The organism is Loktanella sp. Alg231-35, assembly GCF_900143545.1.
GTDB lineage: Bacteria > Pseudomonadota > Alphaproteobacteria > Rhodobacterales > Rhodobacteraceae > Yoonia.
In genome coordinates, this window is sequence record NZ_FREV01000006.1 from 167486 (window position 1) to 222871 (window position 55386).

Here is a 55386-nt window from a genome sequence, read left to right on the forward strand (position 1 = left end):
AGACCACCGGCGGCGTGCTGGCCTTCCTTCCCGGCGAAGGTGAAATCCGCCGCGTGGCCGCTCAACTGGACGGGCGCCTGTCTGCGGACTGCCACATCCGCCCGCTTTATGGTGCCCTGCCCTTTGCCGAGCAGCGCAAGGCCATCACCCCCGCCACATCAGGACGCAAGATCGTGCTGTCGACCTCTATCGCCGAGACCTCGCTGACCATCGAAGACGTCCGAGTTGTCGTTGACGCAGGCCGCGCGCGCCGCGCACGGTTTGATCCCTCTTCTGGCATGTCCAGACTGGTCACCGAAAAGGTCAGCAAGGCCGAAGCCACACAACGCGCCGGACGCGCGGGTCGGGTGGCGGCGGGCGATGCATATTGCTTGTGGACCAAAGGCGAACACGGCGCATTGCCCGCCTTTGCCCCTGCCGAAATTGAGGCCGCAGATCTGGCCAGTCTTGCGCTTGAAATGGCCGCTTGGGGCAGCGATGATCTGGGCTTTCTGACACCACCGCCCGAAGGGGCCATGGCCGAGGCGCGCGCATTACTGCGCAGCCTGAATGCGTTGGAAGCGACCGGCCGGATTACCGGGCACGGGCGGGCCTTGGCCAAGTTGCCGTTGCACCCGCGTCTGGCACATATGCTGCAAAAGGCAGGCAAACAGGCCGCTCCATTGGCCGCCTTGCTTGCCGCGCGCGATCCTTTGCGCGGCGCCCCGGTTGATCTGTCGTTGCGGATGGGGGCACTTCAGAAACGCTACGACGGGCCCGGACAGCTGCACCCCGGTGCGATGTCCCAGATCAAGGCCGAAGTACCACGCCTTGCCCGCGGTCTGACGGATCAGCCTCGGCTAAGCCTTGGGCAACAGGCGGCACTCGCCTACCCTGACCGCATTGGCCTGCGTCGCAAGGGCGATGACCCGCGATATGTGCTTTCTGGTGGCAAGGGCGCCTATCTGGATGCTGCCGACCCCCTCGCCGGTGCGCGTCTATTGGTGGCAACTGATCTGGATGGCGACACGCGCGAAGCGCGTGTCAGGCAGGCCGCGTCCATCACCGAGGCTGAAGTGCGTGAGATTTTTCATGATGACATCGTTTGGAACGATCTGTGTTCATGGTCCAAGCGCGATCGCCGTGTGCTGACCCGACAACAGGAAACTTTGGGCGCTTTGGTGCTTGATGACAGGGTCTGGTCGGATGCATCGCCCGATGCCGTTGCCCAAGCCATGCTGGAAGGTGTGCGCCAGTTGGGCCTGCGTCCCTCGGATGCGGCTGCGCGGTTCCGGGCGCGGGTGGCCTTGGTTGATAACCTGCCGGCCATGGATGATGCGGCCTTGTTAGCAAATCTCGAAGACTGGCTTTTGCCGCATCTGTCCGGCGTGCGTTCTGCGGAGGACTGGAAGCGCTTTGATCTACTGCCCGCCTTGCGGGCTATGCTGGATTGGGACCAGATGCAGCGGTTAGACCGCGCCGCACCTGCACATTTCGAAACGCCACTGGGCCGCAAAACCCCCATCGACTACGCTGGCGAAGTACCGAGCATCACCCTGCGCCTGCAAGAAATGTTCGGCGTCACCACCCACCCGCAAATTGGTAAGACACCGCTACGGGTGACATTGCTTTCACCGGGCCAGAAACCGGTGCAGGTCACACAGGATATCGTTGGGTTCTGGGCGACCTCCTATGCGGATGTGCGCCGCGACATGCGCGGCAGGTATCCGCGCCATCCCTGGCCCGAAGACCCGACCCAGGCGGACCCCACATTGCGCGCCAAACCACGCGGCACCTGACCGCCAACTGTTGCTATTGCCGCAAAGATGAGCACGTAGTTTGGCGCGAGGGTCGTGACGCGGTGGTAAGCTAGATCCGCGCTGTTCCTACTGATCCATGTTCCAACCATGCGCGATCGTCCCCGGTAAGATGCGCATCCATCATCGCATCATAGGCTGCCAACTCTTCGTCCGACAGCTTCCCATGCCATTTACCGCTGGTCCCGCTGTGAAAAAACGCAGCGTCTGACTTCATAAAACCCTTACCCCCCGATGGAGCAAAGCGCACGGCATTGGCCTTCATGTTGTCAAAGGTTGCAGCCTGCACCAATTGCTTCATCAACGCCTCGCCATGGGATATGTCCAACAATCCGGCCAGTTTGGCAAATGTACCCGGCAAATCACGGGTCATGTCAGCATAGTGAAAGAGCGACACGTTCGGACGGTCTGCCACAGCCCTTGCAGCTTTGTAATGCTGAAGGATATGCGCCAGCGGCATGGCATCAGTATCGAAACCTTCCGCGCCGCCATCCAGAAAGCGACGGAAGGTAAGGCCATCGGGGTCGTCCTCTGGATACCACGGATCAAACCATGGCATTGGGATGTTTCGCACGTGTTTGCGATACGAAAAATGCGCATCAAGCGGATGCCGGAACACACAGATGTACTGCGCCTGATCATCCAGCGGTAAGCCGTCCATGGGTGTATGGCTTTTCATGCTGCGCCGGTGCGGCATAGCTTCCAGCCGTGCGGCGACTTCGGACATCTCGCGAATACGAATGTCGACCCACGGCATTTTGACCGACAGCTCTGTTTCGACCTCTGGGTCGCCGGAAAACAGCAGTGCCACTATGGTTTGGATCCACGTCGTGCCGCATTTCGGGGGCGTGACAACGAACACATCATCGGGGCGGATGGCCACCATATCCCACCGTCGGTTGTCGGTCAGCGGGCCGAGGTAGAGCTTGCGGTGCATCATGTCGAAAGCCTCTTGCAAATCACCCCCTTGATGAAAGGTGGTGTGAAGGAAGAACGCAACAGAGAAGGCACAGCGTAACACATTTCGCAGCCGCTTCAGTCAATGCCGACAACACTTCTGCAAAAGGCTCGTTTTGGCCTCACACTCCTAAACAGTACCGCATGATCGCCTTTTGGGCGTGCAGCCGGTTTTCCGCCTCGTCGAAGATCACCGAACTGGGGCCATCCATGACACTGCTGGTCGCTTCATCATCGCGGTGCGCGGGCAGGCAATGCATGAACAGCGCGTCATCCTTGGCCTTGGCCATAAGCGCATCGTTCACCTGATAGCCGCGTAGCTGATTGTGCCGCCGCTCACGCGCCGATTGCGGATCATGCATGCTGACCCATGTATCTGTCACCACCAGATCAGCCCCCTGCACGGCCTCATTGGGATCACGTACCTTGGTATAAAGCCCATTCAATGCAGGCTCTGGGTCCAAGGGGGGTGGCCCAGTAAAGACCAGATCGAACTCAAACTGTTTGGCGGCATGGGCGAAACTAGCAAAGACGTTGTTGCCATCCCCCGACCAGACTACCTTTTTGCCTTTGATCGGGCCGTTGTGTTCTTCAAACGTCATGACATCCGCCATGATCTGACAGGGGTGCGTGCGGTTGGTCAGCCCGTTGATCACGGGGACCGTGGCGTATTCGGCCATATCCAGCAGGGTCTGTTCCTCAAACGTGCGGATCATGATCAGATCGACATAGCGCGACAGCACACGGGCGGTATCCGCAATCGTCTCACCATGACCTAGCTGCATATCGGCCCCTGACAGCACCATCGTCTGACCACCCATCTGACGCACACCCACATCGAAAGACACGCGCGTCCGGGTGGATGGTTTTTCAAAGATCAGGGCCACCATATGGCCCGCCAAAGGCTGATCGGCGTCAGGTGTTCCCTTGGGCTTGCCTGCGCGGGCCGTTTTCATTGCCCGCGCATTGTTAATGATCCCCCGCAGGGCATCAGAGGACGTGGCATCAATATCAAGAAAGTGGTTCATCAGTTTCGCTTTTTGTTGGGTCCGGACATCCCGGCCAGTTGTTAGTTATGGGTCATCACCTGCACAAGGCGCCCATCACGGGTCGCGGCAAGGCGTCGGTTCATGAAACCTGCTTGTCGGAAAATGCTGATCCCGCGGGTGTCCGTGGAATTGGGCCCAACGGCGACCTGCGGAAACTTCACCCGCAAGTCGCGGACCCGCGCCTCAATGTAGCCTACCGAATGCCCCTGCCCCAGAAAATCCGCGTCGCCCACAAAGGTGGACATCACCCGCACGCCGCGCGGCAAGTCGGCATATTGGGGCATGCCAAAGGTCTGCACATCATGGTCGTGCAGGTAGGCGAAGGGGTGGTCGATCAAAGAGACGACCTGCATATCAATATCAGAATTTTCCATATCTTGCTGCATCAGTGCCAGTTGCGTTTCCGCGTTTTCCCACCAGGTTTTGACATGCGCAGTGGCCAGCCAGCGGCGCATCAAAGGCAAATCAGCCTCGGTCAAACGGCGGAAAGTGTAGTTACGCATCGGCCCCCTTCACTTGGGACGCGGCAGCATCCAGCAAATCGACAGCTGTCGCAATCTCCTCATCTGTGATCGTCAAGGCAGGCAGCAAGCGCACGACATTGTCGGCGGCAGGCACGGTCAGAACCCCCTGCCCATAGCCTGCGGCAACGACATCCGTGTTGGTGGCCTTGCACTTCAGACCCAGCATCAGGCCCGCGCCACGCACTGCATCAAAGACATCGGGATGTGCGGCCACCAGTCCTTCCAGCTTTTGACGCATCAGTGCGGCCTTACGGTTCACCTCTGCCAGAAAGGCCTCATCGCCCACGATCTCTATCACCTTGGCACCAACCGCGCAGGCCAGCGGATTGCCACCATAGGTCGACCCATGCGTGCCTGCGGTCATGCCAGTGGCCGCGTTTTCCGTGGCCAGCACAGCACCCAAAGGGAAGCCCCCGCCGATGCCCTTGGCGACCATCATGATATCGGGCGCTACACCAGCCCATTCATGGGCAAAGAGCTTGCCTGTCCGGCCCATTCCGCATTGCACCTCATCTAGGATCATCAAAATACCATGCTGATGGCACAGATCACGCAAACCTTTCAGGCAAGCGTCAGGCAGCGGACGAATGCCGCCCTCGCCCTGAATGGGTTCGACCAGAATGGCGGCTGTCTTATCTGTTGCGGCAGCGTTCAGCGCATCATGATCACCGAACTCCAGATGCGTAAATCCGGGCAGAAGTGGGCCAAAGCCCTTGGTCATTTTCTCGGATCCGGCAGCGGCAATCCCCGCGCTCGACCGGCCATGGAAAGAGCCTGAGAACGTGATGATCTCGACCCGTTCCGGCTGACCTTTTTCATGCCAGTATTTGCGCGCCATCTTGACCGCCAATTCACAGGCTTCGGTGCCGGAATTGGTAAAGAACGCAGTGTCCGCAAAGGTTTGTTCCACCAGTGCATCCGCCAGCTTTTGCTGGGCGGGAATATTGTAAAGGTTTGAGACATGCCACAGTGCGTTCGCCTGTTCGCCAAGCGCTTTGACCAAAGCCGGATGCGCGTGGCCCAGCGCATTCACCGCGATCCCGGCCCCAAGGTCCAAAAAGCGTCGCCCGTCTTCTTCCACTAACCAAGAGCCTTGCCCAGACACGAATGTCAGCAGCGCGCGTGAATAGGTCGGCAAAATAGACGTGATCATGGTGATCATCCTTAAAACTTAGCCCGATTGGTTCAGAACCATGCGGGGGTGTCAACAATGTTTGGGGTTTATGACGGACGTGACAAAAGGCGGCGCAAAATCAGCGTCGGCGTCGGCTTTGATATGTCAATGCAGTGGTCATGGGGCATCGGTAGCGCAAAGACATGCGCGATGGAAGCCCCGAAATGACACATCGCCCCGGACAAAGCCGAGGCGAAGCTTGCGCTGGTTGGGCCCGCGCCCCTCCGGTTAGGCGCGCTGCCCGGCTTGTGATATGATCGCAGGCCAAGGGGGCATGGGATGACCGAAAAAACACTCAAGATCCTTGTTGGCACCACCAAGGGCACCTTTGTGATCCAAGGTACGGCGGACCGCGACGCATGGTCTGTGAACGGGCCCCTCTGCAATGGTTGGTCCATCAGCCATTTGGCGGGCGATCCTGAAACCGGGCGCATCTGGGCCGGTGGTGGCGGTGATTTTTTTGGTGCAGGCGTCTGGACCTCCGAGGACGGCGGCAACACATGGTCCGTAACCCGGTTGACCGAAGGCGAAATGGACGGCTGGGCCGCTGACGCCCCCGATTTTGCCAAGTCGATGGGCTGGACTGGCGATGCACTGCCCTTTGGACAGGATTTCAGCCAAATCTGGTCGCTGCATTATGCCCATGGCGTGCTTTACGCCGGGGCCAAGCCTGCCACCCTGCTGCGCAGTCGTGACTTTGGAAAGACATGGGAAAAACTGGATGCGCTGACCGAACACCCCTCTGCCGCCGGGTGGAACCCCGGTGCCGCCGGACTGGTGCTGCACACGATTGTTACAGACCCGGCTGATGCGCAGAAAATTTGGGTGGGCATCTCGGCAGCGGGGGTCTTTGCGTCCGAGGACGGCGGTACAAGCTGGGAGCGGCGCAACCGTCTAGCCAATGCAACAGCCTGCGAAGGACATGATCATCCGGCCGCACCCAGCGGTGGCGAAGTGGGCCATTGCGTGCACAACATGATGCGCGCGCCCGGTGACGCCGATGTGCTTTATCAACAAAATCATCATGGTGTCTGGCGCTCGGGCGATGGCGGGCGCAGTTGGGATGATATCGGTCAAGGGCTACCTTCGACCTTTGGCTTTCCGATCCGCGTGCATCCGCGCGATCCGCAAACGATCTGGACGATCCCGCTGAACGGCGACAGTCAGGGACGGTTTCCACCCGATGCCGCGGCCGCCGTCTGGCGGTCCACCGACGGCGGACAAAGCTGGCAGGATTGCAGAGAAGGCCTGCCACAAGAGAACTGCTATTTCACCGTACTGCGTCAGGCCATGGCTGGAGACGCGCTGGACCCCGCAGGGGTATATTTCGGCACCAACAGCGGGTCAATTTTTGGCAGCTTTGATGGTGGCGACACATGGGAGGAACTTGTGCAGCACTTGCCCACGATCCTCGCGGTTGAAGTGATGGCGACGACCTAAGCAATCGGCGCTTGCCAGCCCCGGCGCCGCGGTTCAGACAGTGGCCATGACCATCCGCGCCGCCAACCCACCTCTTGCCATCGCATTCATGCTGACAGCGACCGCGTTTATCGCAGGTACCATGCTGGTGGCAAAGTCGCTGGGCACTGATGCTTTGGGGCCGACTCTGCATCCGCTTCAGATCAGCCACGGGCGGTTCTTGTTCGCATTTGCGGCCATCGCAAGTGCAGCGGCCGTGCTACGCCCCAAGATCAGCCGACCGCATTTGGGACTGCACATCGGCCGCACGGTCTTTGGATGGGGAGGGGTGACGCTGATGTTCGCGGCAGTGGCCTATATCCCCCTGTCCGACGCGACAGCGATCAGCTTCCTCAACCCTGTCTTTTGCATGCTGCTGGCGATCCCACTGCTAGGCGAACGGGTGGGGCCTTGGCGGTGGTTGGCTGCTTTCATGGCCTTAGGCGGGGCCTTGATCCTGTTGCGCCCCGGCCCTGAATCATTCCAACTGGCCGGGCTTTTGGCACTGGGGGCCGCGGTCATCATGGGAATGGAACTTATCTTCATCAAGAAACTCGCCGATCGCGAACCTCCATTCCAAATCCTTCTGGTAAACAACGCGTTGGGTGTCTGCATCGCAAGCCTTGCAGTGATCCCCGTTTGGATGATGCCAACCCCAGCGCAATGGGGGGCATTGGCCACATTGGGCTGTCTGATGGCCATGGCGCAGGCCTGTTTCGTGAATGCGGTCGCGCGGGCAGATGCCAGTTTCATCACGCCGTTCAGCTATGTGACCCTGATCTTTGCGACACTCTATGACTTGCTGATCTTCGATGTCTGGCCCGATCAGATCAGCATTCTAGGTGCAGTGATCATTCTGACCGGGGCATCGCTTTTGGCTTGGCGGGAACGACGGGCTGTTGCCTGACGGAAACGCGAGGCCCTGTTCATTTTACGAACAAATTCCGGCCACGATTGTGTTTTACGCGGACTTCATGAACGACATCTACGAGTTTCGCCGCGCCGCAGGCAAAGGCGCCATCCTGCTGACCTTTATCGCCGTCTTGCTGTTGCTTATGGCCGTGGTGATCTATGCGGTGGCATCATTGATCTGGCTGGCTTGGGTCTTTGTTGGGATCACCATTGTCTGGATGTTGCTGCCCCGCCCTGCTCTGGGCATCCGCGTAGATGAGACCAACCTGACAGTCTCAGCCTGGAGCAAGCCGCGCGCTATCGCACTTGATGACATCGCGCATCTGCGCGCGTACGAGAACAAAAGCGGGACCGAGGTGACCGTCGTCTACAAAGACAAATCCGAAGAGTCGCTTTTTTCCGGTGACTTTCCCGATATCGACACGCTCATCTCCATCATGGCAGCGCGCGGGATTGCCGTCAGGGATGAGGCTCTTTAGGCCTTAAGCCGATAGCCTGTGTGCATCCAGCGCAGGCAAATGCTGACCACCACAATGCAAGCCGCACCCACGACCAACAGCCCAATCCAAGGGCTGCTGTCGCTGACCCCGATCATGCCAAAGCGCACACCATCAATGATGTAGAAGAATGGGTTCGCATGGCTCAGGGTTTGCATGAAGGGCGGCAAAGCCTCGATCGAATAGAATGTACCGGACAGAAACGCCAAAGGCGTGACCAGAAAGTTGGAAATGGCCGAAAGCTGATCGAACTTATTGGCAAAGATACCCGCAATCATGCCCAGCCCTCCCATCAGGATGGATCCCAGCAGCACGAAGATCAGAACCCAGATCGGGTTTTGCAGGCCAACCCCCAGAAACACCGCGGCCCCCACGGCAATCACCACCGCAACCAGCCCGCCACGTGCAATGGCTCCGCCCAGATAGCCAGTGACCAGCTCACCCGCTGACAGCGGCGGCATCAGCGTATCGACGATGTTGCCCTGCACCTTGGCCGAGGCCAGCGAAGAGGACGTATTGGCAAAAGCGCTCTGGATCACCGTCATCGTGAGAATACCCGGAGCAAGAAATGTCATGAAGGGAACCCCCATCACATCGCCGCGCTGCGATCCGATGGCGATGGTAAAGATCATCAGGAACAGCCCCGCATTGATTAGCGGTGCCATGACTGTTTGCGACCAGACATTCATAAAGCGCTTGATCTCGCGCCGGGTCAGTGTCCAGGTGCCCAGCCAGTTGACACGGCCAAAGCGGCGTACGCCCATTTGAATCTTTTCGCTCATCACAATCGTTCCTTGTTTGCCCTTTGCACATAGTCGATCATGGCCCGATAGCCAGCCTATGAATGGCGTGTTAAGCAATGTCCCCGTCCGACACTTCATTGCCTGAGGTCCTCATGCGTCTATTTTTTTCAATTATTCTGGCCCTTTGGGGCTTAGCTGCTCACGCCGATAACCTCGACCCATCTCTGCCCGCGCTCTATGCTGTCACCGGAGTTGCCGCAGATGACAGTTTGAATGTGCGGGCAGGTCCACGCGGCGGTGACGACATCGTCGGCACGCTGGCACCAGATAAAGACGGGCTGGAGGTCGTGGCGCTTAGCCGTGAAGGCAATTGGGCGTTGCTGAATTACGGCGAAGGTGCGGGCTGGGTCTCTATGCGGTTCCTCACACCACAACCCATGGCCACAACCGTTCTAGGGCTGCCCGTGGGCTTGCAGTGCTTCGGGACAGAGCCGTTTTGGGACATTACATTCTTTGACGAAATGAACCTGATCTTGAACACACCAGACAGCGAAACCACCCATGCGATCACGGCCAATGCACCGGCACCGGAATTCGTGAACCTGGCAGAGACCGGGTTCAGCTTTGCATGGCGCAACGATCGCAACATTGTCAGCGCGCATATCCTACCCGGCGCGTGCTCTGACGGGATGAGCGACCGGCGCTACGGGCTGCATTATGTCGATGATCAGGGCTTGCGACGCGGGTGCTGTAGCCTCAATTGATGTGAACGGGCGCGACGCATGTGGCTCCAACGCCAGAACTTGCGCAAAAGGCGCCCGCGCGCCTTCACATCAGCGGCGGCAATGATTAGTATGCTCAGATCAGATAGAACGGCCCGGCACACCCAAAGATGATGCCCGGCCACAATGACCAAAGGAATACATATGTCCTGGACAGACGAGCGCGTTGAGACGCTCAAAAAGATGTGGGGCGAAGGCCAGTCGGCCAGCCAGATCGCTAAGGAACTGGGCGGTGTCACCCGCAATGCCGTGATCGGCAAGGTACACCGTTTGGGCCTGTCCAATCGGGCGGGGTCCGGTGGCGGGTCCACTGCCAAGGCAGCGCCAAAGGAAAAACCCGCAGCAGCGGCCAAGCCTGCGGCAAAACCCGCACCCAAGCCCAAGGCCGCCCCTGCCTCAACCCCGCCAAAGGAAGAGCAGGAGCTTGATGAAAATGGGATTCCAATCTCTGCCGCACGGCGGGCGATTATCCCGGCGGGTCAACCCCTGCCACCGCAGCCATCAGCGAATGAGATTAGCCCAGAGGCATTGGCCAAAGTCAGCGAAGTTGAAAAGACCGCCAAGCGGATCACCCTGATGGAATTGACCGAAAAGACCTGCAAATGGCCAGTGGGTGATCCGGCAACGGATGATTTCTGGTTCTGCGGCCTGAGTGTTCAGCAGGGTAAGCCCTATTGCGAGGCGCATGTCGGCGTAGCATTCCAGCCGATGTCATCGCGGCGCGACCGGCGGCGGTAGCGAACGGATCAACAGGTAAGGTGGATCAAGATCCACTTTACGTCCCGGAAAAGGCCGCAAACAGTTGCGGCCTTTGTCGTTTTGGCAAGGGCAATAGCTATCGCAAGCGGAACCGTGTGCGCAGGCCAAGCCCGAGAAAGAACAGCACGATGAAGGCCATGACGGTTTGCCCACCAGCGAAAAACTCCATCGCTTGGCTAAGGTCTCCCGTTTCATCCTTCAGATAAGTCCCTTGCAAGCCAAAGAACTTGAACATCACTGCAAAGGAATAGACCAAGGCTTTCACCACCGAAAACCCAAGCTGTGTTGCATAAATCAGCGCGCCAACAACCCAAAGTGCCGCCAGCAGAAGCGTCGGGCGGCTGATCGAATGGCCGTAGTCCGAAACCGCGCCATAGAACAAGACAGGTAGACGCCGCAACCACGGGCCAGTCCGGCCCGCGGCCCACATTTCGCGCCTAAAGAAAAAATGCTCTTCTTCGGGCAGCATCTGACGCGACATGGCATGGCGAAGGGCGGCAGAAGAGGCTTTGATGATCTCAGGGTCTTGGGTAGCGGACGTATGCTCTGCTTCTCTATGGGCCAGTCCGCGCTCTCCTGTGCTCTTTGTCTTTAGCGGTGGCCAAAGATCTTTGATGGCCGTGACTTTGGTTGAAGCGGGAAGCGAAGTGTTTGTTAACACGGGCATAACATCGGGGAATGCCGCGTCCTCAAACGAGACTGGACCTTGAAAAATCGCATTGGCAAAAGTCAGGCTATTGGCTGGCGTTTCATAAGGGCCAAACCGCCGGCGAAAGAAGTCTGCACGGTCCGAAAAACGTGCCCCTGAAAAAAGCGTTGCCGTTCCAAAGTGCGCAAACTCGCCTTCGGTTTGCAAAGACGTCCAACCAGTGAACTTCGCCGCCCCTTCGAATTGAACCTCACGAAAATCCGCCAATTCGTCAAAGCTAGCACCTGTAAAGCTGGCGGTCTGATGAAATGTCGAGAACTGAAAGTCGGCAACCCCTTTGAACACTGCCTGATTGAAATGTGCGTGGCCAATTAACTGCGACGCAACGATCATTACCTTGCCGTCAAAGACAGTTTTATCAAACACCAGCACGCCCAAAGCCACGCCGCTCAGCATGAGTAGCGGCGCCTCAAAAACCGATTCACTGAAAGTCGTATGCGCCGGCAGCAACATGTTTGAAATCTCCAGCGGTTGCGAAAACAGCGTGTTCGTCAATTGCGGAGAACGACGAGCGTCGGGCATCGCCGGGGGTGGCCCTCCTTTCGGGTTGCGCAGGTTCCATTGCTCTTCGTATTTCTCCTTTAGCACTGGCAAGATGTCATCAAATGGGGTTTCCGGATAGTAAGCCTCACCAATCCGGTTCTTAGCATCTTGCTGCGCTACATCGCTTAACCCACTCAAAACAAAGACGTTCCAGGAGCGGGCGTTTTCTCTGCTCGCTTCCCAATTTGTTGTCCCGCCGACGTCGCCGTGAAGCGTCATCATCAGATACCAGGGATTTTGATTGGCAATTCGCAGTTCTGACTTATTCATCATACTCTCCTGCTTCGACGCAACGAACATGACCGAGCACCTGCATCCCATCAACCCATTCCCAACTCCCTCGCCTCGCGCTATAGGGGCGCCATGACCCAGAACCCCCCATCGCTCCGCCCTGACCTCGCGCCCTCAGCGAAAATCACTGATGCCCCGCGCGACGGCCAGCCAACCATTGGCATGGTCTCGCTTGGCTGTCCCAAAGCGCTGGTGGACAGTGAACGCATCCTCACCCGGCTCAGGGCCGAGGGCTATGCCATCTCTCCCGATTACGCAGGCGCTGAGGCGGTGATCGTGAACACTTGCGGGTTTTTGGACTCAGCCAAGGCGGAATCCCTCGATGCCATCGGTGAGGCGTTGCAGGAAAACGGCAAGGTTATCGTGACGGGCTGTCTGGGGGCTGAACCGGATTACATCCGGGAACATCACCCCCAAATCCTCGCCGTCACGGGCCCGCATCAATACGAACAGGTGCTGGACGCCGTGCACGCCAACGTGCCCCCAGCCCCCGACCCGTTCATCGACCTGCTTCCAGCGAGCGGGGTCAGCCTGACGCCGCGCCACTACAGCTATTTGAAAATCTCCGAGGGCTGTAACCACAAATGCAAGTTCTGCATCATCCCCGACATGCGCGGGCGGCTTGCTTCAAGGCCTGCCCATGCCGTGTTGCGCGAGGCGGAAAAGCTGGTGCAGGCGGGGGTCAAGGAACTGCTGGTGATATCTCAGGACACCTCTGCCTACGGTCTCGATCGGAAATACGATGTGAACCCGTGGAAAGACCGCGAGGTGCGCAGCCACATCACCGACCTGACGCGCGAGCTGGGGCAATTGGGTGCTTGGGTGCGTCTGCACTACGTCTACCCCTACCCCCACGTGCGTGACCTGATCCCTATCATGGCGGACCCGACCAACGGCGTACTGCCTTATCTGGATATCCCTTTTCAGCATTCGCATCCCGACGTGCTGCGGCGCATGGCGCGGCCTGCGGCGGGCGCAAAGACCTTGGACGAGATTGCTGCATGGCGCGCGGAATGCCCTGATGTCACCCTACGGTCGACGTTCATCGTGGGCTACCCGGGCGAGACTGAGGCCGAGTTCCAGCACCTGCTGGATTGGCTGGATGAAGCACAGTTGGACCGCGTGGGATGCTTTCAATACGAAAACGTGGCTGGGGCGCGGTCAAACGCCCTGCCCGACCATGTGGCATCCGAGGTCAAACAAGACCGTTGGGACCGGTTCATGGCCAAAGCCCAAGAGATTTCAGCGGCGAAGCTGGCGGCCAAGGTGGGGCGGACCTTGGAGGTGATCGTGGACGACATTGACGACGACGGGATCGCGACCTGCCGGACATGGGCGGATGCGCCAGAGATTGATGGGAATTTGTTTATTGATGAAGGGGTTGAGGGGTTGAGCGTTGGGGATGTTGTGACGGTCGAGGTTGAGGAAGCGGGGGAGTATGATTTGTGGGGGTCAATCGTTACGTTTTAGCACAATTGTATCGTGATCATGCTCACCGATTTCGTCAACGTGCCTAAAGTAAATCCGACTTTTTCGTATGCCAGGATGCTCTATCGGCTTAACGGTCTTCTGATCATCGCAAATATGACCCGGAACCAGATAGAAAACCTTTGATTAACGCACGGCGGTCTTGAACCTTTCAAGATTGATGCTGGAAGCAGGCGGGGTCATCCTGTTCAATCTGGTGATACTCATCATCAAATCATTTTCGTCCATTTTACTTTTTTGAGACAACTTTTTGAAAGTCTCATCCAATTCTGTACCGATATGGACGGTATATCCTGCTTCTTGTCCTTGAATAGGACCTTCAATTATTGAAATACGGAGTTCCTCATCAGAGTTATTGTCCCCAAATCTCTCACTCCAACCTTCAAATATTTTTAGTCCGGCATCAGGATTCGAAAAGCCAATGCCCAGATACGGGATTTGGCCATTCTCTAAAAACTCACCTGTCACAAAGAAGGTCCCTCGCCATTTTGCCGAGTTCCATAGGTCTACATCTATGGCGCCACCAACATAGATTGTTCCACCAGATTTGGCGTCGGGCGTGGGCAACTTACGCCGTGTCCCTAGGCGGGGTTTCTGGGCCTTTGGTTGGTTGGTAATCCTGCGGTAGATCTTCTCATATCCCTCCTCACCATCAATCAGATATCTTGTGAACGCCCGCAACGGAGTGGGAATAAAACGAGCGTCGTCCTCAGAAAAAATGGCGGGAATGAAACCCTTCGTCTTCATATCGCTCTCATAGAGATGCTGCCTGAGAATTCCACCTTCCCATTTTGCACCCAGCCCGACACCATCAATTTCATCACCAAGAAGTCGATCATGATAGAGCTCGGATCCGATAACTACCACAAAATCCGCATCTCGAATTTGTCGCTCCATCCAAAGTGGCCAACCGTGCTCGGGTGACTCCTCGTACTGATCTATGTTCGCATCAACGCCGTCCTCACGAAGACGGTTTGCAAAATCAAGAGCCCTGCCTTTGTGAATTTCAGTGTCGTGACTATAACTGATAAAGACGCGCTCGGGAGCATTTGGCTTCGCCATTCTTGATCCTTGTAGGAAGTTTCGGACGTCTAGCCGACACTGCATACAATCGCAAGGCGAACTCCCCTTACCATTTTTGAAACAAAGCGTAGCTGTTATGGCCGAATAGCCATCGGGTTGAAACCCAAGCGCATCAACGGTGGGTTTCACCCACCCTACCGTCCACCTGCCGTAAGGTGGATCATGATCCACCCCTACCGATCATCCAAATAAACCCGCACTGCGTCCTGCACCCGCCGGAACCGGTCTCCACCTAGCTTCACACCACCAAACCAGCGGGTCACCACAACGATGTGGCCCTCTAGCCCTTCCCGCTCCAGCATCCGCAGGATCACCATGCCAGCCCCGCTTTCGCCGTCGTCGTTCTTCAACGGCCCATCCGGCAGCAGTACGGCCCATGTGTTATGCGTGGCTTTTGCGAATTTCTTACGGCGGCACAGCGTTTTCACAAACGCCTTCGCCTCCTCCGCTGACCCCACGGGGCCACCGGCCACCGCGTATTTGGAGCCGCGGTCGCTCAGCACATTTTCGATGACTTTCAGTGTCTTGAACCCTTACGACGTGACCTCGCGCGCCGCGCCATGCCCCGAACAGCCCATGCCGCCGGGCAGGCTTTGCGCTGGTGTCGCATCACCGGGGATCATGGCGCAGGCACCGGCCCCCGCGTCCCATTCCATGCCCACCGGGCAGCTTTGCGCCTGTGCAAGGGGCTCTGCGGGTGCGGGCGCTGTTGTTTCCTGCGCCTGTGCGGCGACGGGCAACAGGATCAGGGCAAGGGCTGTGAGACGCATAAGGTCCTCCTGCGATCTATGTCTGCGGGCAGGATAGCCGCAAATCCCAATATCTCAAAGCGCCGGATGCGAGGCATCTTGACCCATATCAAAGCCGTGCCGTGCGCTTTCTGTTAGCACATCACCGACAATGCACAGGAGAGCGAGATGAAAGACGCAGCCGTCGCCGAGAAACCCAAAGCCCCCCTCAGGACGCGCAGACCCGCTGCTTTGGCGAAAATGGCCCGCCGCCCGTATGAGGCCGAAAAAGCCGAATTGCAGGCAGAGCTGCTCAAGGTGCAGCTTTGGGCGCAGGAAACCGGCCAGCGCTTTGTATTGCTGTTTGAAGGGCGCGATGCGGCAGGTAAGGGCGGGACAATCAAACGGTTCACCGAACACCTAAACCCCCGGACCGCTCGGGTTGTTGCCCTGAACAAACCCACCGATGAAGAGCGCGGTCAGTGGTATTTTCAGCGTTATATCAACCATTTACCCACATCAGGCGAAATGGTGTTGTATGACCGCAGCTGGTACAACCGCGCAGGCGTGGAACGTGTGATGGGCTTTTGCAAGCCTGAGGAATACCTCGAATTCATGCGCCAAACACCTGAATTGGAACGGATGCTGACGCGCTCTGGCATTCGCCTATATAAGTATTGGTTTTCGGTCACGCAGGACGAACAAAAGCGCCGCTTTGCCAGCCGTGCCACCGATCCGCTCAAGCAATGGAAGCTGTCCCCCATCGACAAGGCGAGCCTTGATAAATGGGACGACTACACCGAAGCCAAAGAAGCGATGTTCTTTTACACCGATACGGCTGACGCGCCTTGGACAGTGGTGAAATCCAACGACAAGAAACGCGCGCGCCTCAATTGCATGCGCCATTTCCTGTCCACATTGGATTATCCAGGCAAGGATCACACGATAGCGCAGTCACCCCAGCCTCAGATCGTGGGCAGCGCCCAGAAAATCGTGCATCGGGCTGATCATATTCTAGGCACAGCGCTCCACCCCGAAACCCGCCATGTGAAGGCATAAAAAAGGGCGCTGGAGAGAAAACAGCGCCCTTTCCATGCAGAGATCGTACGCTTCTCAGGTGCTGCGCAGCTCTGCGAAAGTATCATGGTTAACGCAATAGGCCGGAGCCTGATCAAGCTGCGGTCGTTGCCCAAGCAGTTTGTCACATTCGTCCACCTGCGCGCATCCACGGCAGCCTGTGATCATATCGGCATATGTGGTGATATCGATCTTGTCTTCGTCCAACGCAGTGGACAGATCGACGTCGCAGGCCTCTGCCATTTTGATGACCCGCCAGAAATGCGCGCGAGCGTCGCCCAAGGTTTGCATGATTGATCCTCCGATTGCGGTTGATAGGAGGCTAGCACCCCGCCGCAATCGACACCTTGCGCCAGATCAAACTTGTAGGACGACCAAACCCCATAGCGATGCCCTGCATCGGCGCCGCTGGAAGTGGTTCAGGCGTGATCTACCAGATCAAACCAACAATCACACAGACCCACGCCACGCCCACGCCAATCGCCGTGACGGCGACCGCTGCTGATCCGCAGTCCTTGGCCTGCTTGGCCGCATCCCGCTGTTCGGTGCCAATATCATCGACCACCCGCTCTATCGCGGTGTTCATGCATTCCGCCGCCAACACGATGATGCCACCCATCAACACCATGCCCCGTTCGCCCGCCGATAGCGGCAACACAAAGGCGAGCACGGCAAACACGACATTGATCACGATCCATTGCATCAGCGACCCTTCGGTGCGGTAGACGTGGACGACCCCCTCCCAAGACCAGATCGCGCGCTGACGCACACGCATAATTTGCTGCCACATTTGCTTGTCCTTCACTGGGTCTGGGTTGTCCAAGCAAGATCCTGAGCGATCCGGCCAGCACTGCCAAGTCTTCGTGATGACCCGACGAAACATTTGACCGGGGTTGTGACTTGCCTACCATCTGTTCGACTAACGAGGAAAAGCCGATGTATCCGACCTATGCCCGCTCTGAACGCATTGCTGATGGCACCATGCATGCCGTGGGGGTGATCGGCGCCTTGAGCGGGGCCATCGTCTTGATCGTTTGGAGTTCGGGGAACACTTCGCCTGGCCAGATCGCCGCAATTTGCATCTATGGGGCCACTTTGATCGCCACATTCGTGGCCTCGGCCTTTTATCACATGACACCTTGGGAGCGGATCAGACCCATCCTGCGCCGCTTTGATCATGCGGCCATCTACCTCAAGATTGCGGGCACTTACACGCCGCTTGTGGTGATGATCGGCAGCGGCTTTGCCTATCTGGTGTTGGGCATCGTCTGGGCGCTCGCGGTGGTGGGCATGACCCTCAAACTGTTTTTCTGGCGCACGCCCGGCCGCTTTGGCCCGGCGCTTTATCTGATCATGGGCTGGCTCAGCCTTGCGCTGATCTGGTCGCTTTGGCCAATTGTGCCTGTGTCAGCAATGCTCCTGATAGCTGCGGGTGGCCTGCTTTATACGGCAGGTGTGCCGTTCTATGCCTCTGAGACAATGAAATACTCCATCGCGATCTGGCATGGGTTCGTCGTTGCAGCCTCGGCCTGTTTCTTTGCAGCGATTGCAATATCTTCGATGGCTTTGGCTTAATCCAGAAACGTCCACGTATCTGCCCCATCAAAGTGGCGCACCGGGATTGCCGCAACCACCTCTGGATCAGCAAGCCGCAAATTCACGGCCATGTAGGCGTCCGGCCCATCCGGTTTCAGGTTTTCCCAATGGGTCGTGCATCCACAGGTGCGGCAACGATGAAAGGCAAGTGATTTTTCGCCGTAAGCATAGCTATCTGTGGCGCCCGTGATGTCGATCTTGGAAATCTTGGCGTAAATCCAGAGCGCGCCCAAACGACGGCAGACGGAGCAGTTGCAGGACGTTGTCTTGGACGGCGTATGATCGAAGCGGTAGCGGATGGCACCGCAGTGGCAGGTCCCTGTGATCATCGCCTAAAGCCCCGCCGCCACGCGCTGCACCGTGCGCAGCCGGTCCGCGTTTGCCGGATGGGTGCCAAGAAAACGGTCACCCGGATCAGGAATGCGGAAAAAGAACTGTGCGCCGCGCAAGGGATCAAATCCAGCGGCGGCGGCAATGCGTGTACCTGTGGCATCGGCCTCCAGCTCAAAGTCCTTGGAATATCTACGTGCGCCGACGCTGGCCCCCAGCCGGGCTGCATTGTCGATAGCGGCCTGATCGGTCGCGCCCAGGGCCCCCGCCAATGTGCCCACTAAAACGGCACCTAAAGTCGCGTTCTGCCGCTGGCGACCGATGTGCCCCTCAATATGATGTGCGGCTTCATGGGCGATGACAAAGGCGATTTCGTCACGATTGCGCGCCTCGGCGATCAGCGGAATGGTAAAGGCAATGATCGGCCGCCCGTTGGGGTCAAGCGTTTGATAGGCGTTCACTGGCTGGTTGGGGCGATTGTCCACGATAATGCGAAAGTTGCAGTTCTGCTGCGGTGCGCGGCGGCGGCAGAGGCTTTCGGCAACGGGCGTGACCCGGGCAACGGCTATGGTGAAGTTGTCGAGGGCCTGACCGCGTGACAGACGCTGGGTGACAACGGCAGGCTCTAGCGGGGCGATCTGCGGGCCGGTACCCACCGGCGCTGTCGCACAGGCCGCGAGCCCCAACAACAATCCCAATACGCGTAGACGCATGACGTCACCCCCCTTACTTGTCCATGTCTTAGCAAACGTAATGCAAAGCGCAGATCACAAGTATCACAAAACGATGCATGGTCGATGGTGGGACGGCTTTTGGCGTCAACCAGCAATCTCATTGCGCACCACGCGCAACCGATCTGCCAATGCCGGATGGCTGATCGAGGCGCCCGGATTGAGATCATCCAACCTTTGTAGAATGCGCACACCGTTAAGCGGATCAAACCCCGCCACAGCGGCAATCTGAGCACCCAAGGCGTCCGCCTCCAACTCAAATCTATTCAGCTGTGCGTGGGCGCGGATAATGCCTGCTTCAGTTGGCACATTCATCACTCCAAGAGAGCCGGCAGCCGGGTCCTCACCGCTCTGTGATGCGATCTGCCGCAGCCGTGGTAGATGATCCTGAATATGGTGCGCGGCCTCATGCGCAAGTACGAAAGCCAACTCGTCTAGGTGGCGCGCCCGAGCCACCATCGCTGCCGTTACAGTTAGCACCGGGCGGCCGTCCCGACCAACCGATTGACCGGCATCAGCGGCAAGGTTGGGCTGCTCATCAAGCACAATCCGAAAGTCACAGTGCCGCGCAGGCGCACGCGCCTCGCATAAGGCCTCGGCGACAGGCTCCACCCGGCTGGCGGCTTGCCAAAAATGCAAATGCCCCAGCTGAGTGGTCTCAACAGCGGCAGGCGACGGGCCAACATGGCCACAGCCGACCAAAGCCGCCAAAATCGTTAACATCACAAAACGCATTACTCATTCCAAAAGGTTACCAACTTACTAACAGCTATCACCGCCGGTTGATTAAAATCGATCAAAAATTGCACTTAAGATTAACGCTCGCTAGGCTGCAAATATGTTTACCATCGAACACGAATATGACGCGACCGTTGTGACCTTGATTGACGAAGGCACGGCGCCGCTCAAAGAGGATGTGATCATCAATGCCTTTGATGATTGCGTTACTGTCACGCAGGTCGATCCCCGCAGCGATGAAGTGGTGCACATCACCCTTTCGCTGACGCAACTGCGCGACCTTGAAGCCGCATTGGACCTGCCCGAGGGCATCTATCAGTTGCGCAAGACCTGAGCATGGCGATCATTGTCGGAGCCTCCGGTAGAGACATTTTTGAACAAAATAAGAAAGAATCGGCATGACCACAGGGTTTTTCTGGGACGAGCGTTGTTTTTGGCACGGCGGCGGTAACTACGCAGGGATGGTGCCGGTTGGAGGATTGGTCCAACCGATGGACGGCGGCCTGCCGGAAAGCCCCGAGTCCAAGCGACGCCTGAAGAATCTCATTGAGGTCACGGGCCTGGCACGGGAACTGGCGATGCGCGGTGCCGAACCCGCCTCCCGAGAGGATCTGTTGCGCGTGCATCCGGACTCTTACCTGAACGAATTCAAAGCCCTTTCCGACGCAGGTGGCGGAGAGTTAGGACGGCGCACGCCCTTTGGCCCCGGTGGTTATGAGCTGGCCGCGATTTCGGCGGGATTGGCCAAGACAGCCCTTGCCGCAGTGCTGCAAGGCGAGGTCACAAACGCCTATTCCCTGTCGCGCCCACCCGGCCATCATTGTCTGCCCGATTATCCCAACGGGTTTTGCCTGCTCAACAACATCGGCATCGCCATCGAGGCCGCACGGGCCGCGGGTTTGGCCAAACGTTTTGCCGTTCTTGATTGGGATGTGCATCACGGCAACGGCACCGAGGCAGTGTTTTATGACCGCGCCAACGTGCTGACGGTTTCACTGCATCAAGACCGCAACTATCCGATGGACACTGGCGGATTTTCGGACCGTGGCAAAGGCGAAGGCTTGGGTCATAACCTTAACATCCCCCTGCCGCCCGGCACCGGGCACAAGGGCTATCTGGCCGCGATGGAGCGGCTCGCCCTGCCCGCCATCCGCGATTTTGCCCCCGATGTGCTGATCATCGCCTGCGGCTTTGATGCCGCGGCCAATGATCCGCTGGGGCGGATGCTGGCGACGGCGGAAACCTTCGCCCAGATGACACGTCAGGTGATGGAGCTCAGCGCGGCTGTCTGCGACGGCAAGCTATTGATGGTGCATGAGGGCGGCTATTCGGAAACCTATGTGCCGTTTTGCGGCCATGACGTGCTGCAACAGATGTCTGGCAGCGCCATTGCAGCGCCCGACCCTTTTGCAGAGGTCTTTCCCCTGCGCCAACCTGATGCGCGTTTTGATGCGTTTCTGGATACGTGGCTGGCAGATATGGCCGACGCGCTTTGACGGCTGCGCTTGTCATTCGTCATGACCGCCCATATCTGCCTGAAAGATCATCAAAGGACGCCCCATGCCGACGCCGAACCCCGCTGCTCTTGAATTCCTTCTGACGCGCCGGTCGCGCCCTGCCAAGACGCTGACAACACCAATCCCCGACCGGGGGGCAGTCGAAAAACTGCTGACCGCTGCAGCACGCACGCCGGATCACGGCAAACTGGAACCTTGGCGGTTTATCGTGTTGGAAAAACCGGCCTTGCTGCGTCTTGCGGACCTGGTGAACACGCGCGGCACAGCACTGGCGCTTGACCCAGAGCAGATTACCAAGGCGCATGCGCAATTTAGCAATGCCGATCTGGCAGTCGCGGTGATCAGCGCGCCCAAGCCATCGCCAAAAGTGCCGCAAATCGAACAGGTTTATTCGGCTGGTGCCGTCTGCCTGTCCCTGGTGAACGCGGCTCTCGCGACGGGCTGGGGGGCAAACTGGCTTTCTGGTTGGGCTAGTCATGACCGGGCGTTTATCCAAGAGGGGCTCGGATTGTCCGCGGATGAAACCGTGGCGGGCCTGATCCACATCGGCACAGAAACCTCTGCCCCGCCAGAGCGCCCGCGCCCGGACCTTGCCGCCATCACCACATGGGTTGACGCATGATCCTCACGGCGTTTTTCAAGGCCCTTGCGCAATTGCCAGACCGCCGGTTCCGTTCGGTGCTGTGGCGCGGGATTGCCCTGACCATCGCGCTGTTGATCGGGATCTATGCGGGGCTGTTGTGGGTCATTGAATGGTTAACGCAAGACCCGGTCACGTTGCCCGGCGGCACGCAGGTCACATGGCTGGGCGATCTGCTCGGTTGGGGCTCGCTTGGGTTGGTTATCCTGCTGTCTGTCTTCTTGATGGTCCCTGTCGCATCCGCGATTACGTCGCTGTTTCTGGACGAGGTCGCAACCGCAGTAGAGCATGAACACTATCCCAGCTTGCCCCCAGTCCCGCCCGTTGGATTTGCCGATGGGTTGCGCGACACCGTGAACTTTCTGGGCGTCCTGATTGCGGCAAATCTCCTTGCCTTTATCCTCTATGCCATGCTGCCCTTTGCGGCGGTGTTCATTTTTTATGCGCTGAACGGGTTCTTGCTGGGGCGCGAATACTTCCAACTGGCGGCCATGCGGCGGATCGGCAGAGAAGGCGCAAAAGCCCTGCGCAGGCAGCATCAGGGCACGATTTGGTTAGCAGGCTGCCTGATGGCCGTGCCGCTGTCAGTGCCGCTGCTCAATCTGATTATCCCAATTCTGGGTGCGGCGACCTTCACGCACCTCTATCACGGGCTTAGTCAGCGCTGACTTCGGGTGTCGACATCCGCTCGAACCAATCTAGATCCCGGATGGTTACTGTGCCTGACAGGAGCACACCCGCAATCACGGCCCAGATCGGAAAGGCCCAAAGCGTGGTGACCTTCGCCTTGCGCTTGATGTCAAAATTGGCCGGAGACGAGGCATGGGTGCCGGGCACGATCTTTCCGGCTTCGCCTTGGGTTTCAAGGCGCAGTGGCAGCACCACAAAGAACACCAGTGTCCAAATGACAGCGAAAAGAACAAATGCAGAAACGGGACCCAAGAGGCTTTCCTTTACAACAGTGTGATATCACTCAGATACGTCGATCATAGAGCTGGACAAGGGCTAGACCTGTTCCAGTTCGACCAGGCAGCCGTTGAAATCCTTGGGATGCAGGAAAAGCACCGGTTTACCATGCGCCCCGATCTTGGGTTCACCGCCACCCAGCACGCGGGCACCTTCGGCCAGCAGGTGATCGCGGGCGGCCAGAATATCGTCAACCTCGTAGCAGATATGGTGAATGCCGCCTGCAGGGTTCTTGTCCAGAAAGCCCTGAATGGGTGATCCATCACCAAGCGGGTACAAAAGCTCGATCTTGGTGTTGGGCAAATTGATGAAAACCACCGTCACGCCGTGATCCGGTTCGTCCTGCGGGACACCCACATCTGCGCCCAGCATCGTGCGATACTGCGCGCTCGCGGCCTCCAGATCGGGGACTGCGATAGCAACGTGATTGAGACGACCGATCATGTAGATTCTCCTTTTTGGCGCAATATGACGCGCGCCCTTGGAGGGTGCAACGCCAGATGCAGTTAATAGGCTGTTCACTTTATTGACGCCTAATGTTGGTCGAACCACAGAAAGGACGAATCGTCATGGACGGCCTGAGTGACCTGATATACGCCCGCGCGCCAACCGCCAGCCGCCCGCTTCTGGGCCTAACGGTGCTGATTGTCGAAGACAGCCGATTTGCGAGTGAAGCCGTGCGCCTGATGTGCCAGCGATCCGGTGCGCGGATCAGACGGGCGGACAATCTGGAAAATGCACGGCGGCACCTTGCGGTATATCGCCCGACGGTGGTGCTGGTTGATGTGGGGCTGCCGGATGGCTCTGGGCTGGCGCTGATTGAGGCGCTTTCGAACAGCACGCCCCGGATTGAGGTGATCCTTGGCGTCAGCGGCGACAGCACGGTTGAGGCCGACGTTCTGGCCGCAGGCGCAGATGCATTTCTAGAAAAGCCACTAAGCAGCCTTTCAGCGTTTCAATGTGCTATTCTTGGACAGCTTCCAGCGGACCGACAACCACCGCTGCCGCGCCTGCTGCAAGAGGAACATTTGGTGCCAGACCCGATCGCTTTGCGCGATGATCTGGTTCAAATCTCTGCCATCCTGAGTGATCCAGCGCAGCGGGAAAGGCTGGCCTACGTCACGCAGTTTCTGAGCGGTCTGGCACGCATCGCCAACGACAACAAGCTCGACCATGCCGTTAATACGCTAGAGCAGAGCCGCATGGCGGGTGGCAACCCAGACAAGGCGATTGCAGCTCTCTCAGAGATTATCAATGCGCGGCTTGCGTCGCGTAGCCCGATTTAGGATCAGGCCCATTGGATCCACGGCACCAGTTTAACGGAATTAGCGGGGCCTGACCCTAGCTTTCCGGTGGCAGGACGCGCAAACGCAATTCACGCAGCTGCTCATTCTGTGGCTCGTTGGGGGCGTCCATCATCAGGTCTTCGGCGCGCTGGTTCATCGGGAACATGATGACCTCGCGGATGTTGGACGCATCCGCCAGCAGCATCACAATCCGGTCGATCCCAGCCGCACACCCACCGTGGGGCGGCGCGCCATATTGGAACGCGTTGACCATCCCGCCAAAGCGCTTGTTCACTTCGTCTTGGCCATAGCCCGCAATTTCAAATGCCTTGAACATGATCTCTGGGCGGTGGTTCCGAATGGCGCCCGACACCAGTTCGTAGCCGTTGCAGGCCAGATCATACTGATAGCCCAACACCTTCAATGGATCACCTTGCAGCGCTTCCATCCCGCCTTGCGGCATGGAGAACGGGTTATGTTCAAAATCGATCTTGCCGGTTTCTTCGTCCTGCTCGTAGATCGGGAAATCCACGATCCATGCAAAGGCAAAGCGGTTCTGATCGGTCAGCCCCAATTCTTCGCCAATCACGTTCCGCGCCTTGCCCGCGACACCTTCAAACGCCTTCGGCTTGCCGCCAAGGAAAAACGCGGCATCGCCCAGGCCCAGGCCAAGTTGCTGGCGGATCGCCTCCGTGCGCTCTGGGCCAATGTTCTTGGCAAGCGGTCCAGCGGCTTCCATGCCGCCCTCAACCTCACCTGACTTCAGTTTGGCTTGCGCCTCTTTCACCGAAATCCCAAGCTCTTGCGCAACTGCGTCGGCAGTTTTTTCGCGCCAGAAGATATAGCCCATTCCGGGCAACCCTTCCTTTTGGGCAAAGGCATTCATACGATCACAGAACTTGCGTGACCCGCCGGTCGGTGCGGGGATCGCACGAACCTCGGTCCCTTCTTGTTCCAGCAGTTTGGCAAAAATCGCAAAACCCGACCCTGCAAAATGCTCGGACACAACCTGCATCTTGATCGGGTTGCGCAGGTCGGGCTTATCGCTGCCATACCACAGCGCGGCATCACGATAAGAAATCTGTTCCCACGTCTGATCGACCTTGCGACCCTTGCCGAATTCCTCAAAAATTCCGGTGATCACAGGTTGGATTGTGTCAAACACGTCCTGCTGCTCAACGAACGACATCTCCAAGTCCAACTGATAGAAATCCGTGGGCGAACGATCCGCGCGCGGGTCTTCGTCACGGAAACACGGGGCAATCTGGAAATACTTGTCATAGCCCGACACCATGATCAGCTGCTTGAACTGCTGGGGGGCCTGCGGCAACGCGTAGAACTTGCCCGGATGCAAACGTGATGGCACCAAGAAATCACGCGCACCTTCAGGCGAAGAGGCCGTGATAATCGGCGTCTGGTATTCGCGGAACCCACCATCCCACATGCGGCGGCGCATGGAGGCCACAACATCAGAGCGCAGTTTCATGTTGTCCTGCATCGCTTCGCGACGCAGGTCCAGATAGCGATACTTCAGGCGGGTCTCTTCGGGGTATTCCTGATCACCAAACACCATCAGCGGCAATTCCTTGGACGCACCCAGCACTTCGATGGCACGCACAAAGACCTCAACCTCGCCGGTGGGCAGCTTCGCATTCACCAGTTCAGGGTCGCGCGCCTTCACTTCGCCATCAATGCGAATACACCATTCAGAGCGCACCTTTTCCACATCGCCAAAGGCCGCAGAATCAGGATCACACAGCACCTGCGTGATGCCATAGTGATCGCGCAAATCGATAAACAGGATGCCCCCATGGTCACGCACCCGGTTCACCCAGCCCGACAAGCGAACAGTGTCGCCTACATTGGCGGCGGTCAGATCGGCACAGGTATGGCTGCGATAGGCGTGCATAGGTCAATCCCTCAAGGCTTTTGGTCGGCCCGATACACCTCTTTGCATAGACGAAGTCAACCGCTCGCTGCATCTTGGTCCAAAAACGCGCCGTACGGGCATCAAAATCACCGCAATCCCTTGCACCATGGCGCGCCATCCCTATAACCCACGACAATTCGCAAATTAGGGGGCACTGCCATGCCAAAGCGTACCGACATCCAGTCGATCATGATCATCGGCGCCGGCCCCATTATTATCGGCCAAGCGTGTGAGTTCGACTACTCCGGCGCACAGGCCTGCAAGGCGCTGCGCGAAGAAGGCTACCGGGTCATTCTGGTCAATTCCAACCCCGCCACAATCATGACCGATCCGGGTCTTGCCGATGCAACCTATATCGAACCGATCACGCCGGAAGTTGTCGCCAAAATTATTGAAAAAGAACGCCCCGACGCGCTCTTGCCGACGATGGGCGGGCAGACAGGCCTAAACACCTCGCTGGCGCTGGCCGACATGGGTGTACTGGAAAAATTCGGCGTTGAAATGATTGGGGCAAAGCGCGAAGCCATCGAAATGGCCGAAGACCGCAAGCTGTTCCGTGAAGCCATGGACCGTTTAGGCATCGAGAACCCCAAGGCAACAATCGTGACCGCCCCCGAAGTGGATGGCAAACAAGACCTCGACGCTGGCGTCAAAATAGCACTTGAGGCATTGGAAGACATCGGCCTGCCCGCCATCATCCGCCCCGCCTTTACCCTTGGTGGCACAGGCGGCGGCGTGGCGTATAACCGTGAAGAATACGAACATTTTTGCCGCACGGGCATGGATGCCTCTCCTGTCGGCCAAATCCTCGTGGACCAGTCGCTTTTGGGCTGGAAAGAGTTCGAGATGGAAGTCGTGCGCGACAAGGCGGACAACGCCATCATCGTCTGCGCCATCGAAAACGTGGACCCGATGGGCGTGCACACTGGCGATTCAATCACCGTAGCCCCTGCCCTGACGCTGACGGACAAAGAATATCAGATCATGCGCACGCACTCCATCAACGTGCTGCGCGAAATCGGCGTCGAAACCGGTGGATCCAACGTGCAGTGGGCCGTGAACCCCGCTGACGGGCGCATGGTCGTGATTGAGATGAACCCCCGCGTTTCGCGCTCGTCCGCGCTGGCGTCCAAGGCCACAGGTTTCCCGATTGCAAAAATCGCTGCGAAACTGGCGGTGGGCTATACGCTGGATGAATTGGACAACGACATCACGGGTGTGACCCCTGCGTCCTTCGAGCCGACAATCGATTACGTCGTCACCAAAATCCCACGCTTTGCATTTGAAAAATTCGCAGGCTCTGAACCTTACCTGACGACGGCGATGAAATCTGTGGGCGAGGCGATGGCCATTGGCCGCACGTTCCACGAGAGCATGCAAAAGGCTCTCGCTTCTATGGAAACGGGCCTCACCGGTTTCGATGACATCGACATCCCCGGCGCACCTGATGCCGCTGCGATCACCAAAGCACTGGCCAAACAGACCCCCGACCGTATCCGGGTCATCGCGCAAGCCATGCGGCACGGCTTGTCCGACGACGATATCTTCGCCGTCACCAAGTTCGACCCGTGGTTCCTTGCCCGCATTCGCGAAATCATCGAGGCCGAGGCCGACATCATCAAAGACGGCCTGCCCGTGACCGAGGAAGGGCTGCGCGCGATCAAAATGCTCGGCTTTACCGACGCACGCCTTGCCAAGCTGACAGGCCGCACCGAGGACCAGGTGCGCCGCGCCCGCCACAACCTTGGCGTCAATGCCGTCTTCAAGCGGATCGACACCTGCGCTGCGGAATTTGAGGCGCAAACACCCTATATGTATTCCACCTACGAAAGCCCTGTGATGGGCGAGGCGGAATGCGAAGCCCGGCCATCAGACCGCAAAAAAGTCGTCATCCTTGGCGGTGGCCCTAACCGCATCGGCCAAGGGATCGAGTTCGATTACTGCTGCTGCCACGCCTGTTTCGCCCTGACCGATCAGGGTTATGAAACCATCATGATCAACTGCAACCCCGAGACTGTCAGCACCGATTATGACACTTCCGACAGGCTCTATTTCGAACCGCTAACCTTTGAGCACGTGATGGAAATCTTGCGCGTCGAGCAGGATAATGGCACCCTGCACGGCGTCATCGTGCAATTCGGTGGACAGACCCCGCTCAAGCTCGCCAATGCGCTGCATGACGCTGGCATCCCGATCCTTGGCACTACACCTGACAGCATTGACCTTGCCGAAGATCGTGAGCGTTTCCAACAGCTTGTCCAGAAACTCGACCTCAAGCAACCGCATAACGGCATTGCCGCCACCGACGAAGAGGCGCTCAACATTGCCGAAGGCATCGGCTTTCCACTCGTCATCCGCCCATCCTTCGTCTTGGGCGGGCGCGCTATGGAAATCGTGCGCGATATGGACCAGCTGCGCCGCTACATCTCTGACGCCGTGGTGGTGTCGGGCGACAGCCCCGTCCTGCTTGACAGCTACCTTTCCGGTGCTGTTGAGGTTGACGTCGATTGTCTTTCAGACGGCAACGCCACCCATGTCGCGGGCATCATGCAGCACATTGAAGAGGCGGGCGTTCATTCCGGCGACAGCGCGTGTTCCCTACCCCCTTATTCGCTGTCAGACGCGATGATCGCGGAAATCCGCAGCCAGACGGAAAAACTGGCCAAGGCGCTTAACGTTGTGGGCCTGATGAACATCCAGTTCGCAGTCAAAGACGAAACAGTTTACCTGATCGAGGTGAACCCCCGCGCATCCCGCACCGTGCCCTTCGTGGCCAAAGCGACCGACTCTGCCATCGCCTCTATCGCCGCGCGGTTGATGGCGGGCGAACCACTGTCGAATTTCCCCCTGCGCACGTCTTATCCGGACTCTGAGAACCCCATGGACGTCCTGCCTATGGGCGACGCCTTCACCCTCGCCGATCCCAACACACCATGGTTTTCGGTGAAAGAGGCCGTCCTGCCCTTCGCCCGCTTCCCCGGCGTCGATACGATCCTTGGCCCTGAAATGCGGTCAACCGGAGAGGTCATGGGCTGGGACCGGTCCTTCCCCCGCGCGTTCCTCAAGGCGCAAATGGGCGCAGGCACCGAACTGCCAGAAGCAGGCACCGTCTTTATCTCAATCAAGGATGCTGACAAAACCGACGCTATGCTGGAAGCTGGACAAATGCTGCTGAAACTGGGGCTGGATATCGTGGCGACACGGGGCACCGCAGCGTGGCTGACCGAAAATGAGATCGCCTGCGAAGTGGTTAACAAAGTCTACGAAGGCGGGCTGACCATCGTTGACCGGCTCAAAGACGGGCACATCGCATTGGTCTTCAACACGACCGAAGGCGCACAAGCGGTTGAGGACAGCCGCGACATCCGCGCCGTCGCCCTCTACGACAAAATCCCGTATTTCACGACAGCCGCGGCGTCACATGCAGCCGTGTTGGCGATGCAAGCGCGGGTTGAGGGGGATGTTGGAGTGAGGAGCTTGCAGGGATAGAGCGTGCCTAAGCGAATAGATCGTCATTCAATTCTTTAAGCAATTCATCCAATAGCTCATCGGCTCCAGACACCTTTCGTCTTAAATCATGAAAGAAAGGATCTACTTTCTTGAAGTAAGGGGCACCATTTTGGTCTGCATCTAGGTTCTCGTCATTGAAGGAATCAACCACTTCACCAAAATCGTTCTCAATGCGAAAGACATAAAGAGTGAGGTCTTCCCGGTTTCGCTGTTGAGCAAATCGAATCACGGAGTTCTTGACAGTAGTAATGAATTCTCCGCTACGCGTGGACTCCTCCCAATCAAGGTCACCAGATTTCGTCCGTTCCAGTAGTCGATCTACCAAAAGCTGCCAACGCTTGACAACTTTCTCATTTGTATTTTCATTCATTTTTAGACAACCTCTCCTTCATCTCGGAAATCGCCACGATGAGAACCTCTTTCTGATCTCTTACAATTTTCAAAAGCTTCGCTTGGCTAGGCGCCTTTCGATTTGTGAAACGTACCAAATCGGCTTCTTCCCCTATCTCACGCATATGGGACACTAATTGGACTAAGTCCTTCCTAGTATCGATCGTAAACAATTCCGACTTTTGTCTTACTATCGGCACAACGCGATTTCGGAGCGAAGTTGCACGCTCCTCCACGAGTTCCCAAGAACTGCTACCAATTTGCCGAGACAGGTCATCGATTTGAACTAAAGAGGCATTCAACTCTGAAAGCACTGAAACACTCGATATTTGGTTTCTGGCCTCAGTGGCAGCAATTTGGGCATTGTCAGCAGAACCTTTCGCTCGTCTGGAATAAAAAACCGTTAGAACTGCACCTACGACCGAAGCTATAGTTCCAGTAACTTCAGTAAATATTAGATTCACAAATTCGAACAACATCATTCTCTATAGAGTTCTCTACTGACGCTACACGTTATGCGAGTGCAAACAAAGACAAGATGCACATTTTTATCTTTGCACGAGAAACTAACCGTCCACACGTCGGTTGCAACAAGAAACTAGGAGCAATTGGGCTCGACGTACCCGACAATATCCCCTGCGCCCCTTCAAATAACGCGCGCCCTTCTCCTCCAACTCCCCTTCCATCTGCTGACCCCGCTCCATGAGGGCAGCGGCTCCCATCCTGTCTCCAGTCGCTCCGGCACCAGCACCTAGCCCGTCGTATCCGGCCCATCGATAACCCCCCGCCAGCCGGTAGTCCATGAACACCCGCAGCACCCGGTTGATACGCGGCTGATACACCTCACCCATCGGCTTGAAGAATTTAACCACATCCGCCTCCAGCCGCATCAGCCCTCTTCGTCGCAAGTCCGTTCGCAAATCATGCTTTCCCTACACCCCCAGATGTGATGAAACTGCGCCATTACACCAGCCCGCAGGACCGCACATGAAACTCGCCATCACGCTCGCCGCACTTTTCACACTCACCGCTTGCGGTGTGCCCTTGGTTCCGCTGATCTAGCTGCTCACCCGTTTGTGGACGTCTTCCTGCGTCTCGACCCGCTCTGAATAGCGATCGGTCAGCATGGCGCTGCGCCCGCGTGTCATGACGGTGAACCGTGCCAGTTCCTCCATCACGTCAACGATGCGATTGTAAAGGGCGGAAGGCTTCATCCGTCCATCCGCGAACTCTTTCCAGGCCATGGGCACGGAGGATTGGTTGGGGATCGTGATCAGCCGCATCCAGCGGCCCAGGATGCGTAACTGATTGACAGTATTAAAGGATTGCGACCCGCCGCTGACCTGCATCACGGCCAGCGTCTTGCCCTGGGTGGGTCTGATGCCACCAATGGCAGAAAGCGGGATCCAGTCGATCTGAGTTTTCATGATGCCCGTCATCGCCCCATGCCGTTCGGGGCTGGACCAGACCATGCCTTCGGACCAAAGGGCCAGATCGCGCAGTTCTTCCACTTTGGGGTGATCGGCATCCGCATCGTCAGGCAAGGGCAAACCAGAGGGGTCAAATATCCGTGTCTCGCAGCCCAGCGCCCGCAGGACACGCGCGCCCTCTTCGGCGGCCAGACGCGAATAGCTGACATCGCGCAATGAGCCATAAAGCAACAAGATGCGCGGCGGGTGTTGTGGGGCATCGGGCCCCGCCAATGCAGCGATATCCAACGGCTGCAACGCGCCCGGCACGATGTTGGGCATATCCGAGGTGTCGATGCTCATCAGGCGCTGTCTTCGAGGTGCAGTTTCATATCAATCAACACCTGTTGCAGCGCGGTTGTTTCGCGCAGCAGGCGTTTGGCTTCGTTGATGGTGATCACCCCATCGGCAATGGATTGGTTGTATTCAGCCATCAACAGGGCAAAGCGCTGACTGAGCTTGATCACATCCGTATTGATCTCGCCTTCGTTGTTGGCGCGGGATTTGTCGTAAGACAATGCAGCCCCATTCAACTCTGCCAGCGCAGAGGTGACATGCGGGTAGGACGATGCCGCCTCTAGCGCGACAACAGCATCCACTGGCATGAACCGGTCGGCATGTTCGGTGTTGTCGGAATAGTATCGTCCCAGCGTCGCTTTGGACTTGCCCGTCAGTTCGCAGGCCGCTTCGATGCCCACATCCTTGACCAAGGCTTCGGTGTGCTTTTTCAGATAGTTACCATTGCCCGCCATAGGTGTACTCCAACTTGACCTTGCTGCCGTTGCGGAAGGGGAAACCGCGATATCTATTCCCATTAAAGCGGTTCGTGCGTCATGTCATTGATAAAGCGTTCCTCTGAGGGACGAGTAACCAGTGTCCATGCGGTAGTCATGGTATGTTAAGGATCGCGATCCACCCCCCAACACCTTTGGTTCAGTCGCCTAGATTGCCGTGGCGACGGAGTGCGCGGTGCATTGGTTGCCATCGCGGCCCAGTGCGTGCAAAAAATCAGGTGCTGCCTTCAACGCGCCTTCGAAACGCGATAATGACCCGTCATGGCCAAGCTCTATTTCAACTACTCCACCATGAACGCGGGCAAATCGACAGTCCTGCTGCAAGCCTCGCATAACTACATCGAACGAGGGATGCAGACCTATCTGCTGATTGCGCGTTTTGATGACCGTGCAGGTGTCGGCCGAATTGGCAGCCGCATCGGCATTGGCGCTGATGCAGACACATTTGGTGCCGATGATGATCTGTTCGAGATGATCGCAGCGCGTCTGAATGAAGGGCCATGCGCCTGTGTTTTTCTGGATGAGGCGCATTTCATGACGCCTGATCACGTCTGGCAACTGGCCCGCGTTGTGGATGATTTGGGCGTGCCTGTCATGACTTATGGCTTGCGGGTCGATTTCAGAGGGCGGCTGTTCCCGGCCTCGGCGTCATTGCTGGCGTTGGCAGATGAAATGCGCGAAGTTCGCACGATCTGCCATTGCGGCAAGAAAGCCACGATGGTCGTGCGCCGCGACGAGGACGGCAACGTACTGGCCGCAGGTGATCAGATCGTTGTGGGCGGGAATGAGCGTTATATATCGCTTTGCCGCAGACACTGGCGCGAGGAAATGGGCGACTACGCCGACCCAAACAAGGACTAATAAAAACTTTGCGGGTCGATATCGATCGCCATGCGTAAGTTGGTGGGCAGGCGAAACTGTCCCGCCCATCTGGCAAGGGCAGGTTGCAGCGGTGCGGTCTTATCAGCTTTGACCAGTAATCTTACGCGGTGCCGCCCGCGCACCCGCGCAATCGGTGCCGGTGCAGGTCCGAAAACCTGCGCTCCGATCTGGCGCAGCGGTGCGTCCATGCGCGCCATCTCTGCGCCCAGATCAAAGACCTCTTGCACGTTGGGACTGCTCAGGATGATCCCCGCCATGCGCCCGTAGGGCGGGACACCCGCCGCTTTGCGTTCTTCTGCCTCCGCGGCCCAGAAACTTTCTTCATCCCCTGCCAGAATGGCGCGGATCACCGCATGTTCCGGCTGGTAGGTCTGCAAGAGCGCCTCACCCGGTGTGTCAGACCGCCCCGCGCGGCCCGCGACCTGCCGCATCAGTTGAAACGTGCGCTCTGCCGCACGCAGGTCAGAGCCTTGCAACCCGAGATCAGCATCAATCACCCCCACTAAAGTGAGCAGCGGAAAGTTGTGCCCCTTCGCCACAAGCTGCGTGCCGATGATGATATCAGTGCCACCTTCCGCAATTTCCTCGATATGTGCTTTCATCGCACGGGCCGAACCGTAGAGATCGGATGACAGCACAGCGATCCGCGCATCGGGAAACAGCGCCTCCACCTCTTCACCCATGCGTTCCACTCCGGGGCCAACAGCGCTCAGACGGTCTTCTGCCTCGCAGCTGGGGCATTGGGTGGGCATCGGTTTCGTCTCACCACATTGGTGGCACATCAGCCGTTTAAGAAACCGGTGTTCGACCATACGCGCGTCACAGTGATCACACCCAATCTGATGCCCGCAGGCACGGCACAATGTGATCGGCGCATAGCCCCGGCGGTTGAGGAAAATCAGCGATTGCTCTCCCTTCTCCAACCGGGTCTGGATTGCCCCCAGTAGGGTGGGTGAAACCCACCGCCCGCCCGGGACATCCTCGGCCCGCATATCAATCGCCGTCATCTTCGGCATGACGGCTGACCCGAACCGCGACGTCAGTTCCAACCGCTGATACTTGCCGCTGTCCACATTGGCCCAGCTTTCCAAGGACGGCGTCGCCGAGGCCAACACAACCTGCGCCCCATTGATCGCAGCACGCAGCACCGCCATGTCGCGGGCGTTATAAAGCACGCCATCTTCCTGCTTGTAGGAGGTGTCATGTTCCTCATCGACCACGATCAACCCAAGGTTCTGATACGGCAGGAATAATGCAGAGCGCGCGCCCACCACCAGTTGCGCATCCCCCTGCCCGACCATACGCCAGCAACGGCGACGTTCGGTCATGGTCACACCTGAATGCCATTCGGCAGGTTTCATGCCAAAGCGGGCCTCGACCCGTGTGATGAATTCGCCCGAGAGCGCGATTTCAGGCAGCAAAACCAGTGCTTGGCGGCCCATGCGCAGGCATTCGGCGACGGCTTCAAGGTAGACTTCGGTTTTGCCTGACCCTGTCACGCCTCGCAGCAGGGTTGTGCCGTATCCATCGCTGCGCAGTGCGGCGCGCAATGTTGCAGCGCCTGTGGCCTGATCAGCGTTCAACGCCTTGCCGCCATAGTCGGGGTCAAGTGCCGGGTAGGCGGTATCTCGCGGCGCTTCTTCTTCTGAAACCGCGCCCAGCTTGACGAGGCCCTTGACCACGGACGTGCCCACGCCTGCCATCTCTGCTACCTCGCCCAATGTGAAGGACAGCCCGCCGTAATCTCGCAGAACGGCGAGCACCTTTTCGCGGGCTCCGGTCATGCGGTCGGGGGTCTGGTCGCCCAGCCGGTAAACTTTGCGCATGGATTGCGCATCGCCCAAGCCCGGCGCGCGGGTCGCCAGACGCAGCATCGCAGGCATCGGCGTCAACGTATATTCAGCAGCACGCGTCAAGAAACTGCGCATCTCGTCACGCATCGGGGCCACGTCAAGCACCCGAATAACCGACCGTATCTTGGCGTAGTCAAAATCACCCTTGCCCGGTGCCCAAACAACGCCTAGCACCTTGCGCGGGCCCAGCGGCACTTCGACAAAGGCACCCAGATGACAGCCACCTTCGGGTGCCTTATAATCAAGCACACGGTCCAGCGGCTGTGTTGTCAGCACGCCAACAAGGTCACCTTCGTGGAAGTAGCTGTCGGTCATAGCCGCCTTTGTGGGTTTTCGTCGCCTGCCCAATCAGGTAGACGCTGACCCAACAAATACCAACCCATACCCGGAGTGAAGAGATGAAGTTTTTCGTAGACACCGCTGAGATTGACCAGATCAAAGAACTCAACGACTTGGGGATGGTGGATGGGGTCACGACAAACCCCTCGCTAATCGCTAAGTCCGGTCGTAATATTCTGGAAGTCACCAAAGAGATTTGCGACCTTGTTGACGGTCCTGTCTCTGCCGAGGTGGTCGCACTGGACGCAGAAACCATGCTGGCGGAAGGCCGCAAGCTGGCTAAGATCGCCGATAATATTGCCGTAAAAGTGCCCCTGACATGGGCCGGTTTGCAGACCTGCAAAACGCTGTCAGATGAAGGCACGATGGTGAACGTGACGCTCTGCTTCTCTGCCAACCAAGCGCTGCTTGCGGCCAAGGCGGGTGCTACATTCATCAGCCCCTTTATTGGCCGTCTGGATGATATCAATATCGACGGGCTGGAACTGATCGAGGATATCCGGACCATTTATGACAATTATGGGTTTGGCACCAACATCCTTGCGGCGTCGATCCGTTCGGCCAACCACATGAGCGATTGTGCCAAGATCGGTGCAGATGTGGCGACAGCCCCTCCCGGTGTGATCAAGGCGATGGCGAGCCACGTGCTGACCGACAAGGGTCTGGCTGGTTTCATGGCAGATGTCGAAAAGGCTGGCATCAAGATCCTGTAAGATGCTGCATGTAAGGTGGATCAAGATCCACCTTACCTCCTCCTACCAATAGGGCAAAAGTGCCACGCTTAGTGCTTTGCCGCTAAAAACCCTGCGACAAGCGACGTAACCCTCTGCTAAGTTGACAAAAAACAAAGCAGAGCAGGCACCATGAACAAACCAATAATGGCTGATGAACTTCGTGAGAAGATCATCGCAAACCCTGACGTCCTTTTGGAAGATCACGATCTGATGCGCGCCCTCGTGGGGGCCAACGAAGATCAATCCGCGGGCAATATCGTCGATCTGCGCTCGGTCGCGATGGACCGGCTTGAGGCGCGCTTTGACCGCCTTGAAGACACCCACCGCAACGTGATTGCCGCCGCCTATGACAATCTGGCAGGCACCAATCAGGTCCACCGCGCCATCCTGCGCATGATGGATGCCAGCACCTTTGCACAGTTTCTGACCGATCTGACCGGCGAAGTTGCCGATATTCTGCGCGTCGATGCGATCCGCCTGGTGCTGGAAAGCAGCGACAATGAAGAACTCAACAACGATGGCACCACCGTCGCTGTAATGCCCGAAAACTATGTCGACGGCTACATCACCCTTGGCCGCAACATGCCCGCACGCCAGATCACCCTTCGCCCTTTTCACAAGGTCGGTGGTAGCCTGTATGGCCCCCGCGCAGACTATATCAAATCCGAAGCCTGCCTGAAGGTTGATCTTGGCCCCGACCGCCTGCCCGCCATGCTGGTCATGGGCAGCGAAGACCCGTTGCAGTTCAGCTCCCAACAAGGCACCGACCTTTTGACGTTCTTTGCCGGTGTTTTTGAACGGGTTGTGCGGCGCTGGTTGGCATAAGCCGATGATCGCGCCTGCCCTGACAGACGCATCCACAGCCTGGCTGGCGCATCAACGCGCCCTTGCGGGGGCCGCCGAGAACACGCTGAAGGCGTACCAGACGGACGTTCTGGGCTTTCTTGCCTTCATGACACAGCATAACGGCGGGTCGCAGGGCCTCGCACCCATTTCCCGCGTGACCGTCCGCGATATGCGTGCATGGATGGCGCATGAGCGTGGGCGCGGCATCGGTGCCCGGTCTCTGGCGCGCGCGCTATCTGCGATAAAATCCTTTTACAAATGGCTGGCCGAGCGTGAGGGGTTTGAGCCGACGGCCGTGCTTTCTACACGGTCGCCAAAGTTCCAGCGCAAACTGCCCCGCCCACTAGAAGAAAGTGCCGCCGTTCAGATGATTGAAACAGTGGCGTTTCAGTCCGAGGAGCCTTGGGTCGCAGCGCGGGACGTGGCCGTTGTCACACTGCTGTACGGCTGCGGCTTGCGGATATCAGAAGCACTGGGTCTGACCGGCACCGATGTGCCCCTGCCCGACGTACTTCGGATCACCGGGAAAGGCGGAAAAGAGCGTATCGTGCCCGTTATTGACGCCGCCCGTGATGCCGTTGATGCTTATCTGGACCTTTGCCCGTACCCCGTTGAACCCAACACACCCATCTTTCTCGCGGTGCGCAGTGGCCCCCTATCACCCCGTATGATCCAAAAGGCGATGGAGCAGGCCCGCATGCAATTGGGCCTGCCCGCCACTGCCACTCCACATGCCATGCGCCATTCCTTTGCCACTCATCTGCTGGCCGCTGGCGGTGATCTCCGCGCGATCCAGGAACTTCTTGGTCACGCCTCATTGTCGACAACTCAGGCCTATACCGCCGTCGATGCGGCACATCTGATGTCGGTTTATGAAAAGGCCCACCCCAAGGCCTGACTATCACGTTGCCCTGTAATTCAATTTCGAGCATGACAATCATATGACACTCCGCACCAAAGCCCTTCTTGTCCATCTGTTCACCGCCACCGGTGCCGTTTTTGCCATGCTCGCCATGTTGGCCGCCGTGCAGGAACAATGGAGCCTGATGTTTCTTTGGCTTGTCGTGGCGTTCTTTGTGGACGGCATCGATGGCCCGCTCGCCCGCAGATATGACGTAAAGACCAACGCACCAGCCTTCGACGGGGTGCTGTTGGACCTGATCATCGACTATCTGACCTATGTGTTTGTGCCAGCCTATGCGCTCTTCAAATCGGGGCTTCTGCCGGGTTGGACAGGCTGGTTTGCGATCATCATCATCACCTTTGCGTCGGCGATGTACTTTGCTGATACACGCATGAAAACAAAAGATAATTCCTTTTCCGGTTTTCCTGGGTGCTGGAACATGCTGGTGCTTGTCATCTTTGCCTTGCAGCCCAATTTCTGGGTGTCGCTGGTGCTGGTCGCCAGCCTTGCGATCACCATGTTTATGCCGCTGAAATTCGTGCATCCGGTGCGCACTGAACGCTGGCGTTTGATCACCTTGCCTATGGCGCTGGCGTGGACGTTCTTTGCAGGTTGGGCGGCTTGGGTGGATTTCCATCCCGAAAGCTGGGCGCATTGGGGTTTGATCATCACTTCGGTCTATCTGTTGTTTGCCGGTGTCAGCCAACAGATCATCCCAGAGCGTAAGAGCGCCTAAATCAGTAGTCCTGCCGCGCCTTCCAGCTTGAGCAGTTCAACCTTCGCCTCAACCCCACCACGGCCCGAAAACCCTCCTAGCCCGGCTGCGGCAAGGACGCGGTGACAAGGAATGAAGATCGCGATGGGGTTTGCGCCGCAGGCTTGGCCGATGGCTTGCGCTGATACGCCCAGTTCTTTTGCTAAGTCGCCGTAGGTGCGTGTTTCACCGAAGGGGATGGCGCAAAGGGCAGCATAGAACCGCTGCTGAAATTCGCTGCCGCGCGGTGCAAGCGGCAAGGTGAAGTCCTGCAAGTCACCTGCGAAGTAGGCTGCGACCTCGGCGGTGGCCTGATCATAAAGAGGCCCTTCGGTCAGGTTGCCCGGTTCATTCCAAAGTAGTTCGGTGATTGCGCCCTCGCGGGCGTTTGCCCCAAGCGGCCCCACGACTGAGGAAGCACAAATCATACCTTGAGCCCGCGCACCGCCATCATTGTGGCGGTGATAGTCGCAACTGTGGTTTCTTGCGTGCCATCAATGGCAATAGCCCGCCCTTCGGTGAAGGTCAGCGTGCGCCCGGATTTGAGCACGTCACCTTCAAACCGGAATGACTGTCCGCGCGCGGGGGCGATGAAGCTGCATTTGAATTCGACGGTCAGCACTTCGCTTTCGGCATCCATCAACGTCAGTGCTGCAAACCCGCAAGCGCTGTCCATGCCAGAGGTGATCAACCCCGCATGCATAAACCCGTGATGTTGCGAGAAATCCGGGTTGAACGGCATTTCCAACACCACGCGCCCCGGTGCCACATCGGCAACTGTGATCCCCATTGTTGCCATCGCACCCTGACGGTCGAAATCCGTCCGCATGCGTGCAACAGATTGGAGATCACCGTATTCCATCAGCCAAGTGCTTCGTTGCAGCGGCTGCAAACGCCGGGATGGCTATGGGTGCCGACGTCGGGCAGGAATTTCCAGCAGCGTTGGCATTTGTCGCCTTCCGCCCGATCAAAGACCACTGCGACGTCCGCGACATCATCCAAACGGAACGCATCCGCGGGTGCGGCTTCGGTCGAGACGAAGATGCCCGACGTGATACACAAATCGTCAAAACTGACCGTTTCGAGCAGCTTTGCGGTGTCACCGCTCACATACACGGTAGGTGCCGCCTCCAACGATGCGCCGATCACCTTGGCGGTCCGCTCAACCTCCAACGCACCGGTCACAACCCGGCGCACTTTGCGCACATCGGCCCATTTTGCCGCCAGCGCTTCGTCTTGCCAAGCGGCGGGTGTGTCGATGAAATCTTCAAGGTGGACGGAACTATCTTCGCCCGGGAACCGCTCCAGCCAAACTTCTTCCATCGTGAAGGTCAGCATTGGGGCCGGCCATTTGGTGATCCGGTGGAACAGGATATCCAGCACGGTGCGCGCCGCACGCCGGCGGGTGGTGTCGCCGTCGCAATACAGCGCATCCTTGCGGATATCGAAATAGAACGCCGACAGATCGACCGTCGCAAAGGTAAAGACCGCCTGAAACACACCTTGGAAATCGTAAGCTGCATAGCCTTCCCGGACTTTGACATCCAATTCAGCCAAGCGGTGCAGCACCCAGCGTTCCAACTCCGGCATATCCGCCGGTTCAACACGGTCGTTTTCTGTGAAATCCGACAGCGAACCGAGCATATAACGCAGTGTGTTGCGCAAACGGCGATAGCTGTCCGCAACACCTTTCAGGATCTCATCCCCGATCCGCAGGTCAGCCGTGTAATCCGACTGCGCCACCCAGAGCCGCAGGATATCGGCCCCGTATTGCTGCACAACCTGTTCTGGCGCGATGGTGTTGCCGATGGATTTGGACATCTTCATGCCCTTCTGATCCAGCGTGAACCCGTGGGTCAGCACACCCCGATAGGGCGCGTGACCCATCGTACCACATGCCTGCAGCATCGACGAATGGAACCATCCGCGGTGCTGGTCGGTTCCTTCAAGGTAAAGATCGGCCATGCCGTCCGTTGATCCGTCCTCGCGGTCGCGCAGAACAAAGGCGTGGGTTGAGCCGGAATCGAACCAAACGTCCAAGATGTCGAACACCTGCACGTAATCTTCGTGGTTGACCTCATTGCCCAAGAAACGCTCTTTCGCGCCTTCCTTGTACCACGCATCGGCACCTTCTTCCTCGAACGCTTGCAGGACGCGGGCATTCACGGCCTCATTGCGTAGCAGATAGTCAGGGTCGGTGGGCTGTGCGTCTTTCTTGACGAAACAGGTCAGCGGCACACCCCATGCACGCTGACGTGACAGGACCCAATCGGGTCGCGCCTCGATCATCGCGTGCAGACGGTTGCGGCCTTTCTGCGGTGTCCAAGTCACCAGTTCGTCAATGGAGCGCAGCGCGCGTTCGCGGATCGTTGTGCCGTAATCGTCCTGTCCGTCACCGACGGCCTTATCAATTGCAGCAAACCACTGCGGACGGTTCAAGCGAATAACCGGGGCCTTGGACCGCCAGCTATGTGCGTCAGAGATCGTGATGCGCTTGCGCGCCAGCAAGCCGCCGACCGCGACCAGTTTATCGATGACGGCCTTGTTTGCGCCGCCGGGTTTGCCGTTGGGCTTCAGGATCGCTTCGCCTGCAAAGAACGGCAAATCAGCCCGGTAAGAGCTGTCATCAAGGATGTTATAGGTCATCGGCAGGCCATGCTTGACCCCGATGGCATAGTCATCGTCACCGTGGCTGGGCGCGGTATGGACAAAGCCTGTACCCGCGTCATCAGTCACGTGATCGCCGGGCAGCAAGGGCACATCAAAGTCCCATTCTGCATCTGCACCCTCGGCCCCGTTCAGCGGATGCGCACAGGTCAGCTGCGCCAGCTCATCAGGCGTCACATCACTCAAGCGGCGATACATGTCACCGTCCAAACGTGCGGCACCAAACGTGTCATCGGCTAGATTGTCAGCCATGACCAAACGCTCACCGATGGTCGCCCAGCATTCTTCAGGACGGCCGATAACCTCGTAAAGACCATAGCTGATGCCAGGGCCAAAGCAGATCGCGCGGTTTTGCGGGATCGTCCAAGGGGTTGTCGTCCAGATCATGACCTTGGCGCGCTCAAAGCCCTCGGGGCCCTTCACGCAAGGAAACTTCACCCAGATCGCATCGGTTTGGCGGTCATGATATTCGACTTCAGCCTCAGCCAGAGCCGTTTTTTCGACCGGCGACCACATCACAGGTTTAGAGCCTTGATAGAGCGTGCCGTTCATCAGGAATTTCTGAAATTCCTCGGCAATCACGCGTTCAGCGTGGAAATTCATCGTCAGATACGGATCGGCCCAGTTACCGGTGATGCCAAGGCGCTTGAATTCTTCGCGCTGGATATCAACCCAGCCTTCGGCGAACTTGCGGCATTCCTGACGGAAATCAACGACACTCACGTCATCCTTGTCGCGGCCTTTGGCCCGGTATTTTTCCTCGATCTTCCATTCGATAGGCAAACCATGACAGTCCCAACCGGGGATGTAGCGTGCGTCTTTGCCCATCATTTGCTGGCTGCGCACAACCATATCCTTAAGGATCTTGTTCAGCGCGTGCCCGATATGCAGGTGGCCGTTGGCATAGGGTGGGCCGTCGTGCAGGGTAAAGGGCTGGCGGCCCTCCTTCTCGCGCAGGCGGTCATAAACCCCGATTTGCGCCCAGCGTGCCAACCACTCGGGTTCACGTTTGGGCAGACCCGCGCGCATCGGGAAATCGGTGCGGGGCAGGTTCAGGGTTGATTTATAATCGGTTGTTTCGGCGCACATGGGTGGCGTCCTTCAAGCAGTCATTTGTGGGAATAGCGTAGGATCGGTGCGCACACGCGGACACCTTTTCCCGGCAGGCGTGAAAGGTTCAGGCCGCCGGGCAAATAATGCTTATGATCATCTGCCGCAACATATGGCGGCTTATAGGGGGCGGTAGCGCGGGGGTAAAGGCTCAGTTCAAACGCCGCTATTCGCCGACGGCGGCGACCACATCTGATTTGGCGCAATCCTCGCGCCGGTCGCCAAAGTTAACGGCAGTATGACCCACTGCGATATCTTGCCGTATCAAAATGGAAGTGGTCACGGTGAAACCGGTTTGATTCCGGGCCAAGCACAGTGCCAAACGGCCCGCAGGCCGCCCGCCACATCTGCCGCAATTGCGCGCCGTCATCCTCGGAATTCCAATCCGTCAGTAGCGTCATCTCGGTGCCGTCGCGCAGACGGATGCCCGCAATGTCGATGGCCCGGCCGAAAGAGTGTTCCGACAGCCGCGCACCGGCCTGATTGTTACGTGTGCGACAGGAATAGTGTGACACCACCCGCAGCGAGGATACACCACCCCCTTCTCCGCCAACCGCAGGCAGAACACCCCTTTCGACCCAGGTTTTGAGCGCCGAGGCCGTGCGGCAGTCAATCGTTGCTTGCGGGCTGAGCGTCACACCCGCAACGGCACGCACCCGCACCGCATCATCGATACCGCAAGCACCGGACCCGTCCACGCGGCCAAGGGTCTTGCCCTGAATTGACGGGTCACCGCAGATCTGACCGCGCAACCGCGCAAGGCGGCGTTCTTCTGCCGCAGCCTCAATGCTGGCGGGACGTACGGCAGGGCGTGGGGATGTTGCTATAGCGTTAGGGCTGAAGGCAAAGAGGTCGCGTTCGGCGCGGAACAAGGCCTGTGTTTGGGCGCCATGCGCTAGATCAGGGCGATCAAATGGGCGGGGGATGGGGCGGATCTCAGAACTTGGCAAGATAGCCTCTGCTGAACCGCGCGCGCGTGGGCGGACGGTGTCCTCAGCTGGTTCTGCGATGACCGCCGCAGCCGGTTCAACCGCTTGTGTAGTGGCATCCGTTGGTACGTCTGGTCGGGCCACCGGCCGGGCCGTGTCGTCTTGGGCCCAAAGGTTTCCTGTGGACAGCATGACAATCAGACATGCCGCCCGGACGATCACGGCTTTGACGCCTTGGTCCGGCCAAAGTCGGGTGCGTCCGTATCTTGACCCGCCTCAATGATCCCGCGCCGAATGGAACGGGTCCGCGTGAAATAGTCATGCAGGTGATCGCCATCACCCTGCCGGATGGCACGCTGCAGCGCGAAAAGTTCTTCGGTGAAGCGGCCTAAAATCTCTAGCGTCGCTTCTTTGTTGTTCAGGAACACATCGCGCCACATAACCGGATCAGAGGCGGCGATACGTGTGAAATCCCGAAAACCGGCGGCCGAGTATTTGATGACCTCACTGTCGGTCACCCGGCGCAGGTCGTCAGCCACGCCGACCATCGTATAGGCGATCAGGTGCGGTGTGTGACTGGTGACAGCCAGCACCAAATCATGGTGTTCGGCATCCATCTGCTCAATCAACGCGCCCATGCCACGCCAAAGATCGGCCAAGCGGTCTATGGCTGCCGTCTCACTGCCCTCAGCAGGCACCAGAATGGTGTAGCGTCCGTCAAACAGCTCTGCGAAGCCCGACCTTGGACCGGAATGCTCTGTCCCGGCAAGCGGGTGTGCAGGCACAAAGTGGACACCTTCAGGGATATGTGGTCCGACGCTTTCAATCACCGTCCGCTTGACCGAACCCACATCGCTGACCGTGGCACCCGGTTTGAGGACCGGGCCGATTTCTGCAGCGACGGCAGCCATGGCCCCTACCGGAACACAAAGCACGACAAGATCCGCGTCCTTTGCCGCCTCGGAGGCGCTCTCGCTGATCGTGTCGCACAGTCCGATTTCGCGCGCGATCTCGCGTGTTTCGGCAGAGCGGGCATAGCCTACAATTTCGCCAGCCAGGCCTTTGCGCCGCATGGCGTGACACATGGAGGATGCGATCAATCCCAGCCCGATCAGGGCGACGCGGTTGTAGATTTGCGCCATTAGCTGACCCCTTTGAATTGGGCAACAGCATGGGCCACACGGCGGCAGGCGCTTTCATCGCCGACGGTGATGCGCAGACAATGGGGCAGGCCGTAACCCCCGACCCGGCGCACGATAATACCCTCGCTGCGCAGATGGTCGTCGCAGGCGTTTGCCTCAACCTCGTCAGAGAACCGTGCCAGAATGAAATTCGCCGTTGAGGTGTCGGAGGGCACGCCAAGTTCGGCCAGCGCGTTCGCCAGCCAATCACGCCAGCGTACATTCTCAACCCGGCACTTTTCAGTGTGTTCGGTATCACGCACAGCTGCTTCTGCTGCTGCCAATGCCGCAGCAGAGAGGTTAAACGGCCCTCTGATCCGGTTTAGCACGTCGATCACGGCCTGCGGCCCATAGCCCCAACCAATGCGCATGCCCCCAAGCCCGTAGATCTTGGAAAATGTGCGCGACATAAAGACGTTGTTACGCGCCTCGACCAGCGATTGGCCCGCGTCAAACCCATCCACAAATTCCGCATAGGCTCCGTCCAGCACAAGCATGGCCTGCGGTGGCAACCCTTCGGCCAGACGTGCAACCTCTGCGGCGCCAATCATCGTGCCTGTCGGGTTCGCTGGGTTCGCGATAAACACCAGTTTGGTTTTCTCTGTACAAGCCTTGAGGATGGCATCGACATCGACCACACGTTCGTTTTCGGGCACTACAACCGGGGTCGCACCACAGGCGCGTGCATAGATCGGATACATGGCAAACCCATGTTCGGTAAACAGCACCTCGTCACCGGGGCCTGCATAAGCCTCAGCCAGCAGTTTGAGCACATCACCTGACCCCACACCGCAGAACACGCGGGTTGGGTCAACGCTCCAGATTTCGCCAATGGCGGCCTTCAGGCTGGCGTGGTCGGTGGACGGATAGCGGTGCAGATCGTGAGTGGCACGCACGACGGCCTCTTTCGCGGCAACGCTTGGGCCCAGCGGATTTTCGTTTGACGATAGCTTGAGCACGTTGCTTTGCCCGGCAAGCGCCGATGCACCGCCCTGATAAAGCGCAATATCAAGAATGCCCGGTTGGGGTTGAATGCCGTCAGCCATAAAGGTCCGTTCCCGTGTCGTTTCGCCTGTTCTAGCGCCCCGCCCAGAGCAACGCCAGTGCGAAGGTCGCATCGCCGCGTTTGTCCGAAGAGCGCGTGTTTTTGGCAATTCCGCGAAAGCACGGCACCGCTGATCTGTGATTGGTTGTGGGCATGACCACTGATCTCAATCTTACCCGTTCCTATGACATGGCCGCCGGGCGTTGGCGCACAAAGGTCGAAGGACTTGGATATGCCGCCGCCTATCGCTGGCTGATCGATCAGTCCGGGCTATGCACCGCCAGCACCAGCGTGCTGGACGTGGGCTGTGGCACCGGAGAGTTCAGCCGCGCGCTGATTGAGGTTGCTGGCCGCCCCGGTTGTCTGACCTTGCTTGATCCATCCAGCGAAATGGCTGCGGCGGCTTTGCGATCGCTCACCCATTTCACGGCCGATCTTCAAGCTGTCACCGCGCCGCTAGAGGATGCACCTTCACACCCCCACGACATCGTCCTTTGCGCACATGTCATTGAACATTTTGACGATCCCCAAAAGGCATTGCACTTGCTGAAGGCTCAGTTGGCCCCCGGTGGCCGCATGATCCTTGTCGTGAGCAAGCCGCATTGGTGCAACTGGATCATCTGGCTGCGCTGGCGGCACCGGAGGATCAAGCCAAACGTGATGCGTGCGTATCTTGCAGCCGTGGGGCTGCATTGCCTGTGGGATGCTGGTTTCCCTGCCGGCCCACCAAGCCGATCAAGCCACGCCTATCTGATCACCCACCAAAAGGAGCCAACTTTATGATATATGTCGAAGTGAATTTCACCGTTGCCGCGGTCGATCAAGGTGCCGCCGTCGCCTGCCTGCTTGAAGAGGCGCTTGTCATGCAGGCCCTGCCCGGCAATCAGGGGTACAGGGTGCTGGTGCAGCCGCAGACAGAGGGGGTGATCACGCTTTTGCACAAATGGAATGACCTAGATAGCCTTGACGCATATCGCAATGGCCCGCTTTTCGCGAAGGTTGGGGGTGTTCTGCGCCCAATAATGACCGGCGCGCCCAGCACAACCGTTTATGATGCAACGCCAGTGGGATAGTTTGCCCCTATGACAGAGCTGCCCGCCTTTTGCGTCTATCGCGATTTCCCTCCAGAGGATGACAAGACAATCCAGTTTGACCGTCACTATCTGCTGTATGCGGCCAAAGGCACGATGCGGTTGCAGGCGGATGGGCGAACATGGACCTTGCCGCCTGCACGCGCAGCGCTGATTGCCGCCGGAGCGCCGATCACCCTATCCATTGCTACCACTATCACCTGTTGTTCGGCGCTGTTTTCGCCGGGCAGCTACGATGCACCCGCTGCGACTTTGCGTGTTCTGGATATGTCGCCGCTGGCGCGCGAGCTGATCCTGGCCTGCCGCACCTACGGACCAGATGCGACGGATCTGGACAATGATGGGCGCCAGTTGTTCGATACGCTTTACATGCTGGCAACCCGTGCTGCAGCGGCCCCGAATGCAATGTGGATGCCTGTGGCCAAGTCACAAGCGGTGCGCAAGGCACAATCACTGACCGAGGCGCATATCGCCGAAGCACCGAGTTTCGCCGAGATTGCAACCGCCGTCAGCCTGACAGAACGGACATTAGCGCGCCGGTTTCAGGATGAGATTGGCATGTCCTGGCGTGATTTTCTGCGGCGGCTGCGGATGATCCGCGCGGTGGAAGGACTGTCTGACCCAACGCGCCAAGTGACACAGGTAGCGCATGATGTGGGGTATCGTTCGTCCAGCGCGTTCAACGCGGCATTTCTGGATTTCACGGGGCAGACGCCGACCAGTTTTCGGGCAAGTCTGTAGACAACAAAAAGGCCGCCCCGGATGGAGCGACCTTTGAGAATTCTTCTTCTATGACGAAGATTAGTTCTTCGCGTAGAATTCGACGACGAGGTTTGGCTCCATCGCAACCGGATAAGGCACATCGCCCAAACCAGGTGTACGTGTGAATGTCGCTGTCATCTTGTTGTGGTCGACGTCCATGTAATCAGGCACATCACGCTCTGGTAGCTGGGATGCGACCAAAACCAGCTCAAGCTGCTTGGACTTCTGACGCACTTCGATCACGTCGCCTTCTTTGACGCGGTAGGAAGGGATGTTCACCTTCTTGCCGTTCACTGTGACGTGGCCGTGGTTCACGAACTGGCGTGCAGCAAAAACAGTTGGGACGAACTTGGCGCGGTAAACAACGGCGTCCAGACGGCGCTCCAGCAGACCGATAAGGTTTTCACCTGTATCGCCCTTAACACGCTCGGCTTCGCCATAGATGCGGCGGAACTGCTTTTCTGTCAGGTCGCCATAGTAACCCTTCAGCTTTTGCTTTGCGCGCAGCTGTGTGCCGAAGTCGGACAGTTTACCCTTACGGCGCTGACCGTGCTGGCCGGGGCCATATTCACGACGGTTTACTGGGGACTTTGGACGACCCCAGATGTTTTCGCCCATCCGGCGGTCAATTTTGTACTTGGCAGCGGTACGTTTAGTCATACGCTGATCTCCTTCTTTGTTTGCGAAGGGCGTTGTCCTTTCCCCGGATTTGGCCGGGACGACAGGGTTCCGCTTGCGCGGTCCACCAACACCAATGGATGTGCGGCTTATAAAGGGGATTCTTGGCGTGTCAACGGCCAGAAACTGCCGTTCACTTAAAGTTATCTGCGCGACTTAAGTTTGAACATATTCTGTCCCAATATGGCCAAACACACACGATATGTGGTACGAAGGGGCAGTAACGAGGACTTAGTTTGCCGATTTATTTGATCATCGCGTTAACCAGTGTGACAGCATTTTGGCTTATTGGTCATTTGACAGTCAAGCGACGCTTTGGTGCCCTAAATACCAATCTGTCCGATATTTATCGGTCCGCAGTTGCTGTTCCACCAGAGGAAGGCGCCACGCCACGCCTGATTGCGCTTTGCATTGACCTGATGCGCAAGGAACATTGCACCGATCCGTTTGAGGATCTGAGCGCGCACGAACAGAAGATGGCATTGCACGCCCATGCCGTCGAAGCCCTTCCTTCTTGGATGTCGAAATACGCAGCCCTTGGCCTGTCGCCGCATAACCGCGCGCTGATCAAGCAGATGCATCAGGTTAAATCCTCGCGACCTGCAAAGAAACCGAACCTTTACTACGGTGCCGTCAGGCGACAACAGCAATTGCGCAGCGCCTCAAAAACCTAGACAAGCTGGACTATGTCGCAGTCTGCACAGCCCCCGCATATGATCCATTTCGCTGCCGCCTTTGGCGCTGGTGGTCTGCTCTCGCTCATGGTGTTGTTCAATGGCACGCTGGCCGCCTATGGGTCGTTGTTCTTCGCCTCCTGGGTGCCACATCTGACGGGCACCGTCGCCGCACTTGTTTGTCTGGCGATCATGCGTCCAAAACGCGCAAAGGCCGCACGACCGCCGCTATGGGTCTATCTTGGTGGTGTGTCGGGTGCCGTGACCGTCATGCTGACCTCTGCTACGCTGAATTCAGCCTTGGCTCTTTCTGGGACAATCGCGTTGGGGCTGGCAGGGCAAATGGTCTTTAGCCTTTTTGCCGATACGCGGGGGCTGTTCGGCCTGCCCCAACGCACACCCACCGCACGCGACTATGTCTCGCTGGCCCTGATCACCGCAGGCAGCCTGATCCTGATCTTCTTTGGGAGCGCCACATGATCGGGTTCGCACTGCTTGCCATTCTTGCCGGTGTGCTGGTCTCGCTTAGCCGTCAGATCAACGGGCGATTGGCCTTGTCCACCTCGGCGATGGAATCCTCATTCTGGAACCACATCGTTGGGCTTTGCTTTATCACGGTAGTGGCGGTGCTGGCCGGCGGGCTTTTCGCTGGCGCGCCTGAGCAATCACCATGGTGGGCCTATCTGGGTGGCCCGGTCGGCGTCATCTTTATCGCTGCGGGCAGTTGGCTGATCGCACGGATCGGTGCCGCGCAAACGGCCCTGCTGATCATTGCGGGGCAGATGGTGTTTGGCGTGTTGCTGGATGTCTGGCTTGGTGCGCCCGGCAATCTATGGGCAAGGATCATCGGCGTTGCGCTGATCCTTGCTGGCATGTGGGTGTCACGGACTGGGCGCAGCTAGGTTTCCTTGCGATCATCAACAACGCCCAGCGCCGCAACGCCAGAGTTGCCCAATTCAACCGTGGCAAACGGCCCACCGATGCATAGATTGGCGGGGTCTTTGTTATCAAGTGGGGGCGTGTCTGCAAAAACCTCTTTGGCGAACACTTCAGCGTTGTCCTTGGGGCGATACCCCAGATGCCCGGCTTTGCTATTGTCCACAACGGCTCTGTCGTTGTTTGAGAGGCCGTAGACAATCGTGAAGCCCACAACGGGGCTGTCGATTGACCGCTCGACCAGATGGATCAGGTCGTCATAGGACAGCCATGTGCCGATGCTGCGCGCGTTATTCGCCTGCGCGCACGAGAAGATGCGCATGCAGACGCTCTCGATCCCGCGTTTGTCCCAGTAGAGGCTGGCGAGGTCTTCGCTAAAACACTTTGCCAGTCCGTAATAGGTGTCAGGGCGATGTAGCGCATCAAGGCCGATGGTGTCCGTTTTCTTATGCATTCCCACGGCATGGACAGAACTGGCATAGACCACCCGCTTGACGCCGCAGCGATAGGCCGCTTCCCAGACGTTATAGGCTCCAATGATGTTGGATTGCAGGATGTCGTCCCATGCGGCCTCATCCCCGATGGCCCCGAAGTGGACAACCATATCCGCGTCCTTAATCACCTCAAGCATGGCGTTCAGGTCGGACAGATCGGCTTTCACGTAGCGTTCACCTGGGTAGAGAGCACCAACATCTTCGGCAATATCCGTTGATACCAATTCATCGCAGAGTTTGGTCAGTGGTTCGCGCAGGTAAGACCCAAGGCGGCCCGCTGCCCCTGTCAGCACAAGTTTCTTCATCGCTTAGTCCTTTCGTGTCGCCGCACGCATTTGTGCCAGCAGCGCGTCTGACCCTTTGGCCAGCACATCTGAATCCAGCCCGCAGGCCACAAAATCAAACCCATCATTGATCAGCTCTGCTGCAAACGCAGGGTTGGTCGATAAGGTGCCAACGGGAATGCCCGCCGCCTTTAGTTTCACCGCGGCCTCGCGGATCACGTCCCACACTTGCGGCGACTGGGTTTGCCCCAAAAGCCCCATGTCAGCTCCGATATCGGCGGGGCCAAAGAAAATACCATCGACGCCTTCGACCGATCCCATTTCAACCGCCTGCGCGACGGCGGCTTGCGTTTCGGCCTGAATGATCACCCCGATATTGTCGTTGGCCTGCGCGTGGTAGTTTTCGACCCGCCCAAATTGGCTGGCGCGGATGGACCCAGCCACGCCGCGGATGCCCGCTGGCGGGTATTTCGTGGCCGCAACAGCGGCTTTTGCCTCTTCCACGGACTGCACCATCGGAAACAAGATGTTGGGCGCACCACTATCCAGCAGCCGCTTGACCATCACCGCGTCATTCCAAGGTGCGCGCACCATGACGCCAGATCCATGCGGTGCGATCGCCTGTAACTGGCCGATCACCGTGGCCACATCGCCGGGGGCGTGTTCCATATCGACCAGCAGCCAGTCAAAACCGGATGTCGCTACCACCTCTGCCGTCAGATTATTGGCAAGGCTGACCCAAAAGCCGATTTGTGCGGCACCACTGCGCAGCCCCTCAAGAAAGGTGTTTTGCGGGTATTTCATATGACAGCCTTTTCAACGAATTTCTCGCCGCGCAGAATCCGGTCATAGCCGAAGGGCGACAGATCAAGCGTGCGATATTCGCCGTGGGTGATCAACTCTGCTGTGCCGCGTCCCATCGCGGGCGATTGCTGAAATCCGTGGCCGGAAAAGCCATTCACAAAGATGAAATTCTCGACCTTGCCATGCGGTCCCAAGATCGCGTTTTGGTCAAAGGTGTTGTAGGCGTAGTGTCCCGCCCATGAGTTGCGCAGCTTGATCGCCTCGAACTGCGGGATGCGAGTGGCCAGCACAGGCCAGACCTTGTTTTCCCATATGCTGTGATCCTGCACAAAGTCATCATAGTCCACCGCCGGATCTTCATCCGGTGGGCAGCCAGCTAGATAATAGGTGCCATCGGTGCGCATATGTACGCCGGAGGGGTCGATAGTCAGCGGCAGATGGCGGTCGAGCGGCTTTTCGGCCTCAAAGATGAACGTGTAGCGCTTGCGCGGTTCAACCGGGATCTCGATCCCGGCCATACGGCTGGTCAGCACCGCACGAGGCCCGGATGCGTTGACGACAGTACCACAGCTGACAACCTCACCCGACTTCAGGATCACACTTTCCACCCGTGTCCCAGCAGCATTACGGTTCATCGCGATCACCTCATTGGTGAGGTATTCGACACCGCGTTCCTTGGCCGAGCGTTTCCACCAATCAAAGAGCGTGTTGCCGTCAAAATAACCTTCATCAATAAGGTTGTGGTTGGCCGCGACAATGTCATCAAGATGATAGAACGGGTAGTCGCGCGCGATCTCGTCCCGCGTCATATGCTTGGTACCAGCACCACAAGCGGCCTGTAATTTCTGACTTTCGCGCAAAGTCGCGGCAAAATCAGCGTTGTCGGCAAGATACATGTAGCCGTAGCTTTGTAGTGCTAAGTCAGGCACACGCGGATCACCGCCCATATAGTCGCGAAAGTTCTTTACGAAATCGGCGGCAAATTGCGAAACTCGCACATTGATTTCACGGCTGAATTGTTGCCGCATGCACGAATTCGTGTGCGAGGTAGACGTGAATTCATAGGTAGGGTCGCGTTCCACCACAAGAATGGAGCCGTCGAAATCCGGGTTGTCCGTCAGGAACCATGCAACCGATGATCCATACATCGCCCCACCAACAATCACGACATCATAGCTGGTCTTGGCTGGTGCTTGCGTCATGCCGTCTCTCCCTTTGCGATGGCTGAAAGGACCGCCTCCACGGCCTCCATGCTCATCCCATACTCATCGCATGCAGCTTTGGCAGAAATGTAGCCCCGTGCAAGATCACGTTTGACACGCTCTGGATCGCGGTCCGCTGCTGCGCCATAGCCCGCACCACCGGGAAAGGCGAGCATCACGCGGCGCCCTTCGGGCACATGCTGTTTTCCTTTGCCCCGCATCGGGCTGCCGTCATCCTGTGCGATGGTTGTTGGCGCGCCGTCCTGCCCGCCCTGCCGCCCGCGTGCGGGGTGATCAACGCGGTCGAACATGGCAGAGAAGTCAAATTCGTGGCCCGTCGTTGCCCCCACTTCCATGTATTGACCCAGGCCGCCCCGATGCTCGCCGGCACCGCCGCTGTCAGGGCGCAGTTCCTTGCGCCAGATGATGACTGGGCCGGTGTGCTCTGTAGCCTCAATCGGCATGGTCATCACACCCGAGGGGAAGGCCGTAGCGTTCAACCCGTCAACTGTGGGGCGTGCCCCCGCACCACCTGAGTTGAAGGCCAGCACCTCGGATCGCTGCCCTTTGTTGCCCGGTGCGGGGCGCAATGAGACCTGGAAATTGCACAGGCAGCCCGCCCCTTCGGCGGGCACAGTCGCAGGCAAAATTTTGTCAAGCGCGTCGTAAACCGTATCGGGGATCATATGCCCGATGACATGGCGCAGGGCGACGGGGGCCGGGTGAACCGCGTTGACGATGCTATCGACGGGCGCTGACACCTCAAACGGCGCAAGAGATGCCGCATTGTTCGGGATTTCCGGAGCGATGGCGCATTTGAGCGCATAACACGCATAGGCCTTTGTATAGACAAGCGGTACGTTGATACCTTTCTTGTCGAGGCCCGACGTGCCGGCAAAATCGCAATGCATCCGATCCTTTTCGATGGTCAGTTTCACCTTGAGATCAATCGGCGTGGCGAAGCCATCGATGCGCATGGCCCCCGTCGCAGTTTCGCGGGGTAAGGCGGCAATCCGCTCCAGCGTCGCGCGACGCGAGTTTTCGAGGATGAAGTCACCGATGCCTTCAAGATCAGTCAGTTTGAACTCATCCATCATCTCAACTAACCGGCGATGCCCAATCTCGTTACAGGTCGCCAACGCGTACATATCGCCCACCAGCTGGTCAGGCTCACGCACATTCCCGCGCACGATACGGATCAGTGTTTCGTCCACTGTGCCGCGATCCGCAAACTTCATTATCGGGATATAGAGGCCCTCTTCGTAGACGCTCGCTGCGTCCGCTCCAAACCCGCGTCCGCCGATATCGACGACATGCGCCGTGCAGGCAAAAAAACCGACGTGGTGGCCATTGAAAAACGACGGGCTGACGACGGTGATGTCATGCAGATGCCCGGTGCCTTCCCAAGGGTCGTTGGTGATATATACGTCACCTTCGTTGATGTTCTCGCGCCCAATGCGGCGGATAAAATGCGCCACGGCATCAGCCATCGCATTCACGTGTCCGGGCGTGCCCGTGACGGCTTGGGCCAGCATCAGCCCTTCGGCATTGTAGACCCCGGCAGACAAGTCCCCGGCTTCACGTACAGAGGTAGAGAACGCGGTGCGTACCAGCGCCTGCGCCTGCTCTTCCACGACCGAAATCAAGCGGTTCCACATGACTTGATAGGCAATTTTGCTCATGACCGTTTCTCCGTGATGTCGATGGTGCCGTCGGGCCGGGCGATGGCGGTGCGGCTGTTTGGGACAACGATGGTGGTTTCATCTTCGGTGATCAGGGCAGGTCCTGTGACGGTGTCGCCGGGGTTCAATGCGGTGCGCAAAACGACGGCGGCGGCGCTGACAGCCCCAGCCACTGGATCAAAAAGTGCGCGCTCGGATGCGATGGCACCGGGTGCCCCTACCGGCGTATCGCCGAGCGTGTCTGCCCTGGCTGCTTCGGTCGTGGAATTGACCGCCCAGACCGTAATTTCGATGTCCATGCCCGCGACCGTGCGCCCAAAGAGCGTTGTGTAGTCGGTCTCAAACAGCGCCTGAAAAGTGGCTGCATCAGGATTGGCGGCCTGTTCGGCCGTCAGAGCGATGGGAATTTCCCAGCCCTGCCCTGTGTAGCGCATATAGACCTTATATTCGGCCTTGATGGGTGCCGCATCGTCGCAGGTGCGCACAAAGCCCGTCGCCTCTGTTTCCAGCTCACTCAGCAAATCCTTCACCGTGTCGGGCGCAAAGTCCGACAGCTTCATATAGACGCTGCGGGTCGCCTCAAAGCTAAACGGCGCACGCAGGAACCCGATAGCGGAACCAACGCCCGCGCCAGTTGGCACCAGCAAACGATCCACACCCAGCTTTTCGCACAAACGCCCGGCATGCAGCGGTGCCGCACCGCCAAAGGCAATCATGGTGTAATCGGCAAGGTCTTCGCCATTCTCGACCGCATGAACACGGGCGGCGTTTGCCATGTTTTCGTCTACCACCTCTGCCAGCCCAAAGGCGGCCGTCTGTGCATCCATGTCCAGCGGTTCACCCAGCGCGGTCAGTGCCTTGGCTGACGCGTCGCTGTGCAATTTGATCGACCCACCGGCAAAGTTATCCGGGTCCAACTTGCCCAAGGTCAGGTCCGCGTCTGTCACCGCCGGGCGTTCGCCACCACGACCGTAGCAAGCCGGACCCGGTTCTGATCCAGCACTTTCTGGCCCGACGCGGATCTGACGCATGGCATCGACATGGGCTAGGCTACCGCCCCCTGCCCCG

The 55386-nt window shown here is 58.1% G+C and carries 61 protein-coding genes (2 of these 61 only partly in view); 26 read left to right on the plus strand and 35 right to left on the minus strand.

Annotated features, from left to right (window positions below):
• Positions 1–1778, plus strand: the 3' portion of a protein-coding gene (gene hrpB, locus DHN10_RS15490; RefSeq protein ID WP_108816245.1) for an ATP-dependent helicase HrpB. It extends 628 nt beyond the left edge of the window; only the last 1778 of its 2406 coding nucleotides appear in the window; its start codon lies off the left edge, out of view; the stop codon is at positions 1776–1778.
• A gap of 70 nt (positions 1779–1848) precedes the next feature.
• Here the strand turns inward: hrpB and DHN10_RS15495 are convergent, their stop codons facing one another.
• The 4 genes from DHN10_RS15495 to DHN10_RS15510 all read right to left on the minus strand — a co-directional run bounded on the left by DHN10_RS15495 (position 1849) and on the right by DHN10_RS15510 (position 5479).
• The gene (locus tag DHN10_RS15495; RefSeq protein WP_234417151.1) at positions 1849–2754 is read right to left on the minus strand and encodes a sulfotransferase domain-containing protein; all 906 of its coding nucleotides are present in this window, start codon (positions 2752–2754) and stop codon (positions 1849–1851) included.
• A gap of 121 nt (positions 2755–2875) precedes the next feature.
• Complete coding sequence (gene argF / locus DHN10_RS15500) at positions 2876–3781, minus strand: ornithine carbamoyltransferase (RefSeq protein ID WP_108816247.1); 906 nt, start codon at positions 3779–3781, stop codon at positions 2876–2878.
• Positions 3782–3822: 41 nt separating this feature from the next.
• A complete protein-coding gene (locus DHN10_RS15505; RefSeq protein ID WP_108816248.1) occupies positions 3823–4305 on the minus strand; it encodes a GNAT family N-acetyltransferase in 483 nt (160 codons plus the stop codon).
• A complete protein-coding gene (locus DHN10_RS15510; protein WP_108816354.1) occupies positions 4298–5479 on the minus strand; it encodes an aspartate aminotransferase family protein in 1182 nt (393 codons plus the stop codon). The genes DHN10_RS15505 and DHN10_RS15510 overlap by 8 nt, the downstream gene beginning before the upstream one ends.
• Before the next feature lie 300 nt (positions 5480–5779).
• On the opposite strand from DHN10_RS15510, the gene DHN10_RS15515 reads away from it, so the two are divergent.
• From DHN10_RS15515 to DHN10_RS15525, 3 genes are all read left to right on the plus strand, one after another.
• Positions 5780–6940: a WD40/YVTN/BNR-like repeat-containing protein gene (locus tag DHN10_RS15515; RefSeq protein WP_108816249.1), complete on the plus strand. Its 1161-nt coding sequence runs from the start codon at positions 5780–5782 to the stop codon at positions 6938–6940.
• Positions 6941–6986: 46 nt separating this feature from the next.
• Positions 6987–7865 carry a DMT family transporter gene (locus DHN10_RS15520; protein ID WP_108816355.1) on the plus strand — a complete coding sequence of 293 codons (879 nt, stop codon included), beginning with the start codon at positions 6987–6989 and terminating at the stop codon, positions 7863–7865.
• Between the two features lie 67 nt (positions 7866–7932).
• On the plus strand, positions 7933–8349 hold the full coding sequence (locus DHN10_RS15525; RefSeq protein ID WP_108816250.1) for a hypothetical protein: 417 nt from the start codon (positions 7933–7935) through the stop codon (positions 8347–8349).
• Here the strand turns inward: DHN10_RS15525 and DHN10_RS15530 are convergent.
• Positions 8346–9149 carry an ABC transporter permease gene (locus tag DHN10_RS15530; protein ID WP_108816251.1) on the minus strand — a complete coding sequence of 268 codons (804 nt, stop codon included), beginning with the start codon at positions 9147–9149 and terminating at the stop codon, positions 8346–8348. The two genes, DHN10_RS15525 and DHN10_RS15530, sit on opposite strands and share 4 nt — an antisense overlap.
• Positions 9150–9262: 113 nt before the next feature.
• Here DHN10_RS15530 and DHN10_RS15535 point away from each other — a divergent pair, with 113 nt between their 5' ends.
• Both DHN10_RS15535 and DHN10_RS15540 read left to right on the plus strand, forming a co-directional pair.
• A complete protein-coding gene (locus DHN10_RS15535; protein WP_159087018.1) occupies positions 9263–9874 on the plus strand; it encodes an SH3 domain-containing protein in 612 nt (203 codons plus the stop codon).
• A gap of 162 nt (positions 9875–10036) precedes the next feature.
• Positions 10037–10630, plus strand: coding sequence for a GcrA family cell cycle regulator (locus tag DHN10_RS15540; protein WP_108816253.1), 594 nt, complete (start codon positions 10037–10039; stop codon positions 10628–10630).
• Between the two features lie 97 nt (positions 10631–10727).
• Here DHN10_RS15540 and DHN10_RS15545 read toward each other — a convergent pair whose 3' ends face one another.
• Positions 10728–12173: a pentapeptide repeat-containing protein gene (locus DHN10_RS15545; RefSeq protein ID WP_234417152.1), complete on the minus strand. Its 1446-nt coding sequence runs from the start codon at positions 12171–12173 to the stop codon at positions 10728–10730.
• A gap of 93 nt (positions 12174–12266) precedes the next feature.
• On the opposite strand from DHN10_RS15545, the gene rimO reads away from it, so the two are divergent.
• Positions 12267–13664, plus strand: coding sequence for a 30S ribosomal protein S12 methylthiotransferase RimO (gene rimO, locus DHN10_RS15550; protein ID WP_108816255.1), 1398 nt, complete (start codon positions 12267–12269; stop codon positions 13662–13664).
• 144 nt (positions 13665–13808) lie between these two features.
• On the opposite strand, the gene DHN10_RS15555 is transcribed toward rimO, so the two are convergent.
• From DHN10_RS15555 to DHN10_RS15565, 3 genes are all read right to left on the minus strand, one after another.
• On the minus strand, positions 13809–14744 hold the full coding sequence (locus DHN10_RS15555; RefSeq protein ID WP_159087020.1) for an SEFIR domain-containing protein: 936 nt from the start codon (positions 14742–14744) through the stop codon (positions 13809–13811).
• Positions 14745–14938: 194 nt separating this feature from the next.
• Positions 14939–15277 (minus strand): YigZ family protein, encoded by a 339-nt coding sequence (locus DHN10_RS15560; RefSeq protein WP_373456717.1) that lies wholly within the window; start codon positions 15275–15277, stop codon positions 14939–14941.
• A gap of 21 nt (positions 15278–15298) precedes the next feature.
• Positions 15299–15535: a hypothetical protein gene (locus DHN10_RS15565; protein ID WP_108816258.1), complete on the minus strand. Its 237-nt coding sequence runs from the start codon at positions 15533–15535 to the stop codon at positions 15299–15301.
• Between the two features lie 147 nt (positions 15536–15682).
• On the opposite strand from DHN10_RS15565, the gene ppk2 reads away from it, so the two are divergent.
• Positions 15683–16552, plus strand: a complete 870-nt coding sequence (ppk2, locus tag DHN10_RS15570; protein ID WP_108816259.1) for a polyphosphate kinase 2 — start codon at positions 15683–15685, stop codon at positions 16550–16552.
• Between the two features lie 54 nt (positions 16553–16606).
• On the opposite strand, the gene DHN10_RS15575 is transcribed toward ppk2, so the two are convergent.
• A complete protein-coding gene (locus DHN10_RS15575) occupies positions 16607–16861 on the minus strand; it encodes a DUF6455 family protein (RefSeq protein WP_108816260.1) in 255 nt (84 codons plus the stop codon).
• Between the two features lie 139 nt (positions 16862–17000).
• Positions 17001–17360, minus strand: a complete 360-nt coding sequence (locus DHN10_RS15580; protein ID WP_108816261.1) for a diacylglycerol kinase — start codon at positions 17358–17360, stop codon at positions 17001–17003.
• Between the two features lie 146 nt (positions 17361–17506).
• Here DHN10_RS15580 and trhA point away from each other — a divergent pair, with 146 nt between their 5' ends.
• The gene (gene trhA / locus DHN10_RS15585) at positions 17507–18145 is read left to right on the plus strand and encodes a PAQR family membrane homeostasis protein TrhA (RefSeq protein WP_108816262.1); all 639 of its coding nucleotides are present in this window, start codon (positions 17507–17509) and stop codon (positions 18143–18145) included.
• On the opposite strand, the gene DHN10_RS20030 is transcribed toward trhA, so the two are convergent.
• From DHN10_RS20030 to DHN10_RS15600, 3 genes are all read right to left on the minus strand, one after another.
• Positions 18142–18495 (minus strand): GFA family protein, encoded by a 354-nt coding sequence (locus DHN10_RS20030; RefSeq protein WP_108816263.1) that lies wholly within the window; start codon positions 18493–18495, stop codon positions 18142–18144. The two genes, trhA and DHN10_RS20030, sit on opposite strands and share 4 nt — an antisense overlap.
• 3 nt (positions 18496–18498) lie before the next feature.
• Positions 18499–19209 carry a M48 family metallopeptidase gene (locus DHN10_RS15595; protein WP_108816264.1) on the minus strand — a complete coding sequence of 237 codons (711 nt, stop codon included), beginning with the start codon at positions 19207–19209 and terminating at the stop codon, positions 18499–18501.
• A gap of 105 nt (positions 19210–19314) precedes the next feature.
• On the minus strand, positions 19315–19950 hold the full coding sequence (locus DHN10_RS15600) for a M48 family metalloprotease (protein WP_159087021.1): 636 nt from the start codon (positions 19948–19950) through the stop codon (positions 19315–19317).
• A gap of 115 nt (positions 19951–20065) precedes the next feature.
• On the opposite strand from DHN10_RS15600, the gene DHN10_RS15605 reads away from it, so the two are divergent.
• The 4 genes from DHN10_RS15605 to DHN10_RS15620 all read left to right on the plus strand — a co-directional run bounded on the left by DHN10_RS15605 (position 20066) and on the right by DHN10_RS15620 (position 22790).
• Positions 20066–20299, plus strand: a complete 234-nt coding sequence (locus tag DHN10_RS15605; protein WP_108816266.1) for a hypothetical protein — start codon at positions 20066–20068, stop codon at positions 20297–20299.
• Positions 20300–20363: 64 nt separating this feature from the next.
• Positions 20364–21461, plus strand: coding sequence for a class II histone deacetylase (locus DHN10_RS15610; RefSeq protein ID WP_108816267.1), 1098 nt, complete (start codon positions 20364–20366; stop codon positions 21459–21461).
• A 64-nt stretch (positions 21462–21525) separates the two neighbouring features.
• Positions 21526–22104 (plus strand): nitroreductase family protein, encoded by a 579-nt coding sequence (locus DHN10_RS15615; RefSeq protein ID WP_108816268.1) that lies wholly within the window; start codon positions 21526–21528, stop codon positions 22102–22104.
• Positions 22101–22790, plus strand: a complete 690-nt coding sequence (locus DHN10_RS15620; RefSeq protein WP_108816269.1) for an EI24 domain-containing protein — start codon at positions 22101–22103, stop codon at positions 22788–22790. The genes DHN10_RS15615 and DHN10_RS15620 overlap by 4 nt, the downstream gene beginning before the upstream one ends.
• Here the strand turns inward: DHN10_RS15620 and DHN10_RS15625 are convergent.
• Together DHN10_RS15625 and mce are read right to left on the minus strand one after the other, a co-directional pair.
• Positions 22777–23064: a DUF1467 family protein gene (locus DHN10_RS15625; protein WP_108816270.1), complete on the minus strand. Its 288-nt coding sequence runs from the start codon at positions 23062–23064 to the stop codon at positions 22777–22779. The genes DHN10_RS15620 and DHN10_RS15625 overlap by 14 nt on opposite strands.
• Before the next feature lie 63 nt (positions 23065–23127).
• Complete coding sequence (mce, locus tag DHN10_RS15630) at positions 23128–23532, minus strand: methylmalonyl-CoA epimerase (RefSeq protein WP_108816271.1); 405 nt, start codon at positions 23530–23532, stop codon at positions 23128–23130.
• A 125-nt stretch (positions 23533–23657) separates the two neighbouring features.
• Here mce and DHN10_RS15635 point away from each other — a divergent pair, with 125 nt between their 5' ends.
• Positions 23658–24374 carry a response regulator gene (locus DHN10_RS15635; protein ID WP_108816272.1) on the plus strand — a complete coding sequence of 239 codons (717 nt, stop codon included), beginning with the start codon at positions 23658–23660 and terminating at the stop codon, positions 24372–24374.
• A gap of 55 nt (positions 24375–24429) precedes the next feature.
• On the opposite strand, the gene aspS is transcribed toward DHN10_RS15635, so the two are convergent.
• Positions 24430–26283 (minus strand): aspartate--tRNA ligase, encoded by a 1854-nt coding sequence (aspS, locus tag DHN10_RS15640; RefSeq protein ID WP_108816273.1) that lies wholly within the window; start codon positions 26281–26283, stop codon positions 24430–24432.
• Between the two features lie 180 nt (positions 26284–26463).
• Here aspS and carB point away from each other — a divergent pair, with 180 nt between their 5' ends.
• On the plus strand, positions 26464–29793 hold the full coding sequence (carB, locus tag DHN10_RS15645) for a carbamoyl-phosphate synthase large subunit (protein ID WP_108816274.1): 3330 nt from the start codon (positions 26464–26466) through the stop codon (positions 29791–29793).
• 7 nt (positions 29794–29800) lie between these two features.
• Here the strand turns inward: carB and DHN10_RS15650 are convergent, their stop codons facing one another.
• The 5 genes from DHN10_RS15650 to DHN10_RS15670 all read right to left on the minus strand — a co-directional run bounded on the left by DHN10_RS15650 (position 29801) and on the right by DHN10_RS15670 (position 32425).
• Positions 29801–30184: a hypothetical protein gene (locus DHN10_RS15650; protein WP_108816275.1), complete on the minus strand. Its 384-nt coding sequence runs from the start codon at positions 30182–30184 to the stop codon at positions 29801–29803.
• Positions 30177–30680 (minus strand): hypothetical protein, encoded by a 504-nt coding sequence (locus DHN10_RS15655; RefSeq protein ID WP_159087022.1) that lies wholly within the window; start codon positions 30678–30680, stop codon positions 30177–30179. Before DHN10_RS15655 ends, DHN10_RS15650 begins: the two co-directional genes overlap by 8 nt.
• A gap of 90 nt (positions 30681–30770) precedes the next feature.
• A complete protein-coding gene (locus DHN10_RS20210) occupies positions 30771–31094 on the minus strand; it encodes a BrnA antitoxin family protein (protein ID WP_108816277.1) in 324 nt (107 codons plus the stop codon).
• A 168-nt stretch (positions 31095–31262) separates the two neighbouring features.
• Positions 31263–31976 (minus strand): arsenical resistance protein ArsH, encoded by a 714-nt coding sequence (arsH, locus tag DHN10_RS15665; protein WP_108816278.1) that lies wholly within the window; start codon positions 31974–31976, stop codon positions 31263–31265.
• Positions 31976–32425 (minus strand): phage regulatory CII family protein, encoded by a 450-nt coding sequence (locus tag DHN10_RS15670; protein ID WP_108816279.1) that lies wholly within the window; start codon positions 32423–32425, stop codon positions 31976–31978. The genes arsH and DHN10_RS15670 overlap by 1 nt, the downstream gene beginning before the upstream one ends.
• 303 nt (positions 32426–32728) lie before the next feature.
• Between DHN10_RS15670 and DHN10_RS15675 the strand changes: the two genes are divergently transcribed.
• A complete protein-coding gene (locus tag DHN10_RS15675) occupies positions 32729–33328 on the plus strand; it encodes a thymidine kinase (RefSeq protein ID WP_108816280.1) in 600 nt (199 codons plus the stop codon).
• Here the strand turns inward: DHN10_RS15675 and DHN10_RS15680 are convergent.
• On the minus strand, positions 33325–35517 hold the full coding sequence (locus DHN10_RS15680) for a primosomal protein N' (RefSeq protein ID WP_108816281.1): 2193 nt from the start codon (positions 35515–35517) through the stop codon (positions 33325–33327). The two genes, DHN10_RS15675 and DHN10_RS15680, sit on opposite strands and share 4 nt — an antisense overlap.
• 83 nt (positions 35518–35600) lie before the next feature.
• Between DHN10_RS15680 and fsa the strand changes: the two genes are divergently transcribed.
• The 4 genes from fsa to DHN10_RS15700 all read left to right on the plus strand — a co-directional run bounded on the left by fsa (position 35601) and on the right by DHN10_RS15700 (position 38761).
• Positions 35601–36254, plus strand: coding sequence for a fructose-6-phosphate aldolase (gene fsa / locus DHN10_RS15685; protein ID WP_108816282.1), 654 nt, complete (start codon positions 35601–35603; stop codon positions 36252–36254).
• A gap of 165 nt (positions 36255–36419) precedes the next feature.
• On the plus strand, positions 36420–37100 hold the full coding sequence (locus tag DHN10_RS15690; RefSeq protein WP_234417153.1) for a DUF484 family protein: 681 nt from the start codon (positions 36420–36422) through the stop codon (positions 37098–37100).
• A gap of 4 nt (positions 37101–37104) precedes the next feature.
• Positions 37105–38019: a tyrosine recombinase XerC gene (locus tag DHN10_RS15695; RefSeq protein WP_108816284.1), complete on the plus strand. Its 915-nt coding sequence runs from the start codon at positions 37105–37107 to the stop codon at positions 38017–38019.
• Between the two features lie 43 nt (positions 38020–38062).
• Positions 38063–38761 carry a CDP-alcohol phosphatidyltransferase family protein gene (locus tag DHN10_RS15700; protein WP_108816285.1) on the plus strand — a complete coding sequence of 233 codons (699 nt, stop codon included), beginning with the start codon at positions 38063–38065 and terminating at the stop codon, positions 38759–38761.
• On the opposite strand, the gene DHN10_RS15705 is transcribed toward DHN10_RS15700, so the two are convergent.
• The 6 genes from DHN10_RS15705 to hisC all read right to left on the minus strand — a co-directional run bounded on the left by DHN10_RS15705 (position 38758) and on the right by hisC (position 45712).
• The gene (locus DHN10_RS15705) at positions 38758–39207 is read right to left on the minus strand and encodes a methylated-DNA--[protein]-cysteine S-methyltransferase (RefSeq protein ID WP_108816286.1); all 450 of its coding nucleotides are present in this window, start codon (positions 39205–39207) and stop codon (positions 38758–38760) included. The genes DHN10_RS15700 and DHN10_RS15705 overlap by 4 nt on opposite strands.
• Positions 39204–39641, minus strand: coding sequence for a PaaI family thioesterase (locus DHN10_RS15710; protein WP_108816287.1), 438 nt, complete (start codon positions 39639–39641; stop codon positions 39204–39206). The genes DHN10_RS15705 and DHN10_RS15710 overlap by 4 nt, the downstream gene beginning before the upstream one ends.
• Positions 39641–42535 carry an isoleucine--tRNA ligase gene (ileS, locus tag DHN10_RS15715; protein WP_108816288.1) on the minus strand — a complete coding sequence of 965 codons (2895 nt, stop codon included), beginning with the start codon at positions 42533–42535 and terminating at the stop codon, positions 39641–39643. The genes DHN10_RS15710 and ileS overlap by 1 nt, the downstream gene beginning before the upstream one ends.
• A gap of 248 nt (positions 42536–42783) precedes the next feature.
• Positions 42784–43707: an extensin-like domain-containing protein gene (locus DHN10_RS15720; RefSeq protein ID WP_234417154.1), complete on the minus strand. Its 924-nt coding sequence runs from the start codon at positions 43705–43707 to the stop codon at positions 42784–42786.
• Positions 43704–44627 carry a prephenate/arogenate dehydrogenase family protein gene (locus DHN10_RS15725; protein ID WP_108816289.1) on the minus strand — a complete coding sequence of 308 codons (924 nt, stop codon included), beginning with the start codon at positions 44625–44627 and terminating at the stop codon, positions 43704–43706. Before DHN10_RS15725 ends, DHN10_RS15720 begins: the two co-directional genes overlap by 4 nt.
• Complete coding sequence (hisC, locus tag DHN10_RS15730) at positions 44627–45712, minus strand: histidinol-phosphate transaminase (RefSeq protein WP_108816290.1); 1086 nt, start codon at positions 45710–45712, stop codon at positions 44627–44629. Before hisC ends, DHN10_RS15725 begins: the two co-directional genes overlap by 1 nt.
• A 152-nt stretch (positions 45713–45864) precedes the next feature.
• Here hisC and DHN10_RS15735 point away from each other — a divergent pair, with 152 nt between their 5' ends.
• From DHN10_RS15735 to DHN10_RS15745, 3 genes are read left to right on the plus strand one after another with little or no spacing between them, the layout of a single operon-like run.
• Positions 45865–46494, plus strand: coding sequence for a class I SAM-dependent methyltransferase (locus DHN10_RS15735; protein ID WP_108816291.1), 630 nt, complete (start codon positions 45865–45867; stop codon positions 46492–46494).
• A complete protein-coding gene (locus tag DHN10_RS15740) occupies positions 46491–46784 on the plus strand; it encodes a putative quinol monooxygenase (RefSeq protein ID WP_108816292.1) in 294 nt (97 codons plus the stop codon). Before DHN10_RS15735 ends, DHN10_RS15740 begins: the two co-directional genes overlap by 4 nt.
• Before the next feature lie 9 nt (positions 46785–46793).
• On the plus strand, positions 46794–47543 hold the full coding sequence (locus DHN10_RS15745; protein WP_108816293.1) for a helix-turn-helix domain-containing protein: 750 nt from the start codon (positions 46794–46796) through the stop codon (positions 47541–47543).
• Between the two features lie 60 nt (positions 47544–47603).
• Here DHN10_RS15745 and rpsD read toward each other — a convergent pair whose 3' ends face one another.
• Entirely contained in the window at positions 47604–48224 is a 621-nt protein-coding gene (rpsD, locus tag DHN10_RS15750) for a 30S ribosomal protein S4 (RefSeq protein WP_108816294.1), read from the minus strand.
• A 287-nt stretch (positions 48225–48511) separates the two neighbouring features.
• Here rpsD and DHN10_RS15755 point away from each other — a divergent pair, with 287 nt between their 5' ends.
• Genes DHN10_RS15755 through DHN10_RS15765 form a run of 3 tightly spaced genes read left to right on the plus strand, consistent with a single transcriptional unit; the run spans position 48512 to position 49818 of the window.
• Positions 48512–48916 (plus strand): hypothetical protein, encoded by a 405-nt coding sequence (locus DHN10_RS15755; RefSeq protein ID WP_159087023.1) that lies wholly within the window; start codon positions 48512–48514, stop codon positions 48914–48916.
• A gap of 12 nt (positions 48917–48928) precedes the next feature.
• Entirely contained in the window at positions 48929–49396 is a 468-nt protein-coding gene (locus DHN10_RS15760) for a DMT family transporter (RefSeq protein WP_108816296.1), read from the plus strand.
• Positions 49393–49818 carry a DMT family transporter gene (locus tag DHN10_RS15765; protein ID WP_108816297.1) on the plus strand — a complete coding sequence of 142 codons (426 nt, stop codon included), beginning with the start codon at positions 49393–49395 and terminating at the stop codon, positions 49816–49818. Before DHN10_RS15760 ends, DHN10_RS15765 begins: the two co-directional genes overlap by 4 nt.
• On the opposite strand, the gene DHN10_RS15770 is transcribed toward DHN10_RS15765, so the two are convergent.
• The 5 genes in view from DHN10_RS15770 to DHN10_RS15790 are tightly spaced (at most 3 nt apart) and all read right to left on the minus strand, a layout consistent with a single transcriptional unit that may run on beyond the window.
• Positions 49815–50651: an NAD-dependent epimerase/dehydratase family protein gene (locus DHN10_RS15770; RefSeq protein WP_108816298.1), complete on the minus strand. Its 837-nt coding sequence runs from the start codon at positions 50649–50651 to the stop codon at positions 49815–49817. The genes DHN10_RS15765 and DHN10_RS15770 overlap by 4 nt on opposite strands.
• 3 nt (positions 50652–50654) lie before the next feature.
• Positions 50655–51434 carry an HpcH/HpaI aldolase family protein gene (locus tag DHN10_RS15775; RefSeq protein ID WP_108816299.1) on the minus strand — a complete coding sequence of 260 codons (780 nt, stop codon included), beginning with the start codon at positions 51432–51434 and terminating at the stop codon, positions 50655–50657.
• Positions 51431–52636 carry an NAD(P)/FAD-dependent oxidoreductase gene (locus DHN10_RS15780; protein ID WP_108816300.1) on the minus strand — a complete coding sequence of 402 codons (1206 nt, stop codon included), beginning with the start codon at positions 52634–52636 and terminating at the stop codon, positions 51431–51433. Before DHN10_RS15780 ends, DHN10_RS15775 begins: the two co-directional genes overlap by 4 nt.
• Complete coding sequence (locus DHN10_RS15785) at positions 52633–54318, minus strand: hydantoinase B/oxoprolinase family protein (protein WP_108816301.1); 1686 nt, start codon at positions 54316–54318, stop codon at positions 52633–52635. Before DHN10_RS15785 ends, DHN10_RS15780 begins: the two co-directional genes overlap by 4 nt.
• A protein-coding gene (locus tag DHN10_RS15790) for a hydantoinase/oxoprolinase family protein (protein WP_108816302.1) crosses the window boundary here: on the minus strand, positions 54315–55386 show its 3' portion. It continues 1004 nt past the right edge of the window; 1072 of the gene's 2076 nt are visible here — the last part of the coding sequence; its start codon lies beyond the right edge, outside the window; the stop codon is at positions 54315–54317. Before DHN10_RS15790 ends, DHN10_RS15785 begins: the two co-directional genes overlap by 4 nt.

Coding starts and splice junctions, on each gene's coding strand:
- DHN10_RS15680 (WP_108816281.1), bottom strand. CDS start 35,517: ATGACCGACAGCTACTTCCACGAAGGTGACCTTGTTGGCGTGCTGACA.
- ppk2 (WP_108816259.1), top strand. CDS start 15,683: ATGAAAGACGCAGCCGTCGCCGAGAAACCCAAAGCCCCCCTCAGGACG.
- DHN10_RS15555 (WP_159087020.1), bottom strand. CDS start 14,744: ATGGCGAAGCCAAATGCTCCCGAGCGCGTCTTTATCAGTTATAGTCAC.
- DHN10_RS15675 (WP_108816280.1), top strand. CDS start 32,729: ATGGCCAAGCTCTATTTCAACTACTCCACCATGAACGCGGGCAAATCG.
- DHN10_RS15670 (WP_108816279.1), bottom strand. CDS start 32,425: ATGGCGGGCAATGGTAACTATCTGAAAAAGCACACCGAAGCCTTGGTC.
- DHN10_RS15770 (WP_108816298.1), bottom strand. CDS start 50,651: ATGAAGAAACTTGTGCTGACAGGGGCAGCGGGCCGCCTTGGGTCTTAC.
- DHN10_RS15530 (WP_108816251.1), bottom strand. CDS start 9,149: ATGAGCGAAAAGATTCAAATGGGCGTACGCCGCTTTGGCCGTGTCAAC.
- DHN10_RS20030 (WP_108816263.1), bottom strand. CDS start 18,495: ATGATCACAGGGACCTGCCACTGCGGTGCCATCCGCTACCGCTTCGAT.
- DHN10_RS15535 (WP_159087018.1), top strand. CDS start 9,263: ATGCGTCTATTTTTTTCAATTATTCTGGCCCTTTGGGGCTTAGCTGCT.
- arsH (WP_108816278.1), bottom strand. CDS start 31,976: ATGAGCATCGACACCTCGGATATGCCCAACATCGTGCCGGGCGCGTTG.
- DHN10_RS15615 (WP_108816268.1), top strand. CDS start 21,526: ATGCCGACGCCGAACCCCGCTGCTCTTGAATTCCTTCTGACGCGCCGG.
- DHN10_RS15760 (WP_108816296.1), top strand. CDS start 48,929: ATGTCGCAGTCTGCACAGCCCCCGCATATGATCCATTTCGCTGCCGCC.
- DHN10_RS15695 (WP_108816284.1), top strand. CDS start 37,105: ATGATCGCGCCTGCCCTGACAGACGCATCCACAGCCTGGCTGGCGCAT.
- fsa (WP_108816282.1), top strand. CDS start 35,601: ATGAAGTTTTTCGTAGACACCGCTGAGATTGACCAGATCAAAGAACTC.
- DHN10_RS15785 (WP_108816301.1), bottom strand. CDS start 54,318: ATGAGCAAAATTGCCTATCAAGTCATGTGGAACCGCTTGATTTCGGTC.
- mce (WP_108816271.1), bottom strand. CDS start 23,532: ATGATCGGTCGTCTCAATCACGTTGCTATCGCAGTCCCCGATCTGGAG.
- DHN10_RS15505 (WP_108816248.1), bottom strand. CDS start 4,305: ATGCGTAACTACACTTTCCGCCGTTTGACCGAGGCTGATTTGCCTTTG.
- ileS (WP_108816288.1), bottom strand. CDS start 42,535: ATGTGCGCCGAAACAACCGATTATAAATCAACCCTGAACCTGCCCCGC.
- DHN10_RS15740 (WP_108816292.1), top strand. CDS start 46,491: ATGATATATGTCGAAGTGAATTTCACCGTTGCCGCGGTCGATCAAGGT.
- DHN10_RS15725 (WP_108816289.1), bottom strand. CDS start 44,627: ATGGCGCAAATCTACAACCGCGTCGCCCTGATCGGGCTGGGATTGATC.
- DHN10_RS15635 (WP_108816272.1), top strand. CDS start 23,658: ATGGACGGCCTGAGTGACCTGATATACGCCCGCGCGCCAACCGCCAGC.
- DHN10_RS15735 (WP_108816291.1), top strand. CDS start 45,865: ATGACCACTGATCTCAATCTTACCCGTTCCTATGACATGGCCGCCGGG.
- DHN10_RS15710 (WP_108816287.1), bottom strand. CDS start 39,641: ATGGAATACGGTGATCTCCAATCTGTTGCACGCATGCGGACGGATTTC.
- rimO (WP_108816255.1), top strand. CDS start 12,267: ATGACCCAGAACCCCCCATCGCTCCGCCCTGACCTCGCGCCCTCAGCG.
- DHN10_RS15745 (WP_108816293.1), top strand. CDS start 46,794: ATGACAGAGCTGCCCGCCTTTTGCGTCTATCGCGATTTCCCTCCAGAG.
- DHN10_RS15580 (WP_108816261.1), bottom strand. CDS start 17,360: ATGTGGCAGCAAATTATGCGTGTGCGTCAGCGCGCGATCTGGTCTTGG.
- DHN10_RS15605 (WP_108816266.1), top strand. CDS start 20,066: ATGTTTACCATCGAACACGAATATGACGCGACCGTTGTGACCTTGATT.
- DHN10_RS15705 (WP_108816286.1), bottom strand. CDS start 39,207: ATGATTTGTGCTTCCTCAGTCGTGGGGCCGCTTGGGGCAAACGCCCGC.
- DHN10_RS15775 (WP_108816299.1), bottom strand. CDS start 51,434: ATGAAATACCCGCAAAACACCTTTCTTGAGGGGCTGCGCAGTGGTGCC.
- DHN10_RS15525 (WP_108816250.1), top strand. CDS start 7,933: ATGAACGACATCTACGAGTTTCGCCGCGCCGCAGGCAAAGGCGCCATC.
- carB (WP_108816274.1), top strand. CDS start 26,464: ATGCCAAAGCGTACCGACATCCAGTCGATCATGATCATCGGCGCCGGC.
- DHN10_RS15540 (WP_108816253.1), top strand. CDS start 10,037: ATGTCCTGGACAGACGAGCGCGTTGAGACGCTCAAAAAGATGTGGGGC.
- DHN10_RS20210 (WP_108816277.1), bottom strand. CDS start 31,094: ATGCGGCTGGAGGCGGATGTGGTTAAATTCTTCAAGCCGATGGGTGAG.
- argF (WP_108816247.1), bottom strand. CDS start 3,781: ATGAACCACTTTCTTGATATTGATGCCACGTCCTCTGATGCCCTGCGG.
- DHN10_RS15765 (WP_108816297.1), top strand. CDS start 49,393: ATGATCGGGTTCGCACTGCTTGCCATTCTTGCCGGTGTGCTGGTCTCG.
- DHN10_RS15510 (WP_108816354.1), bottom strand. CDS start 5,479: ATGATCACGTCTATTTTGCCGACCTATTCACGCGCGCTGCTGACATTC.
- DHN10_RS15520 (WP_108816355.1), top strand. CDS start 6,987: ATGACCATCCGCGCCGCCAACCCACCTCTTGCCATCGCATTCATGCTG.
- DHN10_RS15620 (WP_108816269.1), top strand. CDS start 22,101: ATGATCCTCACGGCGTTTTTCAAGGCCCTTGCGCAATTGCCAGACCGC.
- DHN10_RS15515 (WP_108816249.1), top strand. CDS start 5,780: ATGACCGAAAAAACACTCAAGATCCTTGTTGGCACCACCAAGGGCACC.
- DHN10_RS15595 (WP_108816264.1), bottom strand. CDS start 19,209: ATGCGTCTACGCGTATTGGGATTGTTGTTGGGGCTCGCGGCCTGTGCG.
- DHN10_RS15650 (WP_108816275.1), bottom strand. CDS start 30,184: ATGAATGAAAATACAAATGAGAAAGTTGTCAAGCGTTGGCAGCTTTTG.
- DHN10_RS15565 (WP_108816258.1), bottom strand. CDS start 15,535: ATGCGTCTCACAGCCCTTGCCCTGATCCTGTTGCCCGTCGCCGCACAG.
- DHN10_RS15610 (WP_108816267.1), top strand. CDS start 20,364: ATGACCACAGGGTTTTTCTGGGACGAGCGTTGTTTTTGGCACGGCGGC.
- aspS (WP_108816273.1), bottom strand. CDS start 26,283: ATGCACGCCTATCGCAGCCATACCTGTGCCGATCTGACCGCCGCCAAT.
- rpsD (WP_108816294.1), bottom strand. CDS start 48,224: ATGACTAAACGTACCGCTGCCAAGTACAAAATTGACCGCCGGATGGGC.
- DHN10_RS15690 (WP_234417153.1), top strand. CDS start 36,420: ATGGCTGATGAACTTCGTGAGAAGATCATCGCAAACCCTGACGTCCTT.
- trhA (WP_108816262.1), top strand. CDS start 17,507: ATGTATCCGACCTATGCCCGCTCTGAACGCATTGCTGATGGCACCATG.
- DHN10_RS15545 (WP_234417152.1), bottom strand. CDS start 12,173: ATGAATAAGTCAGAACTGCGAATTGCCAATCAAAATCCCTGGTATCTG.
- DHN10_RS15780 (WP_108816300.1), bottom strand. CDS start 52,636: ATGACGCAAGCACCAGCCAAGACCAGCTATGATGTCGTGATTGTTGGT.
- DHN10_RS15575 (WP_108816260.1), bottom strand. CDS start 16,861: ATGCAAACCTTGGGCGACGCTCGCGCGCATTTCTGGCGGGTCATCAAA.
- DHN10_RS15700 (WP_108816285.1), top strand. CDS start 38,063: ATGACACTCCGCACCAAAGCCCTTCTTGTCCATCTGTTCACCGCCACC.
- hisC (WP_108816290.1), bottom strand. CDS start 45,712: ATGGCTGACGGCATTCAACCCCAACCGGGCATTCTTGATATTGCGCTT.
- DHN10_RS15600 (WP_159087021.1), bottom strand. CDS start 19,950: ATGTTAACGATTTTGGCGGCTTTGGTCGGCTGTGGCCATGTTGGCCCG.